This is a genomic window from Spirosoma koreense, from assembly GCF_054777875.1.
The window spans coordinates 228,403-285,249 of the sequence record NZ_BAAHAC010000005.1 but is presented as its reverse complement, the minus strand read 5'-3'; the positions used below and the strand labels follow the sequence as shown (position 1 = coordinate 285,249).

Annotated in this window: 51 protein-coding genes (2 of these 51 cut by a window edge); 19 read left to right on the top strand and 32 right to left on the bottom strand. The window is 53.7% G+C overall.

All coding sequences use genetic code 11. The features are described from left to right. Nucleotides 1–738, top strand: partial view of an NAD(P)/FAD-dependent oxidoreductase gene (locus tag ACYVC2_RS07005; RefSeq protein WP_461101590.1) — the 3' portion only. 267 nt of this gene lie to the left of the window's left edge; 738 of the gene's 1,005 nt are visible here — the last part of the coding sequence; its start codon lies beyond the left edge, outside the window; the stop codon is at nucleotides 736–738. Between the two features lie 128 nt (nucleotides 739–866). After that, a complete protein-coding gene (locus ACYVC2_RS07000) occupies nucleotides 867–1,175 on the top strand; it encodes a 2Fe-2S iron-sulfur cluster-binding protein (protein WP_461101589.1) in 309 nt (102 codons plus the stop codon). Between the two features lie 43 nt (nucleotides 1,176–1,218). Here ACYVC2_RS07000 and ACYVC2_RS06995 read toward each other — a convergent pair whose 3' ends face one another. From ACYVC2_RS06995 to ACYVC2_RS06980, 4 genes are read right to left on the bottom strand one after another with little or no spacing between them, the layout of a single operon-like run. Next, nucleotides 1,219–3,318, bottom strand: a complete 2,100-nt coding sequence (locus tag ACYVC2_RS06995) for an acylase (RefSeq protein ID WP_461101588.1) — start codon at nucleotides 3,316–3,318, stop codon at nucleotides 1,219–1,221. A gap of 41 nt (nucleotides 3,319–3,359) precedes the next feature. Continuing rightward, nucleotides 3,360–5,762 (bottom strand): ABC transporter permease, encoded by a 2,403-nt coding sequence (locus ACYVC2_RS06990; RefSeq protein ID WP_461101587.1) that lies wholly within the window; start codon nucleotides 5,760–5,762, stop codon nucleotides 3,360–3,362. Between the two features lie 57 nt (nucleotides 5,763–5,819). Then, nucleotides 5,820–6,320, bottom strand: a complete 501-nt coding sequence (locus ACYVC2_RS06985) for a hypothetical protein (protein WP_461101586.1) — start codon at nucleotides 6,318–6,320, stop codon at nucleotides 5,820–5,822. Between the two features lie 46 nt (nucleotides 6,321–6,366). Further along, complete coding sequence (locus tag ACYVC2_RS06980; protein WP_461101585.1) at nucleotides 6,367–6,720, bottom strand: PadR family transcriptional regulator; 354 nt, start codon at nucleotides 6,718–6,720, stop codon at nucleotides 6,367–6,369. Nucleotides 6,721–7,034: 314 nt separating this feature from the next. Here ACYVC2_RS06980 and ACYVC2_RS06975 point away from each other — a divergent pair, with 314 nt between their 5' ends. Together ACYVC2_RS06975 and ACYVC2_RS06970 are read left to right on the top strand one after the other, a co-directional pair. Further along, the gene (locus ACYVC2_RS06975; RefSeq protein WP_461101584.1) at nucleotides 7,035–8,462 is read left to right on the top strand and encodes a cation:proton antiporter; all 1,428 of its coding nucleotides are present in this window, start codon (nucleotides 7,035–7,037) and stop codon (nucleotides 8,460–8,462) included. A gap of 637 nt (nucleotides 8,463–9,099) precedes the next feature. After that, nucleotides 9,100–9,291 (top strand): hypothetical protein, encoded by a 192-nt coding sequence (locus tag ACYVC2_RS06970; protein ID WP_461101583.1) that lies wholly within the window; start codon nucleotides 9,100–9,102, stop codon nucleotides 9,289–9,291. Nucleotides 9,292–9,339: 48 nt separating this feature from the next. Here ACYVC2_RS06970 and ACYVC2_RS06965 read toward each other — a convergent pair whose 3' ends face one another. The 5 genes from ACYVC2_RS06965 to ACYVC2_RS06945 all read right to left on the bottom strand — a co-directional run bounded on the left by ACYVC2_RS06965 (nucleotide 9,340) and on the right by ACYVC2_RS06945 (nucleotide 12,942). After that, nucleotides 9,340–10,041, bottom strand: coding sequence for a VIT1/CCC1 transporter family protein (locus ACYVC2_RS06965; protein WP_461101582.1), 702 nt, complete (start codon nucleotides 10,039–10,041; stop codon nucleotides 9,340–9,342). A 237-nt stretch (nucleotides 10,042–10,278) separates the two neighbouring features. Continuing rightward, nucleotides 10,279–10,944: a Dps family protein gene (locus ACYVC2_RS06960; RefSeq protein ID WP_461101581.1), complete on the bottom strand. Its 666-nt coding sequence runs from the start codon at nucleotides 10,942–10,944 to the stop codon at nucleotides 10,279–10,281. A gap of 68 nt (nucleotides 10,945–11,012) precedes the next feature. After that, the gene (locus ACYVC2_RS06955) at nucleotides 11,013–11,483 is read right to left on the bottom strand and encodes a DUF2231 domain-containing protein (protein ID WP_461101580.1); all 471 of its coding nucleotides are present in this window, start codon (nucleotides 11,481–11,483) and stop codon (nucleotides 11,013–11,015) included. A 264-nt stretch (nucleotides 11,484–11,747) separates the two neighbouring features. Beyond that, complete coding sequence (locus tag ACYVC2_RS06950) at nucleotides 11,748–12,134, bottom strand: hypothetical protein (RefSeq protein WP_461101579.1); 387 nt, start codon at nucleotides 12,132–12,134, stop codon at nucleotides 11,748–11,750. 223 nt (nucleotides 12,135–12,357) lie between these two features. Then, nucleotides 12,358–12,942 carry a DUF1572 domain-containing protein gene (locus ACYVC2_RS06945; protein ID WP_461101578.1) on the bottom strand — a complete coding sequence of 195 codons (585 nt, stop codon included), beginning with the start codon at nucleotides 12,940–12,942 and terminating at the stop codon, nucleotides 12,358–12,360. Nucleotides 12,943–13,259: 317 nt separating this feature from the next. Between ACYVC2_RS06945 and ACYVC2_RS06940 the strand changes: the two genes are divergently transcribed. Then, a complete protein-coding gene (locus ACYVC2_RS06940) occupies nucleotides 13,260–15,398 on the top strand; it encodes a S9 family peptidase (protein WP_461101577.1) in 2,139 nt (712 codons plus the stop codon). A gap of 132 nt (nucleotides 15,399–15,530) precedes the next feature. Then, complete coding sequence (locus tag ACYVC2_RS06935; protein ID WP_461102306.1) at nucleotides 15,531–18,365, top strand: M14 family zinc carboxypeptidase; 2,835 nt, start codon at nucleotides 15,531–15,533, stop codon at nucleotides 18,363–18,365. Between the two features lie 286 nt (nucleotides 18,366–18,651). Here the strand turns inward: ACYVC2_RS06935 and ACYVC2_RS06930 are convergent, their stop codons facing one another. The 6 genes from ACYVC2_RS06930 to ACYVC2_RS06905 form a co-directional block, all read right to left on the bottom strand. After that, nucleotides 18,652–19,911 carry a hypothetical protein gene (locus ACYVC2_RS06930; RefSeq protein ID WP_461101576.1) on the bottom strand — a complete coding sequence of 420 codons (1,260 nt, stop codon included), beginning with the start codon at nucleotides 19,909–19,911 and terminating at the stop codon, nucleotides 18,652–18,654. Nucleotides 19,912–20,066: 155 nt separating this feature from the next. Beyond that, nucleotides 20,067–20,864 carry a response regulator gene (locus ACYVC2_RS06925; protein WP_461101575.1) on the bottom strand — a complete coding sequence of 266 codons (798 nt, stop codon included), beginning with the start codon at nucleotides 20,862–20,864 and terminating at the stop codon, nucleotides 20,067–20,069. Between the two features lie 157 nt (nucleotides 20,865–21,021). Then, the gene (locus ACYVC2_RS06920; RefSeq protein ID WP_461101574.1) at nucleotides 21,022–21,204 is read right to left on the bottom strand and encodes a glycoside hydrolase family 95-like protein; all 183 of its coding nucleotides are present in this window, start codon (nucleotides 21,202–21,204) and stop codon (nucleotides 21,022–21,024) included. 225 nt (nucleotides 21,205–21,429) lie between these two features. Beyond that, nucleotides 21,430–22,359, bottom strand: coding sequence for a nucleoside hydrolase (locus ACYVC2_RS06915; protein WP_461101573.1), 930 nt, complete (start codon nucleotides 22,357–22,359; stop codon nucleotides 21,430–21,432). Nucleotides 22,360–22,673: 314 nt separating this feature from the next. Beyond that, entirely contained in the window at nucleotides 22,674–23,429 is a 756-nt protein-coding gene (gene bla, locus ACYVC2_RS06910; protein WP_461101572.1) for a subclass B1 metallo-beta-lactamase, read from the bottom strand. 36 nt (nucleotides 23,430–23,465) lie between these two features. Next, nucleotides 23,466–25,361 (bottom strand): CocE/NonD family hydrolase, encoded by a 1,896-nt coding sequence (locus ACYVC2_RS06905; RefSeq protein WP_461101571.1) that lies wholly within the window; start codon nucleotides 25,359–25,361, stop codon nucleotides 23,466–23,468. 196 nt (nucleotides 25,362–25,557) lie between these two features. Here ACYVC2_RS06905 and ACYVC2_RS06900 point away from each other — a divergent pair, with 196 nt between their 5' ends. The 3 genes from ACYVC2_RS06900 to ACYVC2_RS06890 all read left to right on the top strand — a co-directional run bounded on the left by ACYVC2_RS06900 (nucleotide 25,558) and on the right by ACYVC2_RS06890 (nucleotide 27,321). Further along, nucleotides 25,558–26,064, top strand: coding sequence for a DUF1028 domain-containing protein (locus ACYVC2_RS06900; protein ID WP_461101570.1), 507 nt, complete (start codon nucleotides 25,558–25,560; stop codon nucleotides 26,062–26,064). 272 nt (nucleotides 26,065–26,336) lie between these two features. After that, a complete protein-coding gene (locus ACYVC2_RS06895; RefSeq protein ID WP_461101569.1) occupies nucleotides 26,337–26,753 on the top strand; it encodes an organic hydroperoxide resistance protein in 417 nt (138 codons plus the stop codon). Nucleotides 26,754–26,886: 133 nt separating this feature from the next. Next, a complete protein-coding gene (locus ACYVC2_RS06890) occupies nucleotides 26,887–27,321 on the top strand; it encodes a MarR family winged helix-turn-helix transcriptional regulator (protein WP_461101568.1) in 435 nt (144 codons plus the stop codon). Between the two features lie 91 nt (nucleotides 27,322–27,412). Here ACYVC2_RS06890 and ACYVC2_RS06885 read toward each other — a convergent pair whose 3' ends face one another. The 3 genes from ACYVC2_RS06885 to ACYVC2_RS06875 are packed head-to-tail and all read right to left on the bottom strand — an operon-like array spanning nucleotide 27,413 to nucleotide 31,153. Further along, on the bottom strand, nucleotides 27,413–28,555 hold the full coding sequence (locus tag ACYVC2_RS06885) for an amidohydrolase (protein WP_461101567.1): 1,143 nt from the start codon (nucleotides 28,553–28,555) through the stop codon (nucleotides 27,413–27,415). A 41-nt stretch (nucleotides 28,556–28,596) separates the two neighbouring features. After that, nucleotides 28,597–29,355 carry a response regulator gene (locus tag ACYVC2_RS06880; RefSeq protein ID WP_461101566.1) on the bottom strand — a complete coding sequence of 253 codons (759 nt, stop codon included), beginning with the start codon at nucleotides 29,353–29,355 and terminating at the stop codon, nucleotides 28,597–28,599. Nucleotides 29,356–29,386: 31 nt separating this feature from the next. Further along, on the bottom strand, nucleotides 29,387–31,153 hold the full coding sequence (locus ACYVC2_RS06875; RefSeq protein ID WP_461101565.1) for a sensor histidine kinase: 1,767 nt from the start codon (nucleotides 31,151–31,153) through the stop codon (nucleotides 29,387–29,389). A 479-nt stretch (nucleotides 31,154–31,632) separates the two neighbouring features. Between ACYVC2_RS06875 and ACYVC2_RS06870 the strand changes: the two genes are divergently transcribed. Beyond that, a complete protein-coding gene (locus tag ACYVC2_RS06870) occupies nucleotides 31,633–32,907 on the top strand; it encodes a M20/M25/M40 family metallo-hydrolase (RefSeq protein WP_461102304.1) in 1,275 nt (424 codons plus the stop codon). Nucleotides 32,908–32,936: 29 nt separating this feature from the next. Here the strand turns inward: ACYVC2_RS06870 and ACYVC2_RS06865 are convergent, their stop codons facing one another. After that, complete coding sequence (locus ACYVC2_RS06865) at nucleotides 32,937–33,323, bottom strand: hypothetical protein (protein ID WP_461101564.1); 387 nt, start codon at nucleotides 33,321–33,323, stop codon at nucleotides 32,937–32,939. 106 nt (nucleotides 33,324–33,429) lie between these two features. Continuing rightward, nucleotides 33,430–33,852, bottom strand: coding sequence for an EamA family transporter (locus ACYVC2_RS06860; RefSeq protein WP_461101563.1), 423 nt, complete (start codon nucleotides 33,850–33,852; stop codon nucleotides 33,430–33,432). Nucleotides 33,853–34,016: 164 nt separating this feature from the next. Between ACYVC2_RS06860 and ACYVC2_RS06855 the strand changes: the two genes are divergently transcribed. Beyond that, complete coding sequence (locus tag ACYVC2_RS06855; protein ID WP_461101562.1) at nucleotides 34,017–35,462, top strand: serine hydrolase domain-containing protein; 1,446 nt, start codon at nucleotides 34,017–34,019, stop codon at nucleotides 35,460–35,462. Between the two features lie 57 nt (nucleotides 35,463–35,519). On the opposite strand, the gene ACYVC2_RS06850 is transcribed toward ACYVC2_RS06855, so the two are convergent. Then, nucleotides 35,520–37,424 carry a S9 family peptidase gene (locus ACYVC2_RS06850; RefSeq protein WP_461101561.1) on the bottom strand — a complete coding sequence of 635 codons (1,905 nt, stop codon included), beginning with the start codon at nucleotides 37,422–37,424 and terminating at the stop codon, nucleotides 35,520–35,522. 309 nt (nucleotides 37,425–37,733) lie between these two features. Between ACYVC2_RS06850 and ACYVC2_RS06845 the strand changes: the two genes are divergently transcribed. After that, nucleotides 37,734–38,090, top strand: coding sequence for a hypothetical protein (locus ACYVC2_RS06845; RefSeq protein WP_461101560.1), 357 nt, complete (start codon nucleotides 37,734–37,736; stop codon nucleotides 38,088–38,090). 162 nt (nucleotides 38,091–38,252) lie between these two features. Continuing rightward, nucleotides 38,253–39,044, top strand: coding sequence for a DUF2490 domain-containing protein (locus ACYVC2_RS06840; protein WP_461101559.1), 792 nt, complete (start codon nucleotides 38,253–38,255; stop codon nucleotides 39,042–39,044). Here the strand turns inward: ACYVC2_RS06840 and ACYVC2_RS06835 are convergent. Both ACYVC2_RS06835 and ACYVC2_RS06830 read right to left on the bottom strand, forming a co-directional pair. Beyond that, complete coding sequence (locus tag ACYVC2_RS06835; RefSeq protein ID WP_461101558.1) at nucleotides 39,041–40,276, bottom strand: FAD-dependent oxidoreductase; 1,236 nt, start codon at nucleotides 40,274–40,276, stop codon at nucleotides 39,041–39,043. The genes ACYVC2_RS06840 and ACYVC2_RS06835 overlap by 4 nt on opposite strands. Before the next feature lie 25 nt (nucleotides 40,277–40,301). Further along, nucleotides 40,302–40,856 carry a DinB family protein gene (locus tag ACYVC2_RS06830; RefSeq protein ID WP_461101557.1) on the bottom strand — a complete coding sequence of 185 codons (555 nt, stop codon included), beginning with the start codon at nucleotides 40,854–40,856 and terminating at the stop codon, nucleotides 40,302–40,304. Between the two features lie 156 nt (nucleotides 40,857–41,012). Between ACYVC2_RS06830 and ACYVC2_RS06825 the strand changes: the two genes are divergently transcribed. Then, a complete protein-coding gene (locus tag ACYVC2_RS06825; RefSeq protein ID WP_461101556.1) occupies nucleotides 41,013–41,507 on the top strand; it encodes an ankyrin repeat domain-containing protein in 495 nt (164 codons plus the stop codon). 113 nt (nucleotides 41,508–41,620) lie between these two features. Here the strand turns inward: ACYVC2_RS06825 and ACYVC2_RS06820 are convergent, their stop codons facing one another. Then, nucleotides 41,621–42,337 (bottom strand): SDR family oxidoreductase, encoded by a 717-nt coding sequence (locus tag ACYVC2_RS06820; protein WP_461101555.1) that lies wholly within the window; start codon nucleotides 42,335–42,337, stop codon nucleotides 41,621–41,623. A gap of 252 nt (nucleotides 42,338–42,589) precedes the next feature. On the opposite strand from ACYVC2_RS06820, the gene ACYVC2_RS06815 reads away from it, so the two are divergent. Next, nucleotides 42,590–45,103 (top strand): glycoside hydrolase family 95 protein, encoded by a 2,514-nt coding sequence (locus tag ACYVC2_RS06815; protein ID WP_461101554.1) that lies wholly within the window; start codon nucleotides 42,590–42,592, stop codon nucleotides 45,101–45,103. A 117-nt stretch (nucleotides 45,104–45,220) separates the two neighbouring features. Here the strand turns inward: ACYVC2_RS06815 and ACYVC2_RS06810 are convergent, their stop codons facing one another. From ACYVC2_RS06810 to ACYVC2_RS06800, 3 genes are all read right to left on the bottom strand, one after another. Further along, entirely contained in the window at nucleotides 45,221–45,910 is a 690-nt protein-coding gene (locus ACYVC2_RS06810; protein ID WP_461101553.1) for a hypothetical protein, read from the bottom strand. 409 nt (nucleotides 45,911–46,319) lie between these two features. Beyond that, nucleotides 46,320–47,453 (bottom strand): lipid-A-disaccharide synthase, encoded by a 1,134-nt coding sequence (gene lpxB / locus ACYVC2_RS06805; RefSeq protein ID WP_461101552.1) that lies wholly within the window; start codon nucleotides 47,451–47,453, stop codon nucleotides 46,320–46,322. A 95-nt stretch (nucleotides 47,454–47,548) separates the two neighbouring features. Further along, nucleotides 47,549–47,965: a 6-pyruvoyl trahydropterin synthase family protein gene (locus ACYVC2_RS06800; RefSeq protein ID WP_461101551.1), complete on the bottom strand. Its 417-nt coding sequence runs from the start codon at nucleotides 47,963–47,965 to the stop codon at nucleotides 47,549–47,551. Nucleotides 47,966–48,235: 270 nt separating this feature from the next. Here ACYVC2_RS06800 and rfaD point away from each other — a divergent pair, with 270 nt between their 5' ends. Further along, complete coding sequence (rfaD, locus tag ACYVC2_RS06795) at nucleotides 48,236–49,201, top strand: ADP-glyceromanno-heptose 6-epimerase (RefSeq protein WP_461101550.1); 966 nt, start codon at nucleotides 48,236–48,238, stop codon at nucleotides 49,199–49,201. A gap of 171 nt (nucleotides 49,202–49,372) precedes the next feature. On the opposite strand, the gene ACYVC2_RS06790 is transcribed toward rfaD, so the two are convergent. From ACYVC2_RS06790 to ACYVC2_RS06780, 3 genes are all read right to left on the bottom strand, one after another. Further along, nucleotides 49,373–50,674, bottom strand: a complete 1,302-nt coding sequence (locus ACYVC2_RS06790) for a sensor histidine kinase (protein ID WP_461101549.1) — start codon at nucleotides 50,672–50,674, stop codon at nucleotides 49,373–49,375. Beyond that, the gene (locus ACYVC2_RS06785; RefSeq protein ID WP_461101548.1) at nucleotides 50,671–51,342 is read right to left on the bottom strand and encodes a response regulator; all 672 of its coding nucleotides are present in this window, start codon (nucleotides 51,340–51,342) and stop codon (nucleotides 50,671–50,673) included. Before ACYVC2_RS06785 ends, ACYVC2_RS06790 begins: the two co-directional genes overlap by 4 nt. A 62-nt stretch (nucleotides 51,343–51,404) precedes the next feature. Continuing rightward, nucleotides 51,405–52,187: a hypothetical protein gene (locus ACYVC2_RS06780; RefSeq protein WP_461101547.1), complete on the bottom strand. Its 783-nt coding sequence runs from the start codon at nucleotides 52,185–52,187 to the stop codon at nucleotides 51,405–51,407. 255 nt (nucleotides 52,188–52,442) lie between these two features. Between ACYVC2_RS06780 and ACYVC2_RS06775 the strand changes: the two genes are divergently transcribed. Both ACYVC2_RS06775 and ACYVC2_RS06770 read left to right on the top strand, forming a co-directional pair. Beyond that, nucleotides 52,443–52,706, top strand: coding sequence for a hypothetical protein (locus ACYVC2_RS06775; protein ID WP_461101546.1), 264 nt, complete (start codon nucleotides 52,443–52,445; stop codon nucleotides 52,704–52,706). 56 nt (nucleotides 52,707–52,762) lie between these two features. Beyond that, entirely contained in the window at nucleotides 52,763–53,224 is a 462-nt protein-coding gene (locus ACYVC2_RS06770; RefSeq protein WP_461101545.1) for an Hsp20/alpha crystallin family protein, read from the top strand. A gap of 160 nt (nucleotides 53,225–53,384) precedes the next feature. On the opposite strand, the gene ACYVC2_RS06765 is transcribed toward ACYVC2_RS06770, so the two are convergent. Further along, complete coding sequence (locus ACYVC2_RS06765) at nucleotides 53,385–54,938, bottom strand: S8 family serine peptidase (protein WP_461101544.1); 1,554 nt, start codon at nucleotides 54,936–54,938, stop codon at nucleotides 53,385–53,387. A 134-nt stretch (nucleotides 54,939–55,072) separates the two neighbouring features. Between ACYVC2_RS06765 and ACYVC2_RS06760 the strand changes: the two genes are divergently transcribed. Then, the gene (locus ACYVC2_RS06760) at nucleotides 55,073–56,368 is read left to right on the top strand and encodes an aminopeptidase P N-terminal domain-containing protein (protein ID WP_461101543.1); all 1,296 of its coding nucleotides are present in this window, start codon (nucleotides 55,073–55,075) and stop codon (nucleotides 56,366–56,368) included. Between the two features lie 149 nt (nucleotides 56,369–56,517). Here ACYVC2_RS06760 and ACYVC2_RS06755 read toward each other — a convergent pair whose 3' ends face one another. Next, a protein-coding gene (locus ACYVC2_RS06755) for a TetR/AcrR family transcriptional regulator (protein WP_461102302.1) crosses the window boundary here: on the bottom strand, nucleotides 56,518–56,847 show its 3' portion. Its footprint extends 291 nt past the window's final position; the window shows 330 of its 621 coding nt (coding positions 292–621); its start codon lies beyond the right edge, outside the window — the gene reads right to left on this strand; the stop codon is at nucleotides 56,518–56,520.

The following is a 56,847-nucleotide window of genomic DNA, read 5'->3' as shown; positions in this document are numbered from 1 at the left end:
GACCGGCAGAGCGATGGTTCATATATCCTAACCACCAACGACGGCACCTCGGTGCACTGCCAGGTAGTTGTCATCGCCGGTGGGCTGGGTTGTTTTGAGCCGCGCAAACCCGAAATCGAGAATCTCGAACGCTTCGAGGGCAAGGGTGTTGCCTACATGGTGAAAAATCCGGAGCAACTGCGCGACCGCCGGGTGGTGCTGGCGGGCGGTGGCGACTCGGCCCTCGACTGGACAGTTTTTCTGGCCGACGTGGCCAAAGAAGTAACCCTCGTACACCGCAGCGACACGTTCAGAGGAGCGCCCGATTCGGCCGAGAAAGTATTTCAACTGGCCAGCCAGGGACGCATTAACCTGGTGCTGCAATCTACCATCACCAGCCTCGGCGGCAACGGCCATTTGAAAGAGGTGAGCATAACGGCGAAAGACAAGTCGGTAACGGTTCTGCCCGCCGACAACCTGATTCCACTTTTTGGCCTGACGCCTAAACTCGGCCCGATTGCCGACTGGGGCCTCACCATCGACAAATCGGCAATCAGCGTGAACACCACGGATTATTCGACCAACGTCGAGCGCATCTACGCCATTGGCGATATCAACACGTATCCGGGTAAACTCAAGCTTATTCTCTGTGGCTTCCACGAAGCCGCGCTGATGTGCCAGAGCGCCTTCCGCTACGTCCATCCCGACCAGAAACTGAGTTTTAAATACACGACCGTCAACGGCGTTCCCACGTTTTAAATTAAGTAGCCAGTAGACAGTCGATAGTACTTAGTGAAGGCCAGTGCAAGCGGCCGTCTAGTTTTTATACGAGCCCTGACAATACTTTTCTGACTACTATCAACTAGTCACTAACTACTACATTTCCTATGATCCATTTCACGATTGAAGACCGTAACGGCGACCAGCAGCCGATCGAGATTCCGGAAGGCATTAACCTGAGCCTGATGGAGGTGCTGAAAGCGTCGGAATACGACATTCTGGCGACCTGCGGAGGCATGGCTCTCTGTGCCACCTGCCACGTACACGTGCTGGACGGGCTCAATGCGCTGCCCGCTGCGCAGGATGCCGAGCTGGACATGCTGGATACTTTGCCAAACCCTGAACCGAACAGCCGGTTGTCATGCCAGATCCGCGTCGACGAGACCCTTGAGGGCGCTATTTTTCAGCTAGCCTGACGCCGGTTGTTACTACGTAAGGTCGTCGAGACCGCGTCCCCCGCTACTCATTATCCATCGTCAGCTCTTCCTGTTTTTCAAGATGTTTCAGTATGTCGGGGCGGGTCAGCAAAGCCGGGCGAAGCTTTTTCTCCGACATACGTTGCCAGTTATCGCCCCGGTGCTTATTGCCCGGCTGGCTCGCGTTGCCATAACTCAGCGATACCTGCGCCCGCACGGGATCTCCGAATTCGGTCACGGCAACGTAGGTATCTCCGGAAACAGCCCGGTTCTTGCCCGGCTGCTGCCGATCGGGAGCAAAGTAGATCGTGCGGTAGATGCCATACTGTTCCGACCCACCACTTCCCGGAACGTCCTGCCCCGCCGGGCCAAACCGATTTACTTCGCCCCAGGCGACATCCAGACGACCGTACTGCTGCCGCACCTGACCAGCCGCTTTGATCAGCAGTTCGACCGCCTGCTTAGGATTTTTTAGCCCGTCGGGCGTGCTGACCGGGTGTTGTGGGTCCCACCCCACCGCGGCCATGCCCGGCTTGAACTGATCGAACCAGGCGGTAAACAGAATCGCTCCTTTGCTGTCGGCATTGGTGGTCCGGTCCCAGGCTTTGAGCACCGAAGCGGCCTCCAGAGCAACCGGGTCTGCCTGCGGGTCGATAGCGGCCAGCAAATCATCCAGAAAGCGGTCGGCGGCTTCCATGCCCGTGTTGAGTTTATCATTCACCAGCTCTTCGAACGTAATGGATGCGTCGTCTTTCACCAGATTGATCGAACGCTGAGGGCGTAGGCGCAACGGCATGCCCACCGGCGACAGATAAGCCGGGAAGGACTGCGGGTTCAGCACGGCCGGATACGTACAGCTCCAGGGCGCATCGTTGGCGTTCTGCACAAAACCAGTTGACGGATTGAACACCCTGGGCAGATCGGCATACGGATGGGTCTGCGTCCAGATGTATTTCGACGACGACCCATCGACAGTGCCCTGCCAGAACGGCCAGTCGCCCGTGCTCCGCTGGGGTACGTTTCCGTCGAACAGATACAGGATATTACCGGCTTTGTCGGCATAAACGACGTTGAACATGGGCAGTTGCATCCGCTTCAGTGCCGTCTCGAACTCGGTCCAGTTGTGGGCTTTGGCCATGGCGTGGTGCTGCGCGGCTATGGACGGATTATCCAGACCGGCGAACCGCAGGGCGTAGGCTTTCCCGTCCTGACTATTCATGACCGGTCCGTGTTTGGTATAGCGATATGTGATCGACTGCGACTTGAGCTGACCATCGGGCTGTTTCACCTGCAGCACGACGGCCTTTTGCTCAAACGCCTGTTTGACACCATCCAGCACGTAGCCGTCGTCCTGTAGGGTCAGCAGATATCGGTCGGCCGCGTCGATGGTATTCACGGTATGGGTCCAGCCGAGGTTGTTGGTAAAAGCGATGTTCAGCACGGGCTGCCCCACCAGACTGGCGCCGTAAGCCATAAAATCGGGACCGTTGAGGTGCGCTTCGAAAAAGAGAAAGAAGCCTTCCCACGGCAGATGCGGATTAGCCAGCAGCATGGCTTTTTTCGACGCTGATTTTGACGGGGCTATCGCGTAGGCATTTGAACCGGGCGGCATCAGCCGGGCCGCACCAGCTTCATTTCCCCCGATAAATTCCAGACAAATTACCCGACTGATATGAGCCAGCACATCCGGCCCTGTGATGGGCAGTACCTGCTTGAACTCGGCTCCGATAGCGTCCGGATGCGCTTTGGCGTAGGCATTCAGGCCACTGACAAAACCATCCAGGCACCGCTGATAGTCGGCTTCCTGCTGCCGATAGTGCTGCTGCGCCCGTTCGGGCAGCCCGAAAAGGGTTACGATCTTGTCGGAGTCCAGGTACTGGGCTCCCCAGTACTCAGCTGCGCGACCCCGCGCCTGCCCGTACAACTGGAGGAGCAGGTTGGCATGATTCTGCATCTGGGCATACCCAAACCCGTGATACATGGCTTCGAGGGTTTTCCCATAGACGTGCGGTACCCCGTCGGTGTCCCAGAGAATCTCGTTTTTCGAAACCGGTGCTGGCTTCGCTGAACCAGCGCGCTGAGCCGTTTGGGCAGCGCTCAATAGAGACAGTAGTAGCAGACAGGCAGCAGTAAATACCTTCATACGTTAAGAAAATTAAGGATTGGAATGAATGGATTGAGACTCTAATCGGCCCGCAGGTATTGAATGGGGTTAGCGGTAGTTGCTTTCATGGCTTGCCGCAATACGGTCAGGAGGGTTATCAGGCCGGTCAGTACCAGCGCAGCGACAACCAGCCAGCCACTCATCGAAATGCGATAAGCGTACTGCTGCAACCAGCCTGCCATCAGCCACCAGCCCAGGGGAGCCGCCACAACAAATCCCAGTGCAAGCAGCTTACCGAACTCCCGGCCAAACAGCCAGAGCAGCTGGCCGGTATGGGCTCCCATGACCCGACGAACCCCGATCTCTTTGGCTCTGATCTCAGCCATAAAGGTTACCAGGCCGTACAACCCCAGGCAACTCATTGCGATGGCGATACCAGCAAATACCTGCACCAAAGCCGCCAGCAACTGCTCCATATCGGTGAATGTCTTCAGCAGATCGTCTACAAAATCGGCGCGGTACACCTCATCGGGCAGGGTTTCATCCCAGACCTGCTGAATGGCTTTCTGAGTAAAAGATGCCGGATTCGGCGCCAGAGCGAGTATGGCCATGCGGCTGTGCGGCCGATCATGAATGAGCGTAACGGGCAGTATGGGACTGTGCAGATCCCCACTGCGAAAATCCCGAACGACGCCGACGATCGTGCGGTCGGCTTCTTTGATACGCATCCGTTTGCCCACCACCGCAGCCGCCGATACCACGCCCAGCTGCTTCACCAGTGCTTCGTTGATCAGTACTTCCCTACCGGTCGTATCCGTTGGCCGGAAGTTTCGCCCGGCCACCAGCGACAAGCCAAATACGGACAGATACTGCTCGTCGGCGGCCCGGATGCGGGTTTCGAATGGCTCAGGTTCGGTAGCCGTGTGGTAGCTGAACTGGCTCGGGCGGTTGTAGGGGGAAGCGGGCGGATCGCTGCCGAACGTAAGTCCGCTCACTCCGGGAATGCGGAGCCAGCGCTCGCGGAGCAGGTCGTTAGGAATAGCTCCCTGTGGTGATAACCAGATAGACAGCCGGGCCGTATGCTGAAACCCCCAGTCGGCGGTCTGCATGTGCCGGAGTTGAGCCGAAATGATCAGTACACCTATCAGAAAGAGTTGAGTCAGAATAAATTGTCCGACAATCAGGCCCTTCCGTACCGATAAGCCACCGGCAGATCGAGCGGCCATCGCACCCGCCAGAGCGGTTATTGGGCTATATTCCGACAGAACCAACGCCGGGTATACGCCGGACAGCAGAACGACTCCGGCAATCAGGCCGGAAAACCAGACGATTGCCCGGGGCTGAAGCAAATCTCCAACCGAAATAGCAGGGTTTAGCATATCGACCTGACTGGCCAGCGTCTGGTTGACCACCGGCAGCACCAGCTGCGTCAGCAGCAAAGCCACCAGCACCGCTAGCAGTGTAATCAGCGACGTTTCCAGCAGCGATTGTCCCACCAACTGCCGCCGGGTACTCCCCACCACCTTCCGGACGCCAACTTCCCGCGACCGTTTGAGCGCCCGGGCCGTGGCCAGGTTGATGTAGTTGATGCAGGCCGCCATTACCAGCAACAGCCCTACCCCGATCAGGGCATACAGCAATGGACGCGGGGCCATGCCGCTGCGCTCGTGATTGAGCTCCCGTAGCGGAAGCACCTGATAATCGAAGCGGGCGGCTTCGTTAGCAGGCAGGTATTTTTGGCGAATGGCAGGCAATACACGCGGCAACAGCCCCGGATCGGCGCCCTTCCGCAGCAGCACGAAACACATGGCCTGCAGCCCCTTCCAGTCCAGTAGAGCCTCCGGACTCTCCAGTACCGGAATGGTCGCGTACGAAACCAGGGCATCGTAGCGAAGCTGGGTATTGGCGGGCGGATTTTTGATGATGCCCGTTACGGTCAGGTTCGTCCGGTTGTCCAGCCGCAGCGTCCGGCCCATAGGGGGTGCCGTATCGAAATATTTCCGGGCGTAGCGTTCGCTCAGTACAATCGTGTTTGGAGCCGACAGCGCCGTTTTCGGGTTGCCACTCACCCACTCGACGCCGAACAGATCGAAATACTCGGGTTCGGCGAAGCAGATGTTGCGGGCTTCGCCAAACTTCTTCGCCCAGCCGCCTTTGCCATTGGGCACGCTGATGGTGCGCCCAAAAAAGGTTTCCAGCCGGGTTGCGCTTTCGACGAACGGATAATGGCGCCGGAGCACGTCGGCCAGCGGGCGGGGAGCGGCATCGGTCGGCATGACGCGCTCCTGCTTCACGTCGGTCACGATCCAGTATGACCGGTCGAGGTGGGGGTGATACCGGTCAAAGCTCAACAGGTAGTTGACGACCAGAAAAATGATCAGGCCACTAGCCAGCCCCAGCGCCAGACCACCGATGCTGATCAGGTTTACGGAGCGGTTCTGCCAGAGTCGACGCCAGGTTAGGGTCAGGTAGTGTACGAACATAAAAGGCAGGGGGAAGAAAAGAGTTGGAAACGGTTGAGTCCAATCAGCCTGAGTGGCTTAACCCCAGCGATGCCGCACTCGCCGGGACCGGCGTTGAAACAGCAGGCGGGCACAAAAGACCACCAACAGACTCGACAGACCCACGAGCCAGACGTTGCCAAATGCTTTCAGGGGCATGGCAAAAACCTGGCTCACCCACATCAGGCAAATCATCAGCGTCACAAACGCAATCACACTACCCTGAAGCCATTGCTGATAGTGCCCCGGTTGCGAACGATGCCGCCGGTAACGTCCGGTAGCCAAACGCCCCGACACAATCGGCATCGGGGCCAGGTTCAGAGCCTGCTGATACGTTTGTTTCAACTGCGCAATGGCCTGCGGGCTGGCCTCCTCCATAACCTGGTGCAGAGCGGCCTCGTACGGCTGTCCGGCAGCCATCCGGTGTTCGATATCCATCGCCAGGTGATCCAGTAATTCGGCCTGCAGCGCTCTGTGTGGATGGTTTCGGTGCAGCGCCTGCTTTACCTGGCGCAGTTGGGATACGGTTAGCTTTTTCATGCAAAACGGATTGATTATGGCGAAAAGTTGGGTGATCAGAACATGTTTACTGCCCGACGGTCCAGTTGGGAGCGGGTTTGAGGAGCAGGTGCATCAGGTACATGAAGCGTTCGAACTCGCCAACTTTCCGGTCGGCGGTTTCGTTGCCGCTGGGTGTCAGCGCATAATATTTACGCAGACGACCATCGACCTCCTGGGTCTGGGTAACCAGCAACCCCTCCTGCTCAAGCTTGTGCAACACCGGGTAAAGCGCCCCGAAGGTTAGGTTCAGTTCGCCCTCCGTTCGCGTTCTGACCGCCTGCGTAATTTCATAACCGTACATCCGCCCATGCTGGGCCAGTAACCGTAGAACGATGGTTCGGAGCGTGCCCCGCAGGAACTCCTGATTAGCTGATTCCATATCCGAAATGTGTTAGCGCCAAACTTCGACTCAAATATATATAATTTTCTTATATATAAAATATGCAGTTATAAAACTTTAACGATGCCACCGGCGGGCGAACCTAAAACAATTAAATGGTCACTCGATGGAGGAGGGGCGGGAAACGGTACGTCAGTTCGTCGACCAGGCTGTTTGCCCTGGTGGAGTTTACAAAAAGACGAGTACCACCGTTAAATCGTGCAGTTGAATTAGCGAGTCGTCGTACTTTTGGAATTGATATTACCGATCAGGGACTAGATTGAAAAGTCAGTAGCCTAAGCCAGAAAAAACGGATGAAACTGTATAGAACTACCTTTTTTTACGTCTCGGTCATTGGCATTTTTTCCGCTTTAATTTACTGGATCGCTGTAGTAGGAACCAGGCTGGAGCAGGGCAGAAACATTACGGTTCATCCACCGGGCCACAGCCAGTGGTCAGACTTTGTGGATACCTTCGTTCACAATCTTGAACAGCCTTTAGCCCTTTTGCTGGTACAGATCATGGTCATTATTCTGGCGGCTAAGGGGTTCGGCTGGCTGTGTACCAAAATAGGCCAGGCGACGGTCATCGGCGAAATGATTGCCGGGATTGTGCTGGGGCCATCTTTACTGGGGCTTTACTTTCCGGAAGTTTCGGCTGTTCTTTTTCCTAAACCGTCACTTGGTAATCTGCAGTTTCTATCGCAGATCGGCTTGTTGCTGTTCATGTTCATCATCGGCATGGAGATCGATCTGAAAGTGCTTCGCAACAAAGCCAATGATGCGGTCGTCATCAGTCATGCGAGCATTATTCTTCCGTTTGCCATGGGCATGGGGCTGGCCTACTTCATTTATCAGTCCTTTGCCCCGCCAAACGTTCAGTTTCTGTCGTTCGGTTTGTTTATGGGCATCGCCATGAGCATTACGGCGTTTCCGGTACTGGCCCGCATTGTGCAGGAACGTGGCATACAGAAGACCAAACTAGGTACGATCGTATTGACCTGTGCCGCGGCTGATGACATTACCGCCTGGTGTATACTGACGGTGGTGATCGCTATCGTAAAAGCTGGCTCTGCTCTGAGTTCTGTTTATTCGATTCTCTTATCGGTTGCTTACCTTTTCCTGATGATCAACCTCGTGAAGCCGTTTCTGGAGCGCATCTGGAACGCCTACGCCCATCCGGAACGCCTGAGCAAACCACTGGTTGCCCTTTTTTTTCTGACACTGATCAGCTCGGCTTATATCACCGAAATTATCGGCATTCATGCCTTGTTCGGGGCGTTTATGGCGGGAGCCGTCATGCCGGAGCGTGTAAAAATCCGGCACCTGCTGATCGATAAAATAGAAGATGTGGCACTGGTCCTGTTCCTGCCTTTGTTCTTCGCGTTCACCGGCCTCAGAACCCAGATAGGGTTGCTCAACGACCCAAGCCTGTGGGGAACCGCCGGCCTGATTTTGCTGGTAGCCGTAGTCGGAAAATTTGTCGGAAGCACCGTGGCCGCAAAGTTTGTCGGGCAAACCTGGAAAGAGAGCCTGAGCATTGGCGCGCTGATGAATACAAGAGGGTTGATGGAGTTGGTTGTCCTGAATATTGGTTATGATCTGGGCGTATTGACCCCGCAGATTTTTACGATGATGGTGATCATGGCGCTGTTAACGACCTTTATGACAGTTCCCGCCCTGGACGCGATCAACTGGCTGGTCAACCCGAAGCCAGGAGGAATACCACAGGAAATAGAGTAACGCCCGGTGAGCTGGCTCTGGGCATAAAAAAAGCTCCCACGTTGGGGAGCTTACCGCTTCGGGAAGAGTTCGGTTAGCGAACCCGCATCCGATAGATCGTCCGACCACGCAGGCCAATTACAGGGCCACCTACTTCGATGATGCGCGGACGAGCCGGGCGGTTGATGTGCATTAGATTCGTTCTCATTAGCTTTTGTTGTTTGTGAATGATGACACAAAGATGTGCGATAGGCCTATCATCAAGCTACTAAATTGGTACCAACCGCTGTTTTTACCGGACGAATCGTCTAAAAGCAGCGATCAACGGCGAAATAGACACATTGAACTATTTTAAGTAATTGGCCACCATACAGCTAACTTAATAGTAATAAACGAAGATATAGGATTTTTCGAAGGAGCCTAAACAAAGAAAGCCAGACGACGTAGAGTCACCTGGCTTTTGGTTTCGCTCTGTGTGCAGCTCCAGACCCGCGTTTCAAGTGAGTGTGTGCTACTTCGAACGAAATACACCTACATAACCTACCCGAAACAGGATTGTTTGAAAAAGATATTATTTTTTTCAAAAAGCAGCCCGAAGCCCATCAACTATCCGTACATTCAACGGATAAGAGAAAATCCGATCTTAACCCTCAACGCTATGACCGAAGCCCAATACATTCTGGCCCTGACCATTCTGCAAAACCTCGAAAGTGAATTTCGCCGGGCCTACGAAACCTTATCGACCGCCGGAGCCAAACAAAGCGCCGAACTGGATCTGGTGCGTGCCGACGCCTACAAGAACGCCGTTAAGATTCTGGAAGAGGCTAAAAACAACGCCACATTTCGGTGATAGCCGAACCCTAGACTCCTTATAAAAATGCTGCGTAAAACCTGTGACTTATTGAATTAAACGCGCGACGAAAAAGGCAGCAGCAGCGGCCAGCGCTCCGATCAGCATCACCCTGAAGGCCCCACCAACGGGTGGCTGTCCGGTAACTTTACTCTTGAAATAGCCAAATACGAACAAACAGATCAGCGTCAGTCCGCATGAGTACAGCAGGGCTTCGTGCGGACTAGCGAGTATGAAATAAGGCGACAATGGCACCAGCCCGCCCACTACGTAGGAAAGCCCGATGGTCAGCGCGCTTTTGGTCGCCCGATTCGGGTCGGGTTTGTCCAGTCCCAACTCGTACTGCATCATAAAATCCACCCACCTGGTTTTGTCTTTAGCCAGTTCATCGGCAATCATACCCTGAATGGCGGGCGGCAAACCCATTTTTGCAAACACCTCCCGAACTTCTTCTTTTTCACGCTCCGGAACGGTTTCCACTTCCTGCATTTCCCGACGACGCTCCGAATCATAATGATCAACTTCCGTCCGTCCCGCCAGATACCCGCCCAAACCCATCGCAATCGAACCGGCCACAATCTCGGCAATACCCGCCGTAACGACCAGCGACGAGCTGGCCACAGCGCCACTCAAGCCCGCTGCCAGCGCAAACGGCACGGTCAGCCCATCCGACATACCGATAACGATGTCGGAAATCATGTCCGAACTACGCATATGCTGTTCGTGATGGATATAGCCTGTACTTGTCATCTAAGTAAGAGTTTCGGTAGTGGTCAGTTTATATCGGCTTATTACAGATGAATATCGGACAATGATGGCGAAATAGCCAGCCTTCGGGCTTGATAACATTGGTCGATTGTCCAGGTGTCAGCCTGCGGGCAGTGTATTTTCTGCCCGCAGGTGTTGACCGGAGTAAGTCAGGAATCGATCTTACTCGTCTTTGACGTCATTCCGATCAAGCATCATTACCTTGTTCCAGTCAACTCCTTACTGCATATGAACCCGGAACTGCCACACCTGCTTATCCAGCATATAGCTCAGGTCCTGAAACTTGTTAGATGTCACCTCGTCGCCATTTTTGCTGGTACTCTCCACCCGTTGCCGTACGCGTTTGGCGATGGTAAAAATGCGTTCGGTCATGATGGCCAGCACCTGCCGGTCAGACAGGAAGCCAGCCGGAAATTGAGGTAGGTTAGCTGTTTTCACAATCGTCTCGGTGCGTCCATCGGTTGGGATGCCGATCTGCAGCTGCCGCTCGGCCAGCAAATCGGCCTGCTCACGGTAGGTATCGGCATATTCCTGTAATTGTTCGTGCAGTGGCAAATAAAGCGGTCCCCGCAGGTTCCAGTGCGACTGTTTGGCGTCGTGAAAGAGTTCCAGCAGTTCGACTACAGTAGCCTGTAAATCGGCGTTGATGGCCTGCCGCTTTTCGGCTTCCAGCGGAATCCATTGATCCGCTTTTTCATTGCGGTAGTTGTCCAGCGACGATCCGGACGGAGTATTGGGCTCGGCAGCAGCATTGGTGCCGGCTTGTGCGCCAGCCCGGCGGTTTTGCGCCAGGGCAGGCTGCGTCAAGAGGGTCAGCGCAAATACACCACTGGCGACACATAGCTTCAGCGTACTGATTGAGTTAACACGCGATTGAATAATCATACCAATTGAAGAAACGTTGATAAAAAAATGAACTGTTTATAAAAATAGGGGCACTTACAGGGTGATGGCTACCGGGTAGCCGGGGCACTCGCGGACGACTCCTCGCGTAACTCGGTATGCATGATGAGACCACCATAACGACCCACATTGATCATCAGCCCGCAGGTGATCAGCGACAGCACGAAAATCAGACCAGCCAGAAAACGCTGCCGTTTTGCCCGCTGCCAGGTTAGGGCCAGTAGGGAAAGAATGCCTGTCAGGTACATGCCGATGTTGGCTATATCAGCCGCTTCTTCGTGCTGGTGTAGCCGCGGCCGGTCCAGCGCATGAATGGATTGCAGGTAGTGTTCGGCACGCTCACCCGTCTGGTTGGTAACCAGCGTTGCGACAGTCAGAAAAATGAATAAGCCAAACCCGAGTTGAATGACGGCCTCCTGGCGTCGGATAAGGCCACTACCCAGCACGATGGTCGCCAGCAGGCTACCGACAATAGGAAAGTGATTCACCAGCAGATGCCAGTGCGCTCCATTGAGATTCATAAGACATAAAATGATTGAGTAAATGGAAAATTACAGATGAGCACAACCCAGTCACCCCGATCGATGTCCGTTAGGAAGCATCAATGAGCTGGACTAATTAGTCAGATTCATCCATCAGAATAACCCGGCAGTAAACGTGCGACTATAGCATCAGCGCAGGCTGTTGATTGGTAACTGACTCCGAAAAAGACGGAATTTGGGTTGAACAGTCCTGGCCACCATACGATTCGTATGGACCCACTTCGGCCAGGGGCAGACTACCGATTAGGCTCGTGGGGGATTGATTAGGGCAAAAATGGCCAGAAAAGTATACAAATCGGCTTTGCGAAAGAATTCAGCTCTGGCCGATCTCAGGAATTGTACAGGAGTAGTAACCTCCAGTCTGATGGCCCCCGGCGTGTAGACAGGTGCGGAATGACTGCTGGACGGCAGGTTCTGATGCGAATGGTTGGGGTGTTTCTGGTGTTCAGAGTTTGCCCCGTAATGCATGGCCAGAAAATCAGCGAAACTCAGGTTCGGATTCGTCTGTCGGTGTTCCTGAAAATGAACCATCAGATCGCCCCAGTGCGCCGACTGATCGATGCCGAAACCAGGAAGAACACTCCCTCCCAGCATCCAGCAAGCCAGCACAAAAGCAACGATCTTTCTCATGATTCTTAGGTGAATACCACTAGAACAGGTTGATCTGATTAATGTTTCTGTGGGTTTGCTTTACGCCCTAATTTAGAGACATTCTATGAACTCCAATAGGCTCGCGCAATAATTCTAGCAAATAAATTCACTGATTTTCAGCGACTTATTTAACCAGAGAAAGTACAAGGCCTACTATACAGAACCAGGAAAGCTTAAACAGCCTTTGTATTTTTACCCATATTTACCGTAAGAACTCATCCGTAAAATGTTCTTTATGCTTAGGCTGGGCAAATTTTTCAGTATTGTACTGCGTCGAACTACCCCGGGGAATAGACAGCGAAGCCCACTCCGTGCCGCGGACCATTTTGCCGATGAAAACAATCTGGCCAACATGATATGGATAATGCGCGAGCTGACGATTGATGGCTTCCAGTACCGAGTGGCCCATGTTTCGGATAAAAATCTCTTTTTGTAAATCGTCACTACCCAACGAATCGATTGTGTTGAGCAGGCACGACCAGCCCGCTTCCCATTTGGCCAGCAGTTCATCTCTCGACTGGATATCGTTCTCAAACTCAGCGTCACGGTTTCGCCATGCTTTTTCACCGTCCGTCGTCAGGAAATCGGTCCATCGGGAAAGCATATTTCCCCAAAGATGCTTAACGATCATGGCGATACTGTTACTCTCGGAGTTATACTGCCAGAACAGCGCTTCGTCAGGTAATTGAGCGATGGTTTGCTCACCGAGCAGCTTGTAATAGGCGAACTGTTTTCTGACGCTACTCAAATAGTCAGCAGCGATGAGTTCAAAAGGTACTTGGGCCATGAGCGTTTCAGAATTAAAGGGATTACACGTATAAGTCTTTTGCCTGCAGCTGGTTAGCCGGAACGGAACACAAGATAACGGGTGAAACCGAGACTTTCGTTGAAAGCTGTGCCTCCGTTATGGCAAACCGTCGCAACGCCGGATCAGGTTTATAATGACGAGCCAACAAACCAACTGGCGATCGATAAATTTATATTACTATACGACTGATATATAGAATTTTATTCCTTAAGGTAAGCATGGTAAAAAATAAACTGTTTATTTCATAGCGCTAAGCAATCCTCTTAACGTAAGCGACACGCTTCTTTTTATAGTCCATGAAAACCTGCGCCCTCCTCTGCCTGGCTATAGGCTTTGTGCTCTTCCAGACCCCATCCGCCTGCGCCCAGACATTCTCGCTGGAAGCCGTCAAAAGTTACCCTTTTCCGACCGAATTAACCAGCTCTGCCCACGGTTCTCAAATTGCGTGGGCGTTCGCCGAACAGGGCAGGCGCAACGTATACGTGGCCGAAGGACCTGGTTTTACTCCCCGTAAGCTGACTAATTTTATGGAAGATGACGGGCAGGAAATTACCAGCCTGTCGATTTCAGCCGATGGCAAATGGGTAGTGTTTGTGCGCGGGGGCGATCATGGAGCCAACTGGGATGAGGAGCTACCCGTCAACACGACTTCGGCAACCGTACAGCCCAAAGTGCAGCTCTGGAGCTTTCCCTTTGTGGGGGGAGCAGGAAAAGCGCTGGCTGAAGGTGATGCCCCGGCCATCTCTCCAAAAAGCGATAAGGTAGCGTTTGTCAAAGGCGGTCAGATCTGGACAGCGCCAACCGACGGGTCGTCGGCGGCCAAAGCATTGTTCAATGCCCGGGGCACTAACGGCGCAATCCAATGGTCGCCCGACGGATCGAAGCTGGCGTTTGTCTGCGACCGGAAAGACCACTCGTTCATTGGGGTTTTTGCGGGCGAAGGTACGCCCATTACCTGGCTGGCCCCTTCGTTTACAGCCGACGAATCGCCCCGCTGGTCGCCGGACGGCCAGCAGATTGCCTTCGTGCGTACGCCCGGAACCGGTGGAGAGCCCGATTCGATCCTGACCCGGCGGCATCGTCCCTGGTCGATCTGGACCGTCGATGTAGCTTCGGGACGGGCGTCGCAACGCTGGCAGGCTCCTAAAACCCTGGCCGGTTCGGTACCAACCACCAACGGCGGATTCAATCTGCACTGGGCCGCCGGTGACCGGATCGTGTTTCTGTCGTATCAGGATGGCTGGCCGCATCTGTATTCGATGGCGGCATCGGGCGGCACTCCGCTCCTGCTGACGCCCGCTCCGTTTATGGCGGAACACATTACCCTGAGCCACGACCGGAAATGGCTGCTGTTTAGCGGCAATACAGGCCCCGATAAGCTGGACATCGACCGCCGACACGCGGTGCGCGTACCGGTCGATAAGGCCGCTATGGAAGTGCTTACGCCCGGCAGCGGTCTCGAATGGACGCCGGTCGTAACGGGCGATGGCGCAACGATTGCCATGATCAGCGCCACGGCGCAACGCCCTCCCCTACCCACGGTAATGGCCTTCGACAAAGGAACGCCGAAGGTGCTGGCGCAGAATCTGGTGCCAGCCAATTTCCCGGCGAGTCAGCTGGTGACTCCCAAACAGGTTACGTTTAAAGCGCCGGACGGCATGCTCGTACACGGTCAGCTCTTCGAACCCACCGGCGGCCCGGCCGAACGCGGCCCGGCGAAGAAACCCGCCCTCATTTATGTCCACGGCGGCCCTCCGCGTCAGATGCTGCTGGGCTGGAATTATTCAGACTATTACGCCAACTCCTACGCGCTGAACCAATACCTGTGCAGCCAGGGGTTTGTCGTGCTGTCGATCAATTACCGGCTGGGCATCGGCTACGGGTACGACTTCCACCAGCCTGCCAAAGGGGGTGCTACGGGGGCGTCGGAATACCAGGATGTGAAAGCGGGGGCCATCTGGCTGACGGAGCAACCGCAGGTCGACGCGGCCCGAATCGGCATTTATGGCGGCTCCTACGGCGGTTACCTGACTGCGCTTGCGCTCGCCCGCGACTCGAAACTCTTCGCAGCTGGTGTCGATATTCACGGCGTGCACGACTGGAGCCAGCAACGCTTCGGCGCTCCACAAACCGACCGGGTCGAAAAAGCACCAGACCTGGATCAGGCCATGAAAACGGTGTGGGCGTCATCGCCTGTTTCATCGGTAGACAACTGGACCTCACCCGTGCTGATCATCCACGGCGACGATGACCGCAATGTCCGCTTCAACCAGAGTGTCGATCTGGTTCGCCGGCTGGACAAACGGGGCGTTCCGATGGAAACCCTCGTCATTGTCGATGATACCCATCACTGGATGAAGCATACCAACGCCATCAAAATGAGTGCCGCCACGGCCGACTTTTTCAAACGAAAACTGATGACACCGAAGCAATAATGCGCAGCTAATTCGGACTTCAACCCGCACTATTACAAAGCGGGTTGAAGCCCGAATTCTCTTTATTAACCAACCACTTACTTCATGCAAACTTTTACTAGCCAACGACGATGGGTTCAGGTGCGCACGTGGATGCTCGCGAGTTTTACGCTGGGCAGCCTGGCGCTTCGGGCGCAGCAGATCGACGAGACGTACAATGCAAAAATCAGGGAATACACGACCGATAAGCGGTTTCTGCCCGCTTCGGTGCTGAACCTCCCCGACGATCCGAACGTGCCCTCACCCCGCAAGCATTTCGGACAGATCGTCGGTACGCCGGGAATCCTGCACCGCACACCCGAGATTTATGCTTATTACCAGAAGTTGGCACAGACCTCACCCCACATCAGCATGCAGCAGGTCAGCACCACCGAAGAGGGACGTCCGATTCAGCTGGTAGCCATTGGGAGTGAAGACGCCATGAAGCGGCTCGACCATTACAAAAAACAACTTGCGCTGCTGGCCGATCCACGCAAGGTCGGCAGTCAGGACCTGGAAAAAATCCTGGGCGATACCAAGCTGGTGTATTACCTGAACGGGGGGCTGCACTCGCCAGAAATGGGATCGCCGGAAATGCTGATGGAACTGGCTTATCGACTGATTACCATCCAGACGCCTGAAATCAAAACCATCCGCGACAACATCATTGTGCTGATCAACCCGGTTTCGGAACCCGACGGCTGGGATAAGCAGGTCGACTGGTATTACCGCTACACCAAAGCGCGGAAGGAGTTCGATGACGGCTTCCCCAAATCGCCACCCTACTGGGGCAAATACGCTTACCACGACAACAACCGCGATGGCCTGCAGGCATCGCAGGCGCTGACCAAAGCATTGTACAAAATCTTTTACGAATGGCATCCTACGGCCAGCCTCGACCTGCACGAGTCGGTGCCGCTGCTCTATATTTCGACCGGAACGGGGCCCTACAACGAAACCATCGACCCGATTTCCATTGCCGAGTGGCAGACGATGGCCAACCATGATATCACCTCGCTGGCGGCTCAGGGTATTCCAGGGGTGTTTACCTGGGCGTTCTACGATGGCTGGTATCCGGGCTATGCACTCTGGATTTCGAACAATCACAACGCCGTGGGCCGCTTCTACGAAACCTTCGGGAACGCCGGCGCCAATACCTACCTGCGCGATCTGGCCGATCAGAAATACGCGGGCGATGCCGTGACGTCGAAAGAGTGGTACCGGCCCGACCCGGCCACCGAAAAAGTGTACTGGTCGTACCGGAATGGGATCAACTACATGCAGGCGGGCGTCCTTGCCTCGTTGTCGTACGGCGCGACCAACAGCCGGATGCTGCTGAAGAATTTTTACCAGAAAGGGCTCAACAACATCCGCAAGGGTACGGAGGAGAAACCGAAGGCGTTTGTCATTCCCAAAAACCAGCGTGACCCGGCTATGGCGGCTTACCTGGTCAATCAGCTTCGGGCGCAGGCCATTGAGGTGCATAAGGCAGAATCGGGCAAAAATCAGGGCGATTATGTCGTGTTGCTGAACCAGCCCTACCGCAACCTGGCGGTTTCTTTGCTGACCAAACAGAACTACCCGAAAGAAGCGAAATTTCCGCCCTACGACGACATTGCCTGGACCTTAAGCTACCTGTACGGCGTGGATGTAAAAGTCGAAGACAGCGTCAGATACGCCATGAACGAGCTTAACATGCTCACCGACGACGTAAAATACGCCGGTACGATCGGAGGTGATGGCAGCAACTACGTCCTGAATTACAAGGGGCAGAACAACGTGCTACCTGCGCTGCTGTGGGCCAAAACCCAGAATAAGCAGGCCAAAGCGTTTGTAATGGACAGCAAAACGACCTTTGCGGGCAGTAAAGACACGCTGGCGGCCGGAGCGGTGGTGTTCAAAGGGCTGACCGACAGCCAGTCGAAAACGATGGCAACCCAGTTCGGACTCGACCTGCAGGCAACAAAGGCCAATCCGGAAGGCGTTGGTGCACCACTTCGGCAACATGAAGTTAGCCTGCCGCGGGTAGCGATCTACCACAGCTGGTTCAACACGCAGGACGAAGGCTGGGCCCGCTACACGTTCGAACAACGCGGTATCCCCTATACGTCGATTAACAAAGACCACCTGAAAGCAGGCGACCTGCGGAAGAAATTCGACGTGATCCTGATTCCGCGGATGCGGGGTTCGGCCACGAACTTCATTCATGAAATCGATTCGCGCTTCGGGCCGCTACCGTACACGAAAACCCCTGAGTTCCCGTCGCACGGCTTTCCGGACGCAACGAGTGACATCACGGGTGGACCCGGTTTCGAAGGGGTCGACAACCTGAAAAAGTTTGTGGAAGCGGGCGGTGTGCTCGTTACGCTGGACAACTCGTCGCTGATGATTGCCGAAACGGGCATCACCCGCGATCTGGATCAGGTCAGTGCGCCCACGCTGTTTCACCCCGGCTCGGTCGTGACGGCGAAAAATCGGAAACCCGACAGCCCGATTATGTACGGTTTTCCCGAAACCTTCCCAATTTTCCGGGGTATTGCACCTCTGCTGCAAACCAAACGCCCTAACCGCGCCATGATGGTGATGCAGTACGGCACCAAACCGCTCAAAGACGAAGAAGAATACAAAGGGTCAATTATGGGAATGCCCGATAAAAAGCCCGCCCCGGAAGCGTCGAAAGCGGCTGTAGCGAAAAAAGAAGAGCCCTACGTTCTGTCGGGTATGGTCAGAAACGAGCAGACCATCATCGGTCACGGTGGTATTTTCAACGTACCGGTCGGCTCGGGACGGGTCGTGGCGTTTACCTTCGATCCGCTGCACCGCTACCTGAATCACCACGATGCAGCGCTGGTCTGGAATGTGCTGATCAACTGGAATCACCTCGACACGCCAGCCAGTCCATCGGCAACCGCGGAGGCAAAGACCGCGCCTGCCAAAGCGAGTGAGTAATGCCAGAGTACTTAATGCAACTTACCAATAGCGCCAAAAATGGCAACTGATTATCAAAAAACACATCGTTCTTGTCATCCCGACAAAGGAGGGATCTTAAAGCATCTTTACCAGAGCGTTAGGAGAATTCAAGATCCCTCCTTTGTCGGGATGACAAAAGCAATCAGTCATTATTCACGTTAGGATTAAAACACAATCGGGGCAGCATGTGGGTGCTGCCCCGGTTATTTACGATTCTTGTTCAGAGTGCCAGTGGTAATTCAGTTGGCACCTGAAAGCGGCTGTTTTAGATCAGTTCCAGAGGCTGTTCGCTGGGGGCAGACAGTTGCGAAACCAGATCCGTCAGGCGATTCTGCATCATGTTTTTCAGCGCCTGCCAGCCCGTGTTCCACCGGCGAATCACGTTCACCTCCCGCACCACATCCGGCTCTTTAGGCTGGTTCGGCTGTTCGTAGTATTCGGGCATGCGGGCCGTCATCTCAGCGACAATCGCTTCAATCGAACCAGTCAGCACCAGATCAGCGTCGGCTTTTGCCAGTTGAATCAGCGCCCGGCACATCGAAGACGTGTAGAACGCACAGTCGATATCCTGATGTCGAACCGGAACGCCGTCGTGCAGTCGCTGGAGCTTCACACTGCCATCTTCCAGTCGGTCAGAAGCCGGAGCCTGTCCGTCGGGTTGCGGGAAAACCGTGTCAATTTTATCCTTGAATTTATTCCACCAGGGCGGCTGAGGGCCGGGTCGCAGCGTATCGCAGAAAATAATGCGCTGCGGCAAAGCCGGTCGTTGGGGATTCATGATTAGCAGGGCCGCACCCAGATGGCGGTCATCGGCCGCATGACGACGCTGAATCACAAAACAGTGCGGGTGGGTATGGCCCTGTTCGTTGAACTGCTCGGTCAGGCTTTTAACCCGCAGCAGCGAATCGTTCATGTACCCCTCGGTGATCACGTGGATGGGCAGTTCCGACGCCGACATCGCTTCCCAGCGCAGTTGGTGAGCCAGAATCGACAACGCCGTACTGTCGGTACGGCGCGTACCGAAATAAACACCAATGTCTTCACGGACCTGACCATCGTTCGAATCCGTCAGTTGGATCGTGTCGCCATGGGCGCCCTGGCGGCTAATCGGGCTATAGCGAAACGGGACCTCCAGATTCTCGCGGTGGGCGGCAATGTTATAAATCCGCTTCTCGTAGCGAGCCAGCATCGGCTCGTAGGCATCCGTCTGGAAATACACTTCGTCGATGGGGCGAAGCAGGTGTCGGGCAATGTCTTCCTGCTGAAGCAGCCGCTCGAACGCATCGTCGCGGTATTTGAAGAAGCTGCGTAGGGCACCGTGTTCGATAAACTCGTCGATATCGCCAGGTTCGTCGGGGCTTCTGGGCGACACGGTGCCCTGCGTGATCCAGTCACGCAGGAACTGTTTGACAGCCTCGTCGAAGGCCGCATTGGCTACTTCGGCCTGGGCTAGGGTATACTCGGTTTGGCGGAATGCAAGGGTACTAACAGAACTCTTCTGATCGGAGAGCGTCCCAGATGCCATAATCATCGACTGAAATACAGGGTAACGGTACGTAGATGGGTAACTTTTTTTCGCTTTTCGTAGCGGGAAGCTAAGTTAACGATTTTACAGCAGCTCACCAAACTAGCGCGCCCCGAAAATTATTTACCTCTCTTCCTGCTTGTTTTAGTAACAGTTCACCGGCGCAGAAAGTGCCGTAAAAACTCCTCTTTATAGCTCCGGCCCAGCGGGATCAGATGCGACTCGATCGTCACCTCTGTCTCGTTGAATGACTCCACTTTATGAATATTGACGGCATAAGACCGGTGTACCCGAACCAGACCCAGCTGATCGATACGCTCCAGAATGCCACTGAGCGTGAGTCGCAACACATACTTCCGGTTGGCCGTAACCAGGGTGGTATATGTGTTGTCGGCTTCGAGGTAAAGCAGCTCGTTCAGGCTTACCTTGACGAACTGATAATTCTGCCGGATAAACAGATAGTCATTGATCTGTAAGATGGCCTCCCGCCCGGAGGGATCACGTTCGGCGGGAACCGCGCCGGACTGGCCGGCTGGCAAAGAAGGGTCAGATGAGGTCAGACCAGAGCGGGCCGAAAAATTGTAAATAGCCAGGTCGATGGCCGTGCGGAGGTTATGCAACTGATAAGGTTTGTTGACGTAAGCGGCCGGGTAGGTCTTTTTGGCCCGCTCCAGGGTATCACGGTCCGTGAAGGCTGTCAGATAAATGACTGGTACCGGGCGCTCTGCCGTCAGGTGGTGTACCGTCTGAATTCCGTCCCAATCGCCCTTGATGGCAATATCACAAAGCAACAGGTCGACCGGCTGATGCCGGAACACGTCCAGGGCTTTTCGGCCCGTGTTGACCGTTCCAACGACCTCATAGCCTTCTTTTTCCAGCCTGTCTCTTAACTCCATCGCCAGAATCGACTCGTCTTCGACAATCAGGATTTTTACGCGTTCCTCTGAATTCATATAAAAACTAACGGCATTCGACTCGGTAAGGTGCCCTTAATCGGTAAGGCAGCGGGCAGATAGCGTCTATGCTCAACCGGAACATACCCCCATTTTGTTTTAACAGTTCACACTGGCTTTTCAGTTATTCGGTCGACGACCGGACGGACCGTCATCATCAGCGTACACCAACCAGTTTAGTCAGGCTATACAGCAGCCGGCCTTTTACCGTGTTCAGCACCAGTTCCTGGTCGCCGTAGCGGACCCTGCACCGACCGCCGATTTTCGACAGAATGGTTCCCATGGTCAGCTTACCATTCTGCCACTGCAGGCTGACCTCGAATCCGCTCCCGGTGCACATCCCCAAAGTCCATAGCGCCCATCAGGGCATTCAGCCAGGACGGGTTGTTCTGTCAGCCGTTGCTGTCGTCGGGAACCGATGCATCGGCGGGGCGTTTGTACCAAAGCTTCAGGTCTGGAGTTGACGGCGGTGATCGCTACCCCCAATGCGACGAGTTTAAATAGTAGAAAAACCCTTAAACGATCCATACATTTTCTGTCGCATTAACTTACTGGCAGGTTCGCGTCATTGCTTAAACTGAGCCAGCAGGTAGTCATAAAAATAGCCTACATTTACGTCCGTTACGATGGTTAGTTCATAGCCGGCGGGGTCCAGATACGTTTGTCCGGCGTTGGGCGGGCGCGTACTGATATTGGCTTTTACCGCTTCGGTCTTAAACTGCCCCGGTATAGCTAAATAACTGGTCGCCAGGATGTCCCACATGAAGTAGGTGTAATGATAACTCGGAATCGTATCGAGCGTCAGCGCCCACAACTGGCCCGTTAGGTCCGATAGCTTATAGTCGATCTGCGAGGCCAGCATCGACAGGAAACCTTTCGTGACGGGCACGTGGTTGGTCACATCCAGCGGAACCAGCGTCAGGGGCAACTCATACGAAATCAGCTTCTGCGAGCTAACCGGGTCCCAGAACACATTCCATTCGGCGCTGCCGTCGTGCTGAAACATCTGAACGTTGCCAGTCACGCGGAATGCCCCCGCCATCCAGACGATTTCGGCGATGTTGGCTTTTAGTTCCGGCGCTTTCTCCAGCGCCAGCACCAGGTTCGAGCAGGGGCCGGTCATCAGAATGGTTACTTTTTCCGAAGCCGATGCCAGTTTGTCGATGATCAGGTCCGGCGCACTTGCGTACGCATACGGGTCCGGCGATTTCGGCAGGTTGATCAGCCTCGGCAGCGCGTTGATAATTTCGGGCCGGGCGCGCCATTCGCTCGGGAAAGCGTTGATGCCGTAGTAGTCGCCCCGGCCTAAGGGGATATCTTCCCGACCCATCAGTTGCAGTAGCTTGTAAGTCGATTCGAGGGCGGGTTCGATGAAACAGTCGGCGGGCGTCACCGTGATACCGATCAGGTCGGTAGCAGGCATAGTCAGGACAAGCAATTGCGACAGCAAATCGTCGATAGCGCCGTCGTGATCCATCAGGACAAGTTTTGCCATTCAGTTAATTGGTTAGCGGTAATCATAAATCAAAACACAGAGCCACAGAGCCAATAGCGCATCGACTTACTCTGTGTATTCTCTGTGGCTCTGTGGACATTTTTTCAACGCGGTTAAACGTCATAAAACGATGAAACATTAATCCATTTTTTGTCCTTCACACGCAGGAGGAATCTTAAGCATCAGCGTAACTCAAGATTCCTCCTGCGTGTGAAGGACAAAAAATACGCTCGTTTCTGACTCAACAGAAACGTTTAAAAAGATTCATGAACCTCATGATTCCTGTAATACAAACAAGCAAATTTCCCGACGGCTCATTCTTTCCTGGTGGTAGCCAGGTGCTTTTTCAGCAACTGCTGAGTGTGCTCCAGCGCGTTGGTATCGCCCCAGTCCTGATGGCCGGGCACCACAATGCGAGCGTTGCCAAACAGCTTCCGGAGGTTCTGAATCGAACCGGACCACGCGTTCAGGTTTGCATCAGCCAGATTTCCCATGCCGAAGGCTGCTACGCTTTTTACCAGACAACCGCCATACAGAATCCGTTGCTTCGGTAGCCAGACCACGATGTTATCGGTCGTATGGCCTTCGCCGGGAAAATAACACCGAATCGGCTCCCGACCGATGGTGAAGGTGGTGTCGTTCGGCAGGATTCCCTCGGGCGACTCGAAGCCCAGCTTAACCGACTTCTGTGCCGTCAACGGTGTGCTGACTACCCGTACCCCTGCCTTCCGAAGTTCGCTGATCCCGCCCACCTTGTCGTCGTGCGCATGGGTAATGATACAAAGCCGCACGGGTTGGCGCAGGGTGTCGGCAATCCACTGTAGCAACTGCCGTGTATTGTCGGTATCGCTGTTGGTATCCCAGCCGGTATCGATCAGCACAACCCCGTCTTTCGTTCTAATGATCAATCCATTGGACGGAAAAGGCGAATTCCCGAAAATCCCATAGGTCGTATGGACATAGACCTGGTCATTCAGGCGGGCAATCGCAGGCTTCGGTTTCTGCACAGCCTGAGCCCTGAGCAGACCGGGCAGGCAAAACAATACCCAAAAAATAGCTGGCAGACGCATGAGATAACGGCAACTAATTTGATAAAAGACTACTATTTACGGCTGGCTCAGCACCCCAATTTTCAGGAAACTAGTGCCTTGCTTCCCGTGGTACACGCGGTGTGTGGCTTTCCGGTAGTCGGACTCCTTTGCCGTAAACACCGGTACAAACGTCTGTGGATTTCGGTCGGCCAGCGGGAAGCAGCTGCTTTGCACCTGCACCATCAGCCGGTGTCCTTTCCTGAACGTATGCAGCACGTCCTGCAATTCGACGGCTACGGTTGTCGGCTGGCCGGGTTTAAACGCTTCGGGTTTGCTAACGTTGTTCCGGTAACGGCCCCGGATCATTTCGCTCCGCACCAGTTGCTGATAATCGCCATAAACCACCTCTTTCTTTTCGGGATTCTGCACCGGCGCGTCGGGCGGGTACACGTCGATCACTTTCACCATCCAGTCGGCGTCGGTGCCGGTCGTCGACACGGTGAGCTGGGCCATGATCGGCCCGGCCAAGGTCAGGTCTTCGGTGAGCGGGTCGGTCTGGAACGTCAGCACGTCGGGGCGGGCCGACGCAAATCGCTGATCATCGACCATATAATCGGCCGAGAACCCGTCGTTGATTTTACTCGCAAACGGTACCGGATGCGCTGGGTCCGACAGAAATTCCGAGAACGCGGCTCCGGTCGTTACCGGCGAAAAACCCAGTTTTCCGTTCGGCTGCAGGTACAGTTGCTTTGGTGCAGTGCCTTTGGGTGGATAGGTATCGAACGTACGCCAGCGGTTGGTCCCCGTCTCGAACACGGTCGCTTCGGGCAGCGCCAGCGCGGTCGTCTCGTTGAAGAGGTAGTGTTTGAAAAACTTCGCTTCGATGTTTTCCTGATAATAGGGCGATGTCTTCGAACCAAAATCCAGGTCATTCAGCGTTTGCCCCGATGGACCGGCCCAGCCACCATGCACCCACGGCCCGACAACGAAAATGTTCTGAATCCCCGGATTCTGTTTTTCGATGGCTTTGTATGTATTAAAGGTTCCGTACAGGTCCTGCTCATCGTACCAGCCGCCAACCACCATCACCGCGTGTTTGATGCCTTTCAGGTGCGGCAGAATGTTCCGCTTTTTCCAGTGGTCGTCGTAGTCCGGGTGTTCGAAATTCTCATGGTAGTATTTATTCCGGCCTTTGTAATACTGGCTTTCTGCATTGGCCGTCGGTCCCATATTCAGGTAGAAATGGTAACCGTCGGGGTCGTCGATCTCGAAAAGTGCCGGTGGATTTTGTTTGGTAGGCTGCTTATGTTCCAGAAAGAAGGTATAGAAGCTGAAATTGGCCGCGATCTGGAAAGCGCCATTATGAAAGGCATCGTCGTGCCAGAGGTCGGCCATGGGGGCCTGGGGCGATGAGGCTTTCAGAGCCGGATGCCCTGATACCGAACCCGCCGACGTAAAGAAGCCCGGATAGCTGATGCCCCACTGCCCGACATTTCCGTTATGATTCGGTACATTTTTGATCAGCCAGTCGATGGTATCGTAGGTATCCGACGCTTCGTCGTGATCGGCGCTGCTCTTTTTCGCATCCACGTGCGGAGTCATTTCCACGAATGTTCCCTCAGAAGCCCACCGTCCGCGAACATCCTGATAAACAACGATATAATTGTCGCGCAGCATGAACGCATTCGGGCCCACCCGCCGACGAAAGCGGTCGGTTCCGTATGGCGCGCAACTGTAGGGCGTCCGTTGCATCAGGATCGGGTGCCTGACCGTCTGATCTTTAGGCGCGTAGATCTGCGTGAAAAGTTTCGTTCCGTCGCGCATGGGCACCATAAATTCGGTCTTCTGGTAGTTGTCGCGCACATAGGCCGAATCCTGGGCGGGCGTAAACGGATACGGATTAGCCGGGGGCGTCGACTGCGCCATCGCCAGTACCGGAATCAGGAGAAGTAGGCTAAGAAATGTTTTCAAGAGCGATCGTGGGAAAGATTGTTTCTCCGCAAAATAACACCGAGGCTGGTTAAACACTGTACTTTTATGCACAAAAAGAAACGGGTGCGCGGTTTCATCCCTGCAGTCCCAGGCTATTCCTGCCGACTAGCAGCACGACGGCCTGCAACCCCGGACTTACGAATGGCATCTGGGTGAAAACAGCCGATAAAACCTTATGAAATCCTTCTTATGCTGGTTTGGTCTTTTTCTTATACCGGGCTGCTCGTGGGCTACCTGGTCGATCATTATCATTGACTTGAAAACAGGCGAAATCGGCATAGCTGGCGCTTCCTGTACCCACAATTGCAGCAGCATTGGTCAACTGATTCCCGGCCGGGGGGCTATCATCGTACAGGCCATGAGTAATGCAGACGCCCGGCGAAAGGGGGCCGCGATGATTCGGGCGGGCCACACTTCTGAAGAAATTATTGAGGCATTACGGAACCCAGCTTTTTCTCCCGAAGAGCAACAGTACGCGGTTGTTACGGTACAACACCCGGAAACCCTGATGCTGGCACTGGAGGCAGGTGCAGAGGCTGGTGGTGATAAGCGTTGCGGTGAACAACGAGCTACCTGTGCTTTTATTCGGATGGCGACACCCAATGAAAAACCGAACAAATCTACTTTATTTCTGGAGTCTTTGGACAAAAGCGCGGGGGCCAGAATGCCGTCTATTTATTGAGAGGAAAGTATGAGCGATGGAAAGCGAAGCACCGCATTTCAGGAAACGACCAAGCTCGCTCCCCCAATACATCATTCTGATTTACAGGCCTACTAAATACCCAGTTTGTTAGCAGCTATCATCCACGCGCTCCTCTTCTACTGAGGAAAGCCGTATTCTACAGGATCGTTTCGGGATTGCCGCACACACTAAACTTTTCAAATCGTTTGGTGTATAAATTTATCTTTTCTACATTTGTATCGTAAACGATATAATCTTAAACGATTAAAAAGATGAATACCTTGTATCAGACTACCGTCGACGTAACGGGAGGTCGTAATGGACGAGTGAGAAGCGAAGATGGCATCCTGGAACTAGACGTTCGTACCCCAAAAGAACTGGGTGGGGTCGGCGGCTACACGAACCCCGAACAACTGTTTGCCGCTGGCTACGCAGCCTGTTTCGACAGTGCTTTAAATCTGGTCATGAACCAGGCCAAAGTAAAGCCCTCGGAGCCTTCCCACGTGAAAGCGACGGTCGGGCTGGCTTCCAACGGACAGGGAGGATTTGGGCTGGAGGTAGCGCTGGCCGTTACCATTCCGGGCATCGACAAAGCGCAGGCGCAACAGCTAGTCGAGAAGGCTCATGCGGTATGCCCGTATTCGAATGCCACCCGGGGTAATATCGACGTTCAGTTACAAGTCGTCTAACGGCCTGGTGTTCCCAAAGAGCGACTTCCGGCGAGGTCGCTCTTTTGTAGGAAAACCCTGGAATAGCCTGTAATTTCGTGAAGATCGGGCTAACCTGCCAATGGGCGGCAACTGCAAGCCTGACTGTTTTACCATGACTACCAACGAATTGCTGAAGCTGGAAAACCAGTTGTGTTTTCCTTTATACGCGGCCTCCCGGCTCGTGACCCAATGCTATCAACCGGTTCTGGATGAGTTAGGATTGACTTATCCGCAATACCTGGTTCTGCTGGTCTTGTGGGAGACGGATGCCGTCAGCGTCAAAGTACTGTCCGAAAAACTTCGTTTGCAGTCCAACACGCTGACTCCGCTGCTCAAACGGATGCAGGAAATGGGCCTCATCGATCGGGTACGCTCGCAGGAAGACGAACGTAGTGTCATTATTTCGCTGACTCCAAAGGGAAACCAACTGCAATCGGAAGCACCAAAAGTCGTCAATCAACTGATGACTAATATGGGCCTTACCACCGAAGAAGCCCACCAGTTGTACGGCTTACTCTACAAACTGATTCGAGGTATCCACGTGTAGCCTCGAAAGCCAGGCTCCCTGACTGAAAACGATAAGCCGCATTCATCCCGGTTTAACTGGCTGGTAGGGTAAAACGCGGCCTAATTCCGCGCTACCGGTGCTTCATCTCAATCAGGGTCAAAAACATCCGGGCGGCCGGTTCGATCAGGTGGTCGTTGAAATCGTAGTCGTCGTTGTGCAGGGCCGGCGAATCTTCTCCGTTTCCAATGCCGAACATAGCCCCAGGAAAATGCTGGGTAAAGAGCCCGAAATCTTCGCCCCACTTAAACGGTTCCTGTTTCTCCACGAAGGGGTATCCGAGCGTTTGCGCGCTTTCCCGGATCTGGGCAAACGCTTCCGGATCATTCTCGTTGGCGACAAACGATTCGGTGTAAGCCGTTCCGATCTGAATACCGCTGTCTGCCGACAGAACCGTCAGCAAATCCAGGATCTGCTGCTTCAGTTGATCCATCCGCCGGGCGTTGCGGGTGCGGAGTGTCAGATGCACCTCGCCGTAACCCGCTGAAACGCCATACGATTTTTCGCCCATCGTGGTATAGACCGGGGTAATCAGTGCGAAGTCTTCTTGCTGTGGGTCAGGCTGTTGCAGCAAGCGTGCATTCAGCATGAACTCAGCCATCAGATAAGCCGGATTGAGTCCTTTTTCGGGTTCGGCCGAATGCGACACGTAACCCGTAAAGCGGATGATCATTGTCAGTACCGAAGCGGTAAACGGGCCGGGTTTGCACAGAATGACTCCCTGCGGATAGCCCGGAATGTTGTGCAGGGCAAACGCCCGATCCGGACGGATGTTCTGAAAAAGCGGGTCATGCATAATTGCTTCGGCCCCCTGCCCGGTTTCTTCGGCAGGCTGAAACACCAGATAAACCCGCCCGTTTGCCACAGGTTTTTCGGCCAGTAACGAGGCCAGCCGGGCAAGAATAGCCGCATGACCATCGTGCCCGCATTTGTGCGACACCCCGTCGATGGCCGACCGATGAGCAAATATATTGACCTCCTGAATCGGCAGCGCGTCGATATCGGCCCGGATCAGGGTAACCGGCCCCGTGGTGTTCTGGCCATATTGCAGCAGCAAACCCGTTCTGCCAACTTCCCAAATTGCGTCGGGGGTAAACTGACTGACGAAGGTTTTGATTCGTTGCTGGGTTTGGATTTCCTGGCCCGACACGTCGGGGTAGGTGTGCAGGTCGCGTCGGAATCGGATGAAGGGATCAGTGGGCTGGTCGGAAAACATACGCTCAGGGATATAGATGGCTGGCAACAAAAACTTTTGCACTAACGGGTTCTGACCACCTGTAGCCGGTCGATCAGGGCTTTGCGGGCACCATCCGGAATCGGAATTTCGTGCGAACCGATGTACAGCCGATTCGATTCGATGCGGTCCAGGTAGTCGAGATTGATCACGATCGAGCGCGACAATTGATAAAAATCGGCGGACAGGTAAGCGACCAGTTTACCCAGATTCAGCGATACGCCAATCGCCTGGTACGGTTTGGAAGGGTAAATCCGGTGAAAACCTCCCTTGGTCAGAAACAGTTCGGCATTGCCCCGATCGGCTTTCAGAAACTGAATCTCCGACTTGATCACCCGAATGTAGCCGCTACCCGTCGGCAGAAACGTATGATCGGGCAATTCAGGCGCCCCGTTGATGTTGCCGGCGTAAAAATTATACATCGCCAGATCGATCTGCGCCGACAGTTCTCTGATCCGAAAGGGCTTGTGCAGAAAAGCGGCAGGAAACGTCCCTTTAGCCCGGTTGAAAGTTTCCGGTTCTGAGCTACCCGTCAGGTAAATGATGGGTACCCATTTGATCCGCATCAGCTCTTTTACGGTGTTGATGCCATCTGCCGGCCCGTCGAGTTTGATGTCGACGATTACCAGATCCGGCAGGCTTTGCTTCATCAGCTTGACGGCTTCGGTATAATTAGCCGCTTTTCCACAAACTGTATAACCCGCCAGAGTCAGACTTTCTTCCATGTCGGTGGCCATGAACAGGTCATCTTCCACGATCAGCACACGTATGGGCGTTTCCATTCGATTTCATGTTTAGGGTTAAAACCGGGTTTCAGTGCAGCATGATGGATTCCTGATGCGCAAATGACAGCGAAAACAGGCAGCCATCTTCCATAGTAAAGCTTTTTTTTCCCTTCAGCTTCTGCGTAACCATATCGATCAGTTTCATACCGAATGAGTTTCGTTGGCCAGCCGGGGTAAAACCAGGACCGTTGTCGGCAAACCACAGGGTAATCTGGCCACTTTGCTCCCGGCAACCAATTTCCAGCGTCGGGTCCGGCCGCGCGGGCAAAGCGTATTTACAGGCGTTGGTAACCAGTTCATTCAGCAGCAGCCCCACATCGATGGCGGCATCGGCATGAAGCCAGATCGGCGAGAGCACGTACGTGGGCTGAACATGGCCAAAATTAAAACTCCGCAGTACCCCGCCGACCAGTTCCGGAATATACTGGGCCAGGTTGATTTCGGCCAGCCGGTCACCATCGTATAAGCGCTGATGGACGATAGCCATCGCTTCCACCCGCAGCAAGCTTTCCTCTACGGCCTGCCGGGCCGCCGAATCCGTCAGCCGGTTGTATTGCATGCCCAGCAGGCTGGTGATGGATTGAAGGTTGTTTTTCACCCGGTGGTTTTGCTCGCGTACCAGTTTGGCATTGTGCCCGCTGATCCGCCGGTATTTTCGAAACAGCCAGTACAGCACCAGACAGGTTATGCCGGCCACCCCCAGCAGGATTTCGATCACCTGGTTCAGTCGCTCCTGGGTTCTCAAACTCTGCTGACGAAGTGCCAGTTGCTGCTGCTGGGCTTTTAGTTTAGCGGCATTTTTCTCGCTTTCGTAGCGCATACCCGCCTGGGCAATGGCGCCCTCGCGGTCGGCATTCAGGGCCGAGATGCGGGCCGAAAAATATTTCTCCTGATGTTCGAAGGCCTGCTTCCACTGGCCGGTCTGCCGATAGTAGGTGGCGTAGGTAGCTTCGATCCGACTATTCTGGAGGTAGTCGCCATAGCGGGCCGTATCCCGCACGTAGGTAGCCGCATCGAGCCATTTCTTGGCCAGCGTCGGTTGACGGAGGCCGAGGTAACAATCCGCCAGTTGCTGCGACAGGTTGATAACCCCATACAACTGTTTTTCCCGAATATCGATGGCATAGGCTTTTTTCAGATACGGAATGGCCTGATGAATATCCCGGTGCGCCAGCGCCCGGCCCAGACAGGCGTAGATGTTGGCTATATCGTAGGGCTTGTTCAGAGCGAGCGCCAACCGTTCGGCCTGGTGAAAGTAATAGAGCGAACTGTCCAGCGAAACGGGCGGTGCCGACCCCGGCTTTTCGCGATTCATCTTCCAGCCCAGTTCATAGACTCCAGCCAGCAGATTATAGGCACTCATCAGTCCATGTGCAGAGTGAATCGACCGAAAAGTAGCCATCGCTGTGCGCGTATGGCGCAGGGCGTCGACGTACTGTTTCTGTTCGATCGCATTTTCGGCCATCCGGAGATACGTCTTGCCGATGCCTTCCGATAGCCCCAGTGGCTCCCGGATGCGCAGCGACCGGATAAACCAGGACTGGGCCGTTACGTAGTCGCCCAGAGCACTGTAACGCTTGCCCATCAGGTAACTGGTCTCGGCCACTTCCAGCGAATCGCCGGAAGCCATAGCGGCCCGGTATTCCTGCTTTGTGTTGGCCAGCTTTTCGTACAGGAACTTACCGATCGGAGGTGCTTGCGCAACCATCACAACCGATTGCAGAAGGCTGGAAACAAAGATTATCGCCTGCAACAACCGTTTGCTCTCTAGTTTTCGAATGCCAGTAGAACGCATACTCAACAGATACGAACAGGCTAGTAGGTTAAAGTAAAAGGTCGGACAGATGTAATACTACAATAAAAAAGGCTATTTCTGCGTAGACCGCTGCTGAACTCGTCGCTATCCACGGCATCGGCCCAACGGGCTTCGTTCGAAAAAAGGCGGCTTTCGTAGGGAATTTTACGGGATTGGAACATTTCCCGAATCGAGCTATTTAAATAATTGCTTTTTTGCGGCAACAATTAAACGATTGACTGCACCTTCCTATTGATCCGGTAACATATTTTATTTACTGAAGCAATAGCAGAATTTTCTTCTACCACATCTACCTTTCTTCTCGGATGCCACAACAAAACGTTGTGGCATTTTTTGTTGCAAAGCGATTCTACGGATCCCCTACCAACCAGACGGCCACAAGAGGGGCTCCTGCTGGCTGACCAGAAGCCAACTTTCCGTACTTTAGCCCTGATACAACCTCATTCATGAAACGTACTATGCGAAAACTTGCCTTACTTCTGCTGATCGCCAGCACTGGCGCGTCGGCTCAGTCACTCTCCAAACCCGAATCCAGCCTTATGGCGTCGGTGAAAAAACACCTGCCCGAAACCGAAGCCTTCCTGGAAAAAGTTGTCAACATCAACAGCGGAACGCTCAATAAAGAAGGGGTTCGCACGGTCGGTAAACTGATGTCGGACGAGTTCGACAAACTGGGCTTCAAAACTGAGTGGGTCACCCTGCCCGACTCACTCAACCGGGCGGGGCATCTGGTGGCTACCCGACAGGGTAAAAAAGGAAAAAAGCTGTTTCTGATCGGTCACCTGGATACCGTCTTCGAAAAAAGTTTACCGATGGAACCCTTCAGGCGTATCAACGATACTACCGCGTCGGGGCAGGGCGTGAACGACATGAAAGGGGGCGACGTGGTAATTATTGCGGCCCTGAAGGCCTTGCACGAACAGAAACTGCTCGACGACACATCGATTACGGTGTACTTTACGGGCGATGAAGAAAGCTCGGGAGGCCCCGAGAGCCGACGGGATTTTATCGATCGCGCCCGGCAGTGTGATCTGGCGCTGGGCTTCGAAAGCGCCCAGGGCCTGAGCAGCGTAACGACCGGTCGGCGGGGATCGAGTGGCTGGACATTGAACGTGAAAGCCCGTACAGGACATTCTTCGCGCATCTTCAGCGACCTGGGCTACGGGGCCATTTACGAAGCAGTCCGGATTCTGAACGCCTTCCGGCAAACGCTCGGCCAGGAACAGTACCTGACGTTCAATCCCGGCCTGATCGTGGGCGGCTCCGAAGTGCATTACGATGAGAAAACCGCCAAAGCCGAAACCGTCGGGAAAACCAATATTGTGGCCGGCACGGCGCTGGTCAAAGGCGATCTACGGTTTCTAACCGAAAGCCAGAAAGATAAGGCCCGCGTCCGGATGCGGGAAATTGTCGAAAAAAGCCTGCCGCTGACGCAGGCAACGATTTCGTTTACGGACGGTATTCCGGGCATGGAGCCGACAGCCGCTAACGATGCGCTTCGCCAACAAATCGACAAAATTAGTCGCGATATGGGCCTGGGTCCCGTAAGTGCTTTCGATCCGGGTGCCCGCGGAGCCGGCGACATTTCTTTCGTGGCGCAGTACATGCCTTGTGTGGATGGGCTGGGTGCCTCGGGAAAAGGGGCGCACAGCATCGAAGAGACCATGAACCTCCGCGAATTTCCGTTTCTCATCCAACGGGCGGCTCTGCTGATTTACCGCCTGACGCGATAGGGTCGTTTGATTAAACACAGAGCCCCAGCTTATTTTTTGTTTTTCAGGCTGTTTTGCCAGATTGGAACGTAGTCGTAGGTCGGGTAAAACTCGGTCGTATAAGCCCCCCAGGCACCGTTTTCGATGCTGAGATTCAGCGTGCGTAAGTGCTTAGCCGGAATCCGAACAGTTACGACCTGCCCGATGCCCATCATGACATACCACGAAACGACCCGGGCTTCTTTAGGCGGAAACATGTCCGGAAACTTATTCTGGGTCTGAATTTCCTGAATCTGTTTGAGGCTTTTATCCTGTTGATGCTTCAGAAAAATCGTGACCATCACACTGTCGCCCGTGGTCAGGGCCGTGCTGGCCTGCTGAGCCAGGCACACCCGCCAGCCGAAGCAGAGGGTCAATAGCAATAGGATACGTTTCATCTGTTTGCGATCCGTCGATGTTGACATTTGCTGTAAAAGTATCGTTTGTCAGGGGCTTCCCCGTACCGGTGCCGAAGCATCCCGAACGCCGTACTACCCACGATATTTATTTGCGCGCAATAGCGATAATCACCGCTCCCACGGCCATGAGCGCAGCGCCGACGATGACCTGCCAGTTTACCTTTTCTTTCAGGAAGACGATGGCAAAAATAATGGAGAAGACCAGACTCGCTTTGTCGAGCGAAGCCGTCCGGGAAGCTTCACCCAGTTTCAGCGCCCGGAACGAGAAAAGCGACGACAGACAAGTGACAATGCCCGCCACGATGAGGTAAATCCACACCTTCCGGTCGATCCGGCCGACCTCCGGCAGATGCCCCTGGCCGATGACAACGCCCCAGGACACAAACAGGATCATGACGGACTGAATCGCAAAGGCCAGACTGGAATCGACGTTTTTGATACCGACTTTCGACAGGGTAACCACGATGGCGGCCGACAGTGCAGCCAGAAGCGAGAAGACGATCCACATGGACGAATACGGGAAGACGAGTTTGCCTATAACCACCTGTCGATGCCGAAAGTTATCGGAGTTTTGCCCATCCAGGCTTTTCGACCATTGGACGCTTTGTATGTAGGGCCGTTATACCGTATTTTACCGACTGGTAAGTCATTTATATGCTCTCCGTCCGGCCTATGCGCACGACATTTCTCGCCTTTTTCAGCTTCTTCAGCGTGCTAACTGCCACTGCGCAGTCGACACCGGCTACGCCCTCCGACATGATTCATCGGGTCGAAACCCACCTGATGCCGATTCTGATCGTCGAAGGTGATTCGGCCACGCAGTTTTCGATTCAGGACCGCATGAAGCACTACAAGGTGCCAGGAGTTAGCATTGCCGTGATCCGAAACGGAAAACTGGACTGGGCCAAAGGCTATGGATTGGCCGATGAAGAAGCGAAGCGCCCCGTCGATGCCAACACGATGTTTCAGGCCGCTTCCATCAGCAAACCGGTTGCCGCTTTTGCGGCTCTGCACTGGGTCGAAGCCGGAAAGTTAGCCCTCGACGCGAACATCAACACATACCTGAAAGACTGGCAGGTGCCCGACAATGCCTTCACTACTACCGAGAAAGTAACCCTGCGTCGGCTAATGACCCACACGGCGGGTCTGACGGTTCACGGGTTCGGTGGGTATGCCAAAGGAAAGTCGGTACCGACGCTGGTTCAGATTCTGAAAGGCGAAAATCCGGCTAATTCGCGCGCTATTTTGCCCGACACGGTCCCCGGCACGATCGATCGCTATTCCGGCGGAGGCTATACAGTCATGCAGAAAGCGATGATCGATCAGGTCGGGAAACCTTTCCCGCAGCTCATGCAGGAAACGGTTTTGTCGAAACTGGGCATGGACCACAGCACGTTCGAACAACCTCTACCTGCCAAATTCGATGCGCTGGCAGCTACGGCTTATCATGCCGATGGGCAACCGATAGCCGGCCTGTGGCATACCTACCCGGAAATGGCCGCGGCCGGACTCTGGACAACCCCATCGGACCTGGCCCGCTACATCATCGAAGTGCAGCAATCGCTCCAGGGTAAATCGAATAAAGTGATTTCCAAACAGATGACGCAACAGATGCTGACCGGGCATCTGGGCGGAATGGGGTTGGGCCCTGCCCTACGCAAGACCGGCGACTCGCTGATATTCAGCCATACCGGTGGAAACGAAGGCTTCCGTTGCGTGTTTATGGCGCACGCCCGGCGGGGCGATGGTGTCGTCATTATGACGAACTCCGACAATGGTATGGAAGTGGCGCAGGAACTACTCAACAGCGTTTCGGCGGTATATAACTGGGATTTCAGCCAGCCCAAACGACTGAAAAAAGTTGCGATGGACAGCACGCAGGCGAGACCGATGCTGGGACGATACCGACGTGACCGATATATCTTCGACGTCACCCTCACCGACGGTAAGCTCTCCGCTCACTCCCGTTGGGATAACCAGACGAAAGAGCTGATCCGGGATACGAAGACCCGGTATATGATGCGCGACGGCCAGCAGGCCGAGTTTATTTATGAGGGCGATAATAAAGTGACTGGTGTAAAGCTGTTCAACGGGGTGTTGTTCAAAAAACTCCATTGATAATCAGAATCGGGAGCCGTGTTACGGTTTCGAAACCGTAACACGGCTCCCGATCAATTACTGGCCCGGCCCTTTCAGGTATTTATCCAGAAACTCGCGCACGGCTTTATAGGCAGTGATTTCGTTTTCTTTCTTCACGAACCCGTGCCCCTCGTCGGGAAAGGTCACGTATTCGACCGGTACGCCGTTTTTCTTCACATTCGCGACAATCTCATCCGACTCGATTTTCAGTACCCGTGGGTCATTGGCTCCCTGAATTACCAGCAGCGGTTTCTTGATCCGGCTGGTGTGGAACAACGGCGACTTATTGTAGAGCGCCACCGAGTCTGTTTTGGGATGACCGATCTCTTTAAACATGGCTTCGCGCTGGGGTCCCCACCATTCGGGCATGCTGTTGAGCGTACGGAGCCAGTTGGCCACGCCAAAAATATCGACACCGACGGCAAAATCGTCAGGAGTAAAGGCCAGACCCGCCAGCGTCATGTAGCCCCCGTAGGAACCACCCATTATCCCGATCCTGGCAGGGTCTACGTAGCCCGTACTGGCCAGGAATTTCTTCGACTCAACGCAGTCTTTCAGGTCGGCGTCGCCATGCTTGCGGTCATCGGCCGCATAGAACGTTTTCCCGTATCCCGAGCTACCGCGGTTATTGACGGCCAGTACCACATACCCGTTGTTGACCAGATACTGCACCAGTGGCGAATACGTCAGGCGGGTCTGGCCGCCGGGGCCACCGTGAATCGATAGAATGGCCGGGAGTTTGTCGCCAGCTTTGGCGTCTTTGGGTTTATACAGCAGTGCCGGAATGTCCATGCCGTCGAACGATTTGAAGCGGATCACTTCGCCCGAAACCAGATCGTCTGGGTTAATTTCAGGGTTCAGTCCGCGCACCAGCGGGGCTACTTTCCCGGATTTGAAATCGTAGGAATACAGCGTGGCGGGCGAGTTGGAGCTATTGACGTAGAAGGTCATTCGGCCTTCGCTGTCGGTGATGTTCACCCCCGTTACGTCGCCACCGGGCAGGGCAGGTAGCTTGATAGGCTGGTTGGTGCGGGTGTCGATGATTTTCAGTTCGGTGCGCGCATCGTTGTTGATCGACAGCACCCGGTAGCGGCCTTTGTACGACGGATAGTCCGCCGAGATATCCCAGTTGGCCTTATCGAGTACGGTGCTTTGGCCCGTTGCCAGATCATACGCTTTCACATAGGCATATTCGCCCCCTTCGTCGGTCGAGATGAGTAGTTTTTTCCCATCGGGTGTAAAACTGGCGGGTCGGTTACTGACTTCCCCTTCGTGCTTTGTCAGCAGTTTGGGCTCGGCTGTTTTTGTATCGAACAGATACACATCGCCGTTGGTCGTGCTGATGGTTTTGGCGAGCGCGATATAGCGTTTATCCGGGGAAATATTGCCCGGAAAAAAGCCGCCCGGATTTTCGAAAATAAGCCGGGGCTTCATAGTCGCCAGGTCCATTTCATATACATCGAAAGCCGCCTTATTACGCTGGTTCGACTGGTAGAAAAAGCTTTTGCGGTCATGGCTTAGTCCGGCAAACTGAAACTTCGCTTTTTCGGAGGGCGTCAGGTCCGACACGGCCCCGTCTCTTTCACGCAGGTAGATATGGCTCAATTCGTTGCCACCCTGATCGCTGCTGTAGAGGATGCGCCCGTCGGGCAGGTAACCCTCGACAAAAATGGCATTCGTTTTCGAGTGGGTTATCTGTTTGGGTTGCCCCGAACCGTCGAACGGAATTTCGTAGAGGTTGAATACCCCATCCTGATTACTGCTGAACAGCACGGTCTTTTCATCGGGCGAAATGTCGGAACCGCCAAAGCGAATGGTTTTCATGAACTGCTCGATGGTGTATTTAGGCACCGCAACAGGTTTAGGCACGGGCGTTGCCAGCGCCCCCAGACTCATTGAAATACCCAGCAGCAGGGTTGGCTGGAAGAAAAATCGTTTCATGGATAACCGGTTTTTAGTGAGAATGTAAGGGATGGCCAACCGGGTGTCGACAGTTGGCATGAACAAAATAGGTATTTTAGATTTACACCGAGCCAGACGGAACAAAGTTTTGCCAATGAATTGAGCGAAAGGTAATTACGCCCTCGCCTGTTCCTGAGTATGGGGTACGTTTCAAACCCGTTTACCAGGCTCGGTCGTACGCAACCGTATGGCCCGATCTATCGTACAGTCCACATGCCGCGTGTTTTCTCAACCGGTAAGAAAATACGAAATATGCTCCAGCATTTGCCACCTTCTGATCGCTGTTTTATGCGCACCTCTACGAAGAAAATTACCCAGCCAGACAAGCAGGCTATTTCCTACAAACCCGCTTTGGCAAACTGGTGCCAGGCCGTTATGGATTTTGCGAGTCTGAATGATAAAATTGAGGTTCTGCTTAGGCAGTCTGACTGTCTGCCCATGCAATCTCCGAAGCGAAAAACCGAATTGCTGCGCCTGAAAAGCGACTTAGCCCGCATCCTGGCCGGCCTGATTCATCAGTTACAGTCCGATATCGACTGCATAGGTCCGGCCAGCCTCAGAGAACACAGCCAGCTGTTGAACCAGGAATTTCGGAAACTGGAAGCTCAGGTAACGAAATTAGCGAGTGAACTCCCCGCCTGTTAGTCTGGTTCAGAGGCCGTGTATGACAACCTCTTCTTTACCAATCCTACAAATGAAGACAGGTCTAAAAAGCCAAAGATTACGAAATTGTTAACTCTTCCATTGCACTAGTCACGACTGCTTAATACGGCTTACTTTTGCTGAACCGTAACTAGTTTCTCCTTCGTGAACCGTTTTCGATTCGCCCTCTCTCTGACTGCTTTTCTCGCCGTTTTCAGCTTTACCCGTACGCTGGCCCAAACCTCGCTGACCCCCGCCACGCCCTGGGGGACCTGGCTGATCGGTACCCTTCAACTGCCGGGTGGAGAAAAAAAATGGGGTGGTTTCGCCGAAATCCAGGCCCGTAGCAACGGCATGTTCCGCCAGTATTTTTACAATGAACTGAAAGGCGGGATCAGCTACGACATCGACCGTAACTTTTCGCTAACCGTGGCCGGTGGGCACTACGCCACCTACGACTATCAGGCCCTCTCCGACGGTCCGCTCAACACCGAAAAGCGCCTGTGGGAGCAGGTGATCGTGAACCAGTACCTGTCGCGGATCAAGTTCGAGCACCGTTACCGGGTAGAACAGCGCTGGTTTACCTACCGTGATGGAACGCATCCGTACCGGAACCGGATTCGCTATCGGTTGAATACCTTCGTACCAATCAACAACCGAACCATCACGGATAAAACCTTTTTTCTGTCGGTCTACGACGAAATCTTTCTGAACCCGGTCGGCCCTACGTTCGAGCGCAACCGCTTTTATGCGGGTGCAGGTTATCAGCTCAATCCGCAGTGGATTTTGCAGGTGGGCGTCGTCAACCAGACCAATTACAACCCGGCTACGTTCGAAAGCGGTGTGTTTACGCCCCAGCAGGCTTCGGGCAAAAACAACGTGGTAATTGGGCTGACGTACCGGATCAAACGGCGGAACGCCGGTTCGCAGGAAAAACTCCCCTCCCAGCCCGACTAAGCGTTTGTGAGCGGGGTATGAACATGTTCCGGACGCGGACCGATGCCGATCAGGTAAGCGGGCAACCGACGAAACGCGGGCAGGTGTTTGAAGAGCCAGAGCATAAACGGCGGGATGTTCTGAGGTTTATCGACCGATGCGTTGATGAGCCGCCGGTGTACGAAAATCTGGCCCGCCTGAATCAGCCGAACCGGCCAAAGGCGTCGGCGCTGGATACGCGCGAGGGCTGCCACCGGTGCAGGGCCTTTCTGCAGGAATTTCGCCAGTTCATTCGCCGTCGCTACGGCATCCTGCACGGCGAGGTTGACGCCCACTCCCCCAGCCGGCGACATGGCGTGGGCTGCGTCGCCGATACACAACACCCCCGGCCGGAACCATTGTCGCAGCCGATCGATTTTCACCGTCAGCAGGCTAATCTGATCCCAGGAAGTCAACTCGTTCACGTAATCGCCGACGAAAGGAGCCAGGCTCTGGATATCGGCCTGTAGTGCAGCCAGCCCTCGTTTTTTGACGGCTTCGTACTGCCCCTTCGGGATTAGGAAACCACACTGAAAATAGTCCTGTCGGTCGATGAGTACCATAAACTTACCGGCTTTGAGGTATCCCAGCGACTGTTCGCCGATAGTGGGATCTTTCGGGATGCGCATCCAGAGAACGTCGATCGGTACGCCAAAATCCTGCACGGCCAGCCCAGCTTTTTCCCGGACGATGGAGTGGCGACCGTCGGTCCCGACGACCAGATCGGCCTGGATAAGCAGTTCGCCCGATGGGGTCTTCGCCCGTACGCCCGCAATCCGCCCGTCTTCCTCGATCAGGTCGGTAGCTTCCGTTTGCAGGCGCAGACGAAAGGTCGGAAACTGGCTTCCTTTTTCAACCAGGAAATTCAGGAAATCCCACTGCGGCATGAATGCAATGAACTTGCAATGGGTGGGCAGGTGCGAAAAATCGGCAACGGGTACGGTTTCTCCGTTTGTGGTGATCTGCACCGACTTCAGCTCCTGGTGTGGCAATTGCAGAAAATCATCCAGCAACCCCAGCTCCACCAGCAGTTCCAGCGTCGATGGATGAATGGTATCGCCCCGAAAATCACGCAGAAAATCTTTGTGTTTTTCCAGGATTACGACATCGACGCCTGCCCGGGCCAGCAGAAAGCCCAGCATCATACCAGCCGGGCCTCCGCCAACGATACAGCAGCGCGTTTCAATCCGTTCCTGATGTTGAGTCGCTTGCATGGTTAGCTAAAAATTACCGGTTGATTTAGCTAACCACGCCGGGAGATGGATGTTTCACCAGCAGGAAATAAAAACTGTAGTCGGTCATAGGTGCATCGGTCAGCCCAACATTCCGGCCAACAGTCACTAACTGGCCGCGGTGGTAGGTGCTGTGGTTCAGACAATGCTGAATGAATTCGATCCGGGTGCGCGTGCCCGATATCCAGGGCGTATCGAAGTGAACCACTTCCTGCAGAGCGGCTTCGGAAAGTGCCCGCACGTAGGTCGCCAGTGCTTCCGACTGGGCTACAAGTTCAGAAAAAACCTCCTCGACCGAACCCGCAAAGCCCGTCAGCCGAAATGAAGGGGGTGCCGGCACCTGCTGGATAACCGACAACCAGAACCGTTCGCAATCCCAGATGTGCACCAGCGTTTCTTTCAGACTCGGGAAACTCGACGGCACATACTGCTCCAGCAGCGCCACGGGTTTTTCCCGCAACCAGCTAACCAGCTGGCTATTCGCCCAATGATTGTAAGCAGCGAAGTCGCTCAGCAAAGACGATACGGTAAACGAGGTGGTTTCGGCGGTTTCGACCAGCATAGTTGTGTTGTTTTGACTACACAAAGTAACGAGCCATCAGTGACAGCCTTATGTCAGCAGGGTACGCCGGAAAACCTATTTACCGGCAGAATTTACCGTATCAGAAAGACAGAATCTATTTTTGGTTGTTACTTTCACAAACACAGTCTGTACAGTATGTCTTTTTATTCAGCTCAACCCGAAGATCTCTTTTTTGACGCGGCCCGCCGGGGCGACGTGGCTTATCTGAAACAGCAGATCGACAGTGGCATAAACGTAAATATCCAGAATGGCAAAGGCTTTACGCCCCTGATCATAGCTGCTTACGACGGTCAGCAGGAAGCTACGCGGGTGCTGCTGGACGCCGGGGCCAATGTCGATGTGCAGGATGTGAGCGGCAATACGGCCCTGATGGGCGTGTGCTTCAAAGGGTATGGAGAAATAGCCGAACTGTTGATCGAAAACGGCGCGAGTCTAAACCTGCAAAATGGAAACGGCGGTACCGCACTCATGTTTGCTACGCTGTTTGGCCGGAATAAGCTGGTGAAAATTATGCTCGACCACCAGGCCGATCACTCGATTCGGGACGGCAGAGGGCTTACTGCCCTTGACCTGGCCTACCAACAGGGCAACGAAGAAGCCATCCGGCTTTTTAATGAGATAAGCCAATAAGGGAATAAAAGCCGCTACCAGACAGTAAGTTTCTTTGGAATTACGGTGTCTGGTAGCGGCTATAGGACGGTCACAGCAACCCTGTTCCGTCTAGTTGGCAGTGAAACCAATGACTACTTTCCTCCCGGTCGGGTCGGCCGCACTTCGATTTTGCTGGGAAGCGTCCGGGCAGGCATGTTGATCAGGTCGACGATGAGCTGACCGATGTCTTCGGGCTGAATTTTCCAGGCATCTTTCTCGCTGGGCTGGTGATCGTTGAAATACGACGCTACGGACCCCGGCATAATAGTGGTCACTTTGATGCCTTCGTTGCGCAGGTCAAGCATTACGGCCTGGGTAAAGCCCACCAACCCAAACTTGCTGGCGTTGTAGGCCGCGCCTTTTTCGAAGAAATTCGTACCCGCCAGACTCGCAATGGTGATAAAATACCCTTCCGATTTCTTCAGCGCGTCGAGCGTCGATTTGGCGGTGTAAAATACGCCGGTCAGGTTGATGTCGATGGTTTCGTTCCACTGCTCGGGCGTCAGTTCCTGAATCGACGCGAAGTGGCCTACGCCCGCGTTGGCAATGACGTAGTCGAGTTGCCCCCACTTGTCCAGAACAGCGTCGACGACCCGCTGCTGCGATGCCAGGTCACGCACATCAGCCCCAATGCCGAGCGCGTACCCCGGCTTGAGTTCGTTCAGCTTAGTCGCGGCCAACTCGGCAGCCACCGACGAGCGGCTGGTTATCGCTACTTTGATATCGTTCTTAATGAGGACTTCGGCAATGCCGTAGCCAATGCCTTTCGAACCGCCCGTAATGAGCGCTGTTTTGACGGAATCTGCCATGTGTGTAGTGAACTAAAAAGGTGATCACTTTCGCCGATAACCCCGGAACAGACCGAAAGGTTTTTACGGATCCGGCAAGGAGTTGATACCAAGCTGATTAAGAAAACACGTATCGTGCCCGTATTTGCGGTATCACTTTCCTGGATCAGTAAAAAGCCGGTCCCGTCAACTTAACAAGTTAAGCCGTAGCCTATATTGCGCACAATATATTCTGCGACTTCAACCCACTAAGGCTGTTTTGCCAGCTCTACTATGCGCGTTTTCTTCGTCCTGCTTGCTCTGAGTAGTTTGCTTTCGAGTGCCATTTGCGCTCAACCGCTTAAACTTTGGTACAAACAACCCGCCCGAAACTGGAATGAAGCCCTGCCCGTAGGCAATGGTCGGCTGGGGGTAATGGTCTTCGGCCGGGTAGATGAAGAGCTGCTACAGCTAAACGAGAGTACCCTCTGGTCGGGTGGCCCCGCCAACCTGAACCCAAACCCCGATGCGCCAACCTACCTGCCTCAGATCCGGAAAGCGCTGGTCGAGGAAAATTATGAGCTGGCCACTTCGCTCACCCAGAAGATGCAGGGGCTTTACACCGAGTCGTATGAGCCGCTGGGTGATTTACGGATCCAGCAGTCGATCAGCGGAAACCCCACCAATTATTACCGGGATCTGAATATTGCGGATGCTTCGGCTACCACGCGCTTTACCATCGACGGGGTAACCTATACCCGGCAGATCTTCGTGTCGGCACCCGATCAGGTCATCGTCATTCGGCTAACGGCCGACAAACCCGGCAAGCTCAGTTTTACGGCCGCTACCCGCAGCCAGCTTCATTACCGAAACGCGGTAATCAGCAACCGGGAAATCGCCCTGACCGGTAAAGCGCCTGCTCATACCGACCCCAATTATTTCAATGAAAATAAGCAGCCGGTAGTCTACGAAGACCCGGATCAGTGCCGGGGTATGCGATTTGCTCTGCGGGTGCGCCTGCTCAGTGGCGACGGAACGGCGGTGGCCGACACGGCGGGTCTGCACATTAGCCAGGCTACGAACGTAGTGCTGCTGCTTTCGGCCGCGACCAGCTTCAACGGATTCGACAAATGCCCGGACAAAGACGGCAAAAATGAGATTAAACTGGTTGAGAACTACCTCCGGAAGGCGGCCGGCAAAACGTACGACGCGCTGAAGCAGGCACACATTGCCGATTACCAGTCGTTTTTTAACCGGGTCTCGCTTCGGCTGAACGCCAACAAAGAGGTAGCTGCCCCAACCGACGAACGACTGATCCAGTACCGAAACGGAGCCAGCGATCCGGCGCTGGAGAGTCTGTATTATCAGTTTGGGCGGTATCTGCTCATTTCCTGTTCGCGGCCGGGTGGTACGCCCGCCAACTTGCAGGGCATCTGGAATCCACACGTGCGGCCACCCTGGAGCAGTAATTTCACGATCAACATCAACACCCAGATGAATTACTGGCCCGCCGAGGTGAGCAACCTGTCGGAGCTGCACCGACCATTGTTTGAACTGATTCGCGACGTTGCTAAAACAGGCCAGGAAACCGCCCGGAATTTCTACGGAGCCAGCGGCTGGACCGCCAATCACAACACAGACATCTGGGCGGTTTCTAACCCGGTGGGAAATATGGGCAAGGGTAGTCCGTTGTGGGCCAACTGGCCCATGGCCGGTGCCTGGCTCTGTCAGCATTTGTACGAACACTACCGCTTTACGGGCGACCGGACGTTTCTGCGCGACACGGCTTACCCGCTCATGAAAGGGGCGGCTCAGTTCTGCTCCGATTGGCTGATACTTGATCAGAACGGTTATCTGGTAACGGCACCGTCGACCACGCCGGAAAATGTGTTTTTGACGCCCGACGGTAAAAAAGGAGAAGTGTCGGTGGCAACCACAATGGATATCAGCATCATCCGCGATCTGTTCACGAACGTTATCGAAGCCTCGACAGCCCTGAATACCGATGCCGATTTCCGCCAGTTGCTGACCGAAAAGCGGAGCAAATTATACCCTTTCAAAATCGGCAGGAATGGCAATCTGCAGGAATGGTATAAGGATTTCGACGACACCGACCCGCAGCATCGGCACGTGTCTCACCTGTTTGCGTTGCACCCCGGTCGCCAGATTTCTCCGCTCACGACGCCTGAACTAGCGGCAGCGGCTCGTAAAACCCTCGACATTCGGGGCGACGGGGGCACGGGCTGGAGCAAAGCTTGGAAAATCAATTTCTGGGCGCGGCTGAACGACGGCAATCATGCCTACAAACTCCTGCGTGAGTTGCTGAAAGTTACCGGCATCGAAGGCACCGACTACGCCAACGCAGGCGGCACGTATCCCAATCTGTTCTGTGCTCACCCGCCGTTCCAGATCGACGGGAACTTCGGGGGCATTGCGGGTATGAGCGAGATGCTGGTGCAGAGCCACCTGAATGACATTTACCTGCTTGCCGCCCTGCCTGATTCATGGCGCGATGGACAGGTACGGGGGCTACACGCCCGGGGCGGTTTTGACATCGTTTCGATGGACTGGCAGAACGGCAAAATAAGCAAAGTAGTGATCCGCTCTTCGCTGGGTGGCAACTGCCGCATCCGGGTTCCCAACGCGCTGAAAGCCTCGGATGGCGCAGTGCTGAAACCCGCCAGCGGTGTCAATCCAAATCCGATTTTCGGCGGTGAACTACCGAAGGAATCTGGACAATTAAAAACGCAGGTGTATGATTTTCAGACCCAGCCCAACCGAACCTACACGCTGGTTATGAATCGGTAGATGTAAGACATCTTGATAAATGGAATTTATGACAACGGTTCACTATGTACTAAATAAATGAATGACATAAATCCGATTAATAACTGTTGGCTTTACGAACTTACTGCTGAAGTGTACTTATCGCATTTCAGCAGTGTTTTTTTGATTCAATTCTTCGATAATTTCAACTACTTTTTCGAATGATATTTTATCTACATCCATATCTGGATAGTTAGTTTGCGCAATTTTAGTAAGCTTTTCTTTAGTCAATAAATTACCGGTGTTGCCGTCTTCTTTTGCGTACATGCCAATTTCAAGAATAGAAGTATCGACAAGAAGTATCTTTTTCTTAGCCCCATTTCTGTCAATCCAGTTTTTCCCCCATTTATAAGTACCAGCAATCATAGCGCCCATTAAGCCTCCGCCGTATAGGTTCCCGCCATTCTTTACAAGTTTCCGCGAATTCGAATCGATAAAAATGGCGCAGTATTTACCTATAATATCAAACTTAGCATAGGTCCCCCATTGGTTCAAATCATGGGAATAGCCTAAATTGAAGTATTTGTTACCAGAATACTCAATTGCCCAGTAAGAGTGCCATTTCTTGATTTTTTTCTTATCAGCATCTACTAGTTTCTTTATTTGGATGTAATTATCTGCTTCATCTTTAACAAGTGCAGTTGCATCAATATTACTTTTTTTATCCTCCAATAAATCTATTGAAGATTGGTATAAACTAACTTTTATTTCTTTGAACTGAGCTAGCCCATTTAAGTTAATAAACAATATAAAACTCAATAGTAACAGAAAAAAGTACCTGTTTTTCATTGTGGTGGTTACGGCTTAAAAATTTCTCAATTCAATGCAAACTTGTCTGGTTCTACCTTATTATGCAAATAAAAAATAAATGATGTAGTTCGGGCCGCACAATTAGTTGCGGAGATACCAAGTAACCAGAGGTTTTTCAACTTTGCTTATACTTACCATTAACCTCAGACAGCGATGTTATTTAACGACATAAAAAAGCGAATTGACGAGCGGGCAGTCAATTAAATCCGCGAACTTGACGAAGCTATCGAGATGGTTCCCAGGAATCTGCATAGTCATCCATCTGCTTCTAACAAACTGATGCGGGAAGGCCTACGATAGCGAAAAAAGAAGCAAACCGACTCTGGTTATTGCCGCATGACACCGGCGGGGCGCATACCAACAGGATCACTTGGATTCATTTGCCAGTCTAAGCAGATAATGGGTTAGGAGCCTCTCTCAGGATCTCAACCATCCGCTTGCCGGCTCGTTCGGAAGCGCCCGGCTCGCCCATTTTTTCCTGCACATCAGCATAACCGGCCAACAGTTTGTCGCGGCCTGACCCGTTTGGTAAAATAGCCTTCAACGCTGTTGTAATCCGGTCAGAAGTCAGGTCATTCTGAATCAGCTCTTTGACGACTTCATAGCCCGCAATCAGGTTTACGAGCGAAATGAACGGCACGGCGATGAGGTGTTTGGCAATCGCATAGGTAACTCCCGTGGTTTTGTAACAGACCACCTGCGGTACGTTCAGCAGGGCTGTTTCGAGCGTAGCCGTACCCGAGGTTACCAAAGCCGCCACTGAACAGGTCAGCAGATCGTAGGCGGCATCGCTGACCCGTAAAATATCCGGGTAGGCAGCCAGAAACTGGTCGTATAAATCAGCAGGCAAGTTACTGACCGTACCGACCACAAACTGGTAGTCTGGAAACTGGCGCGTCGTAGCCAGCATAGCGGGCAACACGGAGGTGATTTCCTGCCGTCGACTGCCGGGTAAAAGCGCAATGATCGGCCGATTCGCTCCACCAAGCGTTGACCGAAAGGCCGGGTCCGGACGGAAATCGGCGAGCGCATCGAGAAGCGGGTTTCCGACATACTCGACCTTGTAATCGTACTGCGCAAAGAATTCGGTTTCGAAAGGCAGGATTGTAAACAGCCGATCGACGCTGGCTTTGATCTTCAGCGCCCGACGCTGGTTCCAGGCCCAGACTTTGGGAGAGATGTAATAAAATACCCGGATACCGTGCTGTTTGGCAAACCGGGCCATGCGCAGGTTGAAACCCGCATAGTCGATCAGAATCAGAACATCCGGACGATTGGCCAGCAGATCGGCCTGGCATTCGCGCATGATCCGGCGGATGGTCCCCAGATTTTTAGCTACCTCCCAGAAACCCATAAAGGCCATGTCGCGGTAATGCCGCACGATAGCTGCACCAGCGGCTTCCATCTGTTCGCCCCCGTAAGCCCGGCAGGTTGCCTCCGGATCATGCTGTCGAATAGCCCGGATCAGGTTTGCCCCATGAAGATCGCCGGATCGTTCGCCGGCAATAAGATAATAAGTCATGCAAGTATGATATAAGATGTATAAAGTATGATATGGAGTGCGGCCGTCTAGGTTACACATCTTATATCATACAGTATACCTCATACATCTTAGGCTTATTCACCAAAATAATCGACAAAGTTTTTGGGCGTCTCGTAGAGCCGAAGCTGGTGGAGATGGGCCTCCGTGACGGGTTCGAGCGCGCGTTCGAGAATCTTCCAGATTTCCATGATGAAGATTTCGCAACTGGCCATTTTTCCCTGCATGAAATCCACGTCGAGGTTCAGGTTCTTGTGATCCACTTTCTCGATAACCTCGCGCCGGATGATGTCGCCCAGAACCTTCAGGTCGATCACAAACCCGGTGTTCGGGTCGGGTTCGCCCTTGACCGTTACGATCAGTTCGAAATTATGGCCGTGCCAGTTGATGTTGGCACAGGGCCCGAAAACTTCTTTGTTGCGCTCTTCGGACCAGGCTGGATTGTAGAGCCGGTGAGCCGCGTTGAAATGCTCAATTCGATTGATGTATACCATTTTTCTGGTTTAGATGGGGCGGTTGCCAGAAACGCCGATTTTAAAACGTAGCCGCAAAGGTAAGCACTCTTCAGGCGGGATAAAAATACGGTCAATTGATAACTGATTTACGATTTACAGGCACACGCCATCTAAATAAAATACAATTTAATCACAAAAAACGCTATTCAATTGTCCAATATAAAAACCGTATCTTTACAGCCAATTTATCGTTATCGTCACTGATCCTTATCCAATTATCGCTTCTCAAACCTTTACAGCTACCTCTTTATGATTATAGTTACGGGAGCCGCCGGCTTTATCGGCAGTTGTTTGATCAGCAAACTGAATCAGGAAAATTTCAATTTCATCATTGCCGTTGATGATTTTTCTTATCCTGAAAAAGAAGCTAATCTGGCTGGTAAGCGGATCCAGGAACGAGTGGATCGGGAAGCGTTTTTCGACTGGCTCGACCAGAACTATCAGGAGGTTGAATTTATTTTTCACATCGGCGCCCGGACCGATACCACGGAGTTCGATCGCCAGATTTTTGAACACCTCAACGTCGAGTATTCCAAGCAGATCTGGAACCGATGCATCGAGTACCAGATTCCGCTGGTCTACGCTTCGTCGGCAGCCACCTACGGCATGGGCGAGCTGGGTTACGACGATAACGAATCGCTCATCCCACAATTAAAACCACTCAATCCTTACGGCGATTCCAAGAACGAGTTCGATATCTGGGCGCTGGAGCAGGAACGCAAACCGTTCTTCTGGGCCGGACTGAAGTTCTTCAACGTTTACGGCCCCAACGAATACCACAAAGGCCGGATGGCCTCGGTTATTTTCCACGCTTTCAACCAGATTCAGCGGTCGGGGCATATGAAGCTGTTTCGGTCGCACAACCCCAACTTCGCCGACGGTGAGCAAATGCGCGACTTTGTGTACGTGAAAGACGTTATCGAGGTATGCTCCTTTCTGATGCACCACCGGCGCAACTCCGGTATTTATAACCTGGGCAGCGGCAAAGCCCGCACCTTCCTCGATCTGGCGAAAAACACGTTCTACGCCCTCGGCCTCGACCCTCAGATTGAGTTTATGGATACTCCCGCCGATATCCGCGACAAATACCAGTACTTCACCCAGGCCAACATGTCGAAGCTTCGGTCTATTGGCTACGATCGACCGTTCTGCTCGCTCGAAGAAGGCATCGCCGATTACGTAAAGAATTACCTCAGCCAGGGACAGTACCTCTAATCGACTTCCGGCTTCTTTTCGAAATTATATTGGGACGATCGCTTAGCGGCATCACCAGCCAGCTCGCTCAGAAAAGCGTTACATTTCCATTCATCAGCTGACTGTCTGCTTCGGGTTAGTCGGGTTTTATGCTCAAAGCCCCGGTAGTGTTCAGGCCGAAGTAAAGAAATCCTAACGAGTCGAGCCTGACGGTAACATCAACGTACTACTGAACCTGAAATGCTGCCAGTCGAGGTGCAAGTTTCCGTCTATCAGTGTTGTTAAGCGGTGACTGATCCAGAGGCCCAGACCATGACCCTCCCGAAAGGGATCGGCCTGAAAGAAAGGCTCGGTAAGGTTTAAGACAGGGCCATTCTCACGAAGTGTTTGGTTGTCAATTCGTATCATACAGGCGTTATCCTGTTGCCAGGTCACGACAATCCGGCTCCCCGAAACAGCGTATTTGATGGCATTTTCGAGTAGATTCAGAAGAATATGCTCCAGTTTTTTAGCGTCGACACGTATGGGCTCATCTCTTTCCGGCGGTGGCTCAAGCTGGACGCTTACCCCGTATTCATCCGCAACAGACGTTAACAGGGCGACGCAATGGTCGATAAGCTGCCGAATGTCGGTTGGCACGGGGTTAACCAGCAACTTACCCTCGTCGGGTCGGCTTAGAGTCATAAACTCGTCGAGTAAGCGGGTCAGACGCCTTACTTCGTCCAGTTGCCCCAACAGGAAAAGCGTGACCTGATCGTCCGCTTGTCGGTTACCGAGGGTGACTTCGAGGCCCGTTTTCATCACAGCCAGGGGGGTTCTAAGCTCGTGGGCGGCTGCCCCGAAGAAATTACGCTGTAGCTCGGCGTTATCCCGAATCCGGCTCAACATCCGATTGAGCGTATCCGTCAGCTGATACAGTTCGTCCTGACTAGCCGGCAACGGAATGGCGCCGATCGACAAAGCGTCATCAATCGTATTAGCCTGACTGACAATCCGTTGTATAGGATTCAACAACCACCCTGCTACGACGTATCCTCCCAGGAAAGCGATTCCCAGGCTGAGTAGCCAGCCTATCCCGAACGTCCAGCGGAGCTGTCGGATGTCCTGCCGTAAGCTGCTGTCGGGTACAGCCAGCGTCAGGTTAACTTGTCCGTTCATAAGTTGATCGCGGGTCGTCTGGGCCACTACACGTCGATAAGTCGGCTCTTCAGCAGGTCGGATGCCAGCGGGGAAGTGCGGGCTCCGGAAGAGCTCCCGGCTCCGGCCATAACTTTGGTAAACGACCCGCATTTGCTCAGTCTCCGTCGGTAGCGGCAAAATAACCGGATCGACGCTGACCAGCGACAGCAGCCAGTTGGCCCGTGTTTGCGCCGTCCGATCGAACGCCGTTCGCAAACTGGCTTCGGCCCGATCCAGAATCAGCCAGCCGGCCAGCAGGCTAATACTGGAGAAAACGGCGGTCACCGCCAGCACGATGCGGCTGCGCAGGCTCATGATTTTTTCAGCCGATAACCCCGACCAACACAGGTTTCGATCAGGCCAGCTACGCCAGCCCCATCCAGTTTCCGGCGAAGCTGGTAGATATGCACTTCGATAACGTTGCTGCCCATATCGTAATCGGCCGACCAGACCTTCTCGGCAATTTCATTCTTCGTAATGACCTGCCCCGCCCGACGCATCAGTAATTCAAGGAGGGCAAACTCCCGGTTGGTCAGTTCCAGAGTTCGGCTGCTTTTCAGGACCGTATGTGCAACGAGCTGCATTTCCAGATCGGCCACCCGAAGCACAACATCGTCGCCGGTGGTCGCCTTACGTTGTATGACCCGTATACGAGCGAGCAACTCATTGAAATCAAACGGCTTCCGCAGGTAATCGACGGCACCCAGATCGAGCCCCTGCACGACTTTCTCCGGGTCGCTCAGTGCCGACAGTATGATCACCGGCACACTTATGCCAAAGGCCCGAATATTTTGTAGCACCTCAAAACCCGTCTGTCCGGGTAGCATCAGATCGAGCAGCAGCAGATCATACAGCCCCCCCGCCAACTGATTCAGTCCCTCCGACCCAGAGTACGACACATCGGCGACATGGCCGTGCTGCTCCAGTCCCTGGCGAATAAACCGGGCTAGTTTGCGCTCATCTTCGATAACCAGTATTTTCATTTTTTAAGCACCGGCCACCGGGCGATACCGTCTGACTACCCTATCGCCCGGCGGCCGGCCAATTAGCGGACCAGATATTGCTGGCCATTGATCGTCAACACCGAAGCCCGCAGGATGTTTAGTTTATCCAGTTGTACCTGCCCATCATGAATGGGTTTAGCATAGCCCTGCACCGTAATGGCGCTGCCTTTTTTGGCCAGATCGGCCAATTGATAGGCCACGTGCGGAGGAATCGTAACGATGGTTTTATCCTCCATCACCAGCCCGCTGATCCGCCCCTCCCGGTTGAGCCGGTAATCGGCAATTTTTCCGCTTACCGTGGTGATCGATGGCGTCTCGGGAGCGGTCGTTGCCGGCATGGGTGGGCTATCCAGCACCGTCGTTTTCCCGGCCGTCAGGCTATTCATCCGGAAGAGGGTTTCGCCGGTCGGTGTCGTTTCAGCATACCCGGTTATGCTCACGCTGCCACCCGGCTTCGTCGCTTTCTGCACCTGTTGTCCCAGATGAGGAGGAAATTTGACCGTTGTTGTAGCTGAACCGTTCGTCAGTGTAAAGCCATCCAGAATGGCCTCATCGTTACCGATCCACTGCCCTACCGTACCCGAAACCGTTGTCAGGGATGTCAAGCCCCGCGCAGCATTTCTGCGACCGGGCCCCTGGTCAGGTCCCTCCGGCCTTCCCGGGCGCCGTCCGGGTCCTCCTGGCGGAGTAGGCGGGCCATCGGGGCCGTTCGATGCGAGAGGGATCGGTTCTGAAGAAACCGGCTGATTCTGCGCCTGGATATGCACTGTCGCTAAGGTGGCAATGAGCAGCGCACCGACAATTGATTTTTCGTTGATCGTCATCGTGTTTGTTGTTTACTATTGTTTACGGCATCAAAGGTAGATCGGTCCGTTAAGCTCGGTCTGAAACCGAAATTAATTTTTCTTCATATGGTCTGAAGCCGTTAGAATCAGCTTTTTTAAAAATTTTTCTGATTCGATAAAGTAAACGAACACGCTTCTGCGTCATCCCTTCTGAAACGCTGTCTGAATGACAAAAGCACACGCTAAGTCTCGTCGGACAGGGTTTCGACACAAACCATTAAACTCATAAACAACATGAACATTATCTGGAGAATTGCAGGCGTAGCGCTGGTGGCCAGCCTGGCCTTGTTTATCATCTCGCTGCTGGTAAAAGTTTTGCTGATCGTTTCGGCAACCGCGCTGGTTATCGGCGCCGTCGGTCGAAAACTGATGGGCCGCCGGTTCGGGCAGTTGGGTCAGGGCAACTGGCGTTCGTCGGAAATCATCTCGATCGACAATCCGACGTATTACCCCATGGAGCGTCAGAGAGCATACGGACGGATCATTCCGATCAGCTAATCTTAGTAAACCAGTAACATCACGATCAGTAAACACAAATTAAATCACACACAACCATGTTTCGTACACAAGCATTTGGACAAGGCAGAAAAGGAGAATGCGGCCCCGGTCGCCACGGGTTCGACAAAGCCTGGAAAGGTAAATTTGGCCACTTCTGGGGGCGTCATGCCGCCTGGCATCACCAGGTTCCGGTAAACATCGAAGAGACCGACGCCAGTTACTTCATCTCGCTGTTTGCCGCCGGTCTGAACAAAGAGAAAATAACCCTCACGGTCAAAGACGATGTGCTAACGGTTGCCTACCAGGGCAGCGAGCCATCGACGGCTCCCGACCAGGAAACTTCCAGCCCTTACACCTATCAGGAGCATACGAACCCTTCCTTCGAGCGGTCGTTTCGGCTGAACGACAAGGTATTGACCGAAAGCATATCTGCCAACTACACCGACGGCGTCCTTCGCGTTACGTTGCCCAAAAATCCGGACACGAACAAACCTGCGCAAACCATCTCGGTTGAATAACAGCCTGTAAGAAAGTCATTTTGGTTAAACGCAACATCCCCGAAACCTCAACTGAGGTTTCGGGGATGTTGCGTTTAGGAAACATTAGATTTTCTGCGGTAAGCGTGACACGGTTTCTAAAGGCGCCGATAATAAGGTGGCACAGTTCCGGCAAACAGCGTTACTCCCAGATCACTTCGATCACTTCTTTTTTCAGGTCGATGGTCGTCTGCTTTTCGTCGGCGATTCGGCGAAGGGCCAACTTTCCATTGGCCACTTTGCCCGCTTCCTGCTGAAGCACATGCGTAGCATCCCGCTTGCGAAACACCGATACGATCGACTCATTCGTTTCGACGGGCAGAGTCAGCGTTTTTCCCGACGCTTTCACCTGTCGAGCCGTGGCGGGTAATTCCTGATTACGCAGCAACGCCAGCGCCCGCGAGGCCTGCGGTACTCCGTAGCCAATGTAGTTATTGCCGTAGGGATACAGATGCGACGACTTTTCGATAATCTCGATCAGTTGCTTGTTGGTCAGCTTTGGATTAGCCTGCATTAGACAAGCGGCAAAACCGGTAATGACGGGCGCCGACAGTGAGGTGCCATACAGCGAAAAACACGATACGTTAGGCTTCAGATACGGCAGGTTTTCGGGACCGATGCTGCTATAACCAATGCGGTTCCAGAGTCGGGCGTTGGTTGCCCCGATGGCCAGTACGCCTTGGGCGTCGGCGGGGGTGCTGATAATGCGCCACGACCGATCGTCGCCCTCATTCCCGGCCGACACAATGATCAGCATGCCTTTCTTGTCGGCGGCAATCTGCGCAGCCCGGCTGATAAGACTCGTGTGACCGTCCATCTGACTCGGTTCGTAATTGTCCTTAGGATTGCTCATGCCTTTGGCGTAGCCCAGCGAGGTATTGATGAGCCGGACGCCCAGGCTGTCCATCCACTCCATAGCCGCCACCCAGTTGTCTTCTTCACCCCGGTATTCGCGGTTACCCTGATCGGTTCGGGCCAGGTAGAAAGTCGCATCGGTTGCCAGTCCGAACTGCATATTTTCGGCTGGATCGTTACCCGCAATAGCCGCCAGCACCTCCGTTCCGTGGAAATCGGACATGGTTTCGAGCGTACGGAACAGGTTGTGGTTGGTCTTTTTTTCGTTGACATAATCACGCACCCGCTTCACGCCGTCCCGAACAAAAATGTGTTTGAGTGCATTGGCCGAATCGGCTCCAAAGAATCCCGCATCGATCACTCCGACATTGACGAATCGGCCGGTCAGGCCCGCCTGCGCAAAGTCGTTGGCCTGAATCTGGGTCATCACCGGGGCGAGTTTCGGACTGGTGCGCCCGGGTTTACCCTGCTGTGTATGAGCAGTTGTGCCAAGGGAGGTGATGATGATTGCCGGATCGATCGGCTGAATTTCCTGAACAAACGGCATAGCCTGCACCTGTGCATACTGCTGAGCCGTCAGCCGGGCAGAAACGCCGTTGAGCCAGCGCGAGTGGCAAATGGGTTCGATGCCAGCCTGCTTCAGTTGGGTCATGTAGGCGGTGGCTACCGGCAAGTCCGTTTCATCGACCGGCAGGCCCTGAGCCTGCCGTTGACTGATAGCTTTGGGCGACAAAGAAGGTGTCGATACCGGGCCTTTATCGCGCAGCAGTACCCAGTATTTGGACTGTGCCTGTGCCGCAAACGCCAGCAGACAAAAGAAGATCGTTGGTCGAAGTGTCATGATTCGTTTAGGAAGAAAACGTCGGTCCTTTTCTGAGAAACCCGAAAACTCTAAACAGCAAACCCGCGAAAACTATTCTGGTTTTGAGTTTCTTTGCAAAATTAATCAGAAACCTTGCCTCATCGGCCTGCTGTATGCGTTATTTCCCGATTGACAATCAGCTTTTCGTTCAAAATCGCCAGCGGCTCACGTCGTTGCTAAAACCCAAATCGCTGGTGGTTCTGAACGCCAACGATGTTTTGCCGACCAATGCCGACGGTACCATGCCATTCCGGCAAAACAACGACCTGTTCTACCTGACCGGCGTCGATCAGGAAGAAACCCGGCTGGTGTTGTTTCCGGAGCACCCCGACCCTAAATTTCGCGAAGTGTTGTTTTTGCGCGAGACCAGCGAGCTCATCGAAATCTGGGAAGGTCATAAGCTAACCAAGGCCGAAGCTGAGCAGACCACCGGTATTCCTCAGAAGCAGATTTACTGGACGCATCAGTTCGAGCAGATCTTCGTGCAGATGATCTTCGAAGCCGACCACGTGTACCTGAACACCAACGAGCATACCCGCGCGGGCGTAGAGGTACAAACGCAGGATGCGCGCTACATTCTTGAGTTCAAACAGAAATACCCACTGCATCACCTCGAACGACTGGCTCCGCTCATGCATTCGCTCCGGGCCATCAAGCAGCCCCTGGAAATACCGCTTATCCAAACAGCTATCGATATCACCGACAAGATGTTTCGGCGGCTGCTGGGTTTCATCAAACCCGGCGTCTGGGAATACGAAATCGAAGCGGAAATGATGCACGAATACCTCAAGAATCGTTCGCGTGGGGCCGCCTACAGCCCTATCATTGCTTCGGGTGCTAATGCGTGCGTGCTGCACTACATCGATAACAGCCAGCAATGCCAGGATGGCGATGTGATTCTGCTGGACATCGGGGCTGAATATGCCAACTACAATGCCGACATGACGCGCTCGGTGCCGGTAAACGGACGGTTTACGGCTCGTCAGCGGGCGGTCTACGATGCAGTGCTACGAGTCCTGAACGAAGCCAAACAGATGTTGCGACCCGGAAATTTGTGGGATGAATACCACCGGGAAGTGGGAAAAGTAATGGAGTCCGAGCTGATTGGTTTGGGGTTACTGGACCGGGCTGAGGTTGAACGGCAGAATCCCGACGCTCCACTTTACAAGAAATATTTCATGCACGGTACGTCGCACTTTTTAGGGCTCGATGTGCACGACGTGGGGAATAAATACCGGAAAATGGAGCCAGGCATGGTCTTTACGGTCGAGCCGGGTATTTATATCCGCGAAGAAAAACTCGGTATTCGACTCGAAAACAACGTCGTGATTACAGAAACGGGCAACATCGACCTGATGGCGAATATCCCCCTCGACGCCGACGAAATTGAAGATCTGATGAATCGGTAAATGAATAATGGATAATGGATAATGGATAATGGATAATGGATAATGGATAATGGATAATGGATAATGGATAATGGATAATGGATAATGGATAATGAATAGTGACCATTAGCGCCATTATTCATTCTACATTATCCATTATTCATTTACCTCTAAACGGTTTCAGTTTTCTTGGCTTGTTCGCGTTCGAGGGCAATGTTGAGGCTGGAATAAATCCGGCGAATGGCGGTTTCCAGGCGTTCCCAGCCCGCATCCGAGCGGAGGTCGATATCGCCGATGTGATCACGCTGGCCACTCGTTAGAACAATATTGGTTACCGCAGCGACCATCAGGCTGGTAATGGCAATCGGGTCGAAGTCAGAAAAAGGAGCGAGTTTACCAACCAGGTTTTTATACGACTGATCCCGAAAATCGGCTAGCCGACGAGCCAGCTCGGTTTCGCCATGCGACATTTCCCAACGGATCAGTTCCTGCGATGGCTT

What these genes read in the sequence shown, in the direction of transcription:
- ACYVC2_RS07000 (WP_461101589.1), top strand. Translation starts at nt 867, where the DNA reads ATGATCCATTTCACGATTGAAGACCGTAACGGCGACCAGCAGCCGATC.
- ACYVC2_RS06995 (WP_461101588.1), bottom strand. Translation starts at nt 3,318, where the DNA reads ATGAAGGTATTTACTGCTGCCTGTCTGCTACTACTGTCTCTATTGAGC.
- ACYVC2_RS06990 (WP_461101587.1), bottom strand. Translation starts at nt 5,762, where the DNA reads ATGTTCGTACACTACCTGACCCTAACCTGGCGTCGACTCTGGCAGAAC.
- ACYVC2_RS06985 (WP_461101586.1), bottom strand. Translation starts at nt 6,320, where the DNA reads ATGAAAAAGCTAACCGTATCCCAACTGCGCCAGGTAAAGCAGGCGCTG.
- ACYVC2_RS06980 (WP_461101585.1), bottom strand. Translation starts at nt 6,720, where the DNA reads ATGGAATCAGCTAATCAGGAGTTCCTGCGGGGCACGCTCCGAACCATC.
- ACYVC2_RS06975 (WP_461101584.1), top strand. Translation starts at nt 7,035, where the DNA reads ATGAAACTGTATAGAACTACCTTTTTTTACGTCTCGGTCATTGGCATT.
- ACYVC2_RS06970 (WP_461101583.1), top strand. Translation starts at nt 9,100, where the DNA reads ATGACCGAAGCCCAATACATTCTGGCCCTGACCATTCTGCAAAACCTC.
- ACYVC2_RS06965 (WP_461101582.1), bottom strand. Translation starts at nt 10,041, where the DNA reads ATGACAAGTACAGGCTATATCCATCACGAACAGCATATGCGTAGTTCG.
- ACYVC2_RS06960 (WP_461101581.1), bottom strand. Translation starts at nt 10,944, where the DNA reads ATGATTATTCAATCGCGTGTTAACTCAATCAGTACGCTGAAGCTATGT.
- ACYVC2_RS06955 (WP_461101580.1), bottom strand. Translation starts at nt 11,483, where the DNA reads ATGAATCTCAATGGAGCGCACTGGCATCTGCTGGTGAATCACTTTCCT.
- ACYVC2_RS06950 (WP_461101579.1), bottom strand. Translation starts at nt 12,134, where the DNA reads ATGAGAAAGATCGTTGCTTTTGTGCTGGCTTGCTGGATGCTGGGAGGG.
- ACYVC2_RS06945 (WP_461101578.1), bottom strand. Translation starts at nt 12,942, where the DNA reads ATGGCCCAAGTACCTTTTGAACTCATCGCTGCTGACTATTTGAGTAGC.
- ACYVC2_RS06940 (WP_461101577.1), top strand. Translation starts at nt 13,260, where the DNA reads ATGAAAACCTGCGCCCTCCTCTGCCTGGCTATAGGCTTTGTGCTCTTC.
- ACYVC2_RS06935 (WP_461102306.1), top strand. Translation starts at nt 15,531, where the DNA reads ATGCTCGCGAGTTTTACGCTGGGCAGCCTGGCGCTTCGGGCGCAGCAG.
- ACYVC2_RS06930 (WP_461101576.1), bottom strand. Translation starts at nt 19,911, where the DNA reads ATGGCATCTGGGACGCTCTCCGATCAGAAGAGTTCTGTTAGTACCCTT.
- ACYVC2_RS06925 (WP_461101575.1), bottom strand. Translation starts at nt 20,864, where the DNA reads ATGAATTCAGAGGAACGCGTAAAAATCCTGATTGTCGAAGACGAGTCG.
- ACYVC2_RS06920 (WP_461101574.1), bottom strand. Translation starts at nt 21,204, where the DNA reads ATGTGCACCGGGAGCGGATTCGAGGTCAGCCTGCAGTGGCAGAATGGT.
- ACYVC2_RS06915 (WP_461101573.1), bottom strand. Translation starts at nt 22,359, where the DNA reads ATGGCAAAACTTGTCCTGATGGATCACGACGGCGCTATCGACGATTTG.
- bla (WP_461101572.1), bottom strand. Translation starts at nt 23,429, where the DNA reads ATGCGTCTGCCAGCTATTTTTTGGGTATTGTTTTGCCTGCCCGGTCTG.
- ACYVC2_RS06900 (WP_461101570.1), top strand. Translation starts at nt 25,558, where the DNA reads ATGAAATCCTTCTTATGCTGGTTTGGTCTTTTTCTTATACCGGGCTGC.
- ACYVC2_RS06895 (WP_461101569.1), top strand. Translation starts at nt 26,337, where the DNA reads ATGAATACCTTGTATCAGACTACCGTCGACGTAACGGGAGGTCGTAAT.
- ACYVC2_RS06890 (WP_461101568.1), top strand. Translation starts at nt 26,887, where the DNA reads ATGACTACCAACGAATTGCTGAAGCTGGAAAACCAGTTGTGTTTTCCT.
- ACYVC2_RS06885 (WP_461101567.1), bottom strand. Translation starts at nt 28,555, where the DNA reads ATGTTTTCCGACCAGCCCACTGATCCCTTCATCCGATTCCGACGCGAC.
- ACYVC2_RS06880 (WP_461101566.1), bottom strand. Translation starts at nt 29,355, where the DNA reads ATGGAAACGCCCATACGTGTGCTGATCGTGGAAGATGACCTGTTCATG.
- ACYVC2_RS06875 (WP_461101565.1), bottom strand. Translation starts at nt 31,153, where the DNA reads ATGCGTTCTACTGGCATTCGAAAACTAGAGAGCAAACGGTTGTTGCAG.
- ACYVC2_RS06870 (WP_461102304.1), top strand. Translation starts at nt 31,633, where the DNA reads ATGCGAAAACTTGCCTTACTTCTGCTGATCGCCAGCACTGGCGCGTCG.
- ACYVC2_RS06865 (WP_461101564.1), bottom strand. Translation starts at nt 33,323, where the DNA reads ATGAAACGTATCCTATTGCTATTGACCCTCTGCTTCGGCTGGCGGGTG.
- ACYVC2_RS06860 (WP_461101563.1), bottom strand. Translation starts at nt 33,852, where the DNA reads ATGTGGATCGTCTTCTCGCTTCTGGCTGCACTGTCGGCCGCCATCGTG.
- ACYVC2_RS06855 (WP_461101562.1), top strand. Translation starts at nt 34,017, where the DNA reads ATGCGCACGACATTTCTCGCCTTTTTCAGCTTCTTCAGCGTGCTAACT.
- ACYVC2_RS06850 (WP_461101561.1), bottom strand. Translation starts at nt 37,424, where the DNA reads ATGAAACGATTTTTCTTCCAGCCAACCCTGCTGCTGGGTATTTCAATG.
- ACYVC2_RS06845 (WP_461101560.1), top strand. Translation starts at nt 37,734, where the DNA reads ATGCGCACCTCTACGAAGAAAATTACCCAGCCAGACAAGCAGGCTATT.
- ACYVC2_RS06835 (WP_461101558.1), bottom strand. Translation starts at nt 40,276, where the DNA reads ATGCAAGCGACTCAACATCAGGAACGGATTGAAACGCGCTGCTGTATC.
- ACYVC2_RS06830 (WP_461101557.1), bottom strand. Translation starts at nt 40,856, where the DNA reads ATGCTGGTCGAAACCGCCGAAACCACCTCGTTTACCGTATCGTCTTTG.
- ACYVC2_RS06825 (WP_461101556.1), top strand. Translation starts at nt 41,013, where the DNA reads ATGTCTTTTTATTCAGCTCAACCCGAAGATCTCTTTTTTGACGCGGCC.
- ACYVC2_RS06820 (WP_461101555.1), bottom strand. Translation starts at nt 42,337, where the DNA reads ATGGCAGATTCCGTCAAAACAGCGCTCATTACGGGCGGTTCGAAAGGC.
- ACYVC2_RS06815 (WP_461101554.1), top strand. Translation starts at nt 42,590, where the DNA reads ATGCGCGTTTTCTTCGTCCTGCTTGCTCTGAGTAGTTTGCTTTCGAGT.
- ACYVC2_RS06810 (WP_461101553.1), bottom strand. Translation starts at nt 45,910, where the DNA reads ATGAAAAACAGGTACTTTTTTCTGTTACTATTGAGTTTTATATTGTTT.
- lpxB (WP_461101552.1), bottom strand. Translation starts at nt 47,453, where the DNA reads ATGACTTATTATCTTATTGCCGGCGAACGATCCGGCGATCTTCATGGG.
- ACYVC2_RS06800 (WP_461101551.1), bottom strand. Translation starts at nt 47,965, where the DNA reads ATGGTATACATCAATCGAATTGAGCATTTCAACGCGGCTCACCGGCTC.
- rfaD (WP_461101550.1), top strand. Translation starts at nt 48,236, where the DNA reads ATGATTATAGTTACGGGAGCCGCCGGCTTTATCGGCAGTTGTTTGATC.
- ACYVC2_RS06790 (WP_461101549.1), bottom strand. Translation starts at nt 50,674, where the DNA reads ATGAGCCTGCGCAGCCGCATCGTGCTGGCGGTGACCGCCGTTTTCTCC.
- ACYVC2_RS06785 (WP_461101548.1), bottom strand. Translation starts at nt 51,342, where the DNA reads ATGAAAATACTGGTTATCGAAGATGAGCGCAAACTAGCCCGGTTTATT.
- ACYVC2_RS06780 (WP_461101547.1), bottom strand. Translation starts at nt 52,187, where the DNA reads ATGACGATCAACGAAAAATCAATTGTCGGTGCGCTGCTCATTGCCACC.
- ACYVC2_RS06775 (WP_461101546.1), top strand. Translation starts at nt 52,443, where the DNA reads ATGAACATTATCTGGAGAATTGCAGGCGTAGCGCTGGTGGCCAGCCTG.
- ACYVC2_RS06770 (WP_461101545.1), top strand. Translation starts at nt 52,763, where the DNA reads ATGTTTCGTACACAAGCATTTGGACAAGGCAGAAAAGGAGAATGCGGC.
- ACYVC2_RS06765 (WP_461101544.1), bottom strand. Translation starts at nt 54,938, where the DNA reads ATGACACTTCGACCAACGATCTTCTTTTGTCTGCTGGCGTTTGCGGCA.
- ACYVC2_RS06760 (WP_461101543.1), top strand. Translation starts at nt 55,073, where the DNA reads ATGCGTTATTTCCCGATTGACAATCAGCTTTTCGTTCAAAATCGCCAG.